Genomic DNA, 57,671 nt, shown 5'->3' with positions numbered 1-57,671 from the left:
GATATGAGAATGTGAGGGGCATTCACGGATGTGAGGATCATACGAAGATATGAGAATGTGAGGGGCATTCGCGGATGTGAGAATCATACGAAGATATGAGAATGTGAGGATCCGTGATCCGTACAAAGGGAAGGCGCACAGATCCATAAAGGAAATGGTTGTCCCCCCATTCTGGATGGAGCGGCATCCTTTTATCGCCTGCGGTTGCCGCCTGCAGTTGCATTAACTACATCTAAATCCAGCCATATTCCTCTTTAGCCAACTTTAGTTGCATAAACTACATCTAAATTACTGGAAATTCCACTTTTCATCGATATCGCCACTTTTAACTGTAGTTTTGCAACTATTTCTCTCATTTCTGGCTGTTCCCCCAAATTAAATGTATATTATGCAACTATTCCGCAGTATTGCGTTCTGATTAATCAATTACACGAATAGTCCGTTATACAACAGCACTTCAGTAAACTCTCGACAGTTATTCCGCATAATTTTTTATTCCTAATCCGTTACTGCAAGGTCCATATTAGTGACGAAGAGCATCCTACCATCTAATCTGATGAGTGGGGCGTTTCAGTGTGCGCTATTAAGTAAACGGATTAACGTTTGCCCCTTAGAAATAAGAGTTACATAATAAGCTACTCTCAGAGTGGATTGACACATACCAGTCTTTCTCCTTACCCTGCTCCTCCACTGGCACCACAAGTCGCTCCAACTCTACCCCTCCTGGAGCCCACACAGTTGCATTAAGCATATCTAATTCCGGCCACATCGCCCTTTAGCCAACTTTAGTTGCACAGCCTACATCTAAATCCAGCCATATTCCTCTTTAACCAACTTTAGTTGCATAAACTACATCTAAATTACTGGAAATTCCACTTTTCATCGTTATCGCCACTTTTAACTGTAGTATTGCAACTATTTCTCTCATTTATGGCTGTTCCCCCAAATTAAATGTATATTATGCAACTATTCCGCAGTATTGCGTTCTGATTAATCAATTACACGAATAGTCCGTTATACAACAGCATTTCAGTAAACTCTCGACAGTTATTCCGCCTAATTTTTTATTCCTAATCCGTCACTGCACGGCTCAAATCAATGACTCTAGATTATTTGGATGTATATTGTTATAATCAAAATATATTAGTGACGAAGAACGTCCTACCATCTTATCTGATGAGTGGGGCGTTTCTGCGTGCGCTGTTAAGTAAGCAGATCCATGTTACTACTCATCCATCGACTAAGGAGTTGAATTGGAATGAGAAACTTTGAGGAGGAGCATCAGGTATTCTTCCAACATCATTTGAATCGCCGTTCAGGTGAGAGAAGAGGGCGTCTTGAACGCGGACACAATCATGGGGAAATTCTATTTCTGAAACATGTTTGGTGGCCACTCTATGAAAACTTTGATGGATTACACCCAGAATTCGAGGTTGCCGATTGGCGCGGTCGTTCCTACTTCGGTGATTTCGCCTATTTGAAGGGACACTTAAAGTTCATCATTGAAATTAAAGGTTATGGCCCACATGTGCGTGATATGAATCGCCAAAAGTATTGCGATGAGTTGAATCGGGAGTTATTTCTACAGTGTACTGGTTACCGCATAATTTCTTTCGCATATGATGATGTCTCTGAACGACCAGAGCTTTGTAGAGACTTACTTCAAATGTTACTCAATCGGTATCTTGCGCTAGACCAACCAACGAATCTCTCATCAATATCCGAGAATGAGGTCATCCGCTTAGCACTATCCCAGACTAAACCTCTTAGCCCGAAGAGAGTATCCATTCATCTCGGTATTAACCATCGAACTGCCATGCGAATACTTCAATCACTGTGCTCCAAAGGCTGGATTCGTCCAATTGCAACTAGGGATGGTTTACGAATCCATCACTATGAACTACAACGCAATGCTTGGGAGTTCATTCAATAAACTAATATTGCTATTTATGACGGCTTGTCAAATCAAATACAACCCCAATTGGTTACCCATTGGTTTGACAAGTCATCAGCTTTAGTTGCAAAAACGATCACCGATCCCACGGATAGCGTATTACCACATCCGAGTCATCAGGGACGGTATCCGTTAACGTTGTCACTTTGCCGTCCGTTGACACTTTCCCATCCGTTGCCGCTGCTGTTTCGGCTAGCGCAAAGTCAACTGGCGATACAGGTTCCGTGATGTAATCTTCCCAACTTAATCTGAACCGCTTTCGAGTGTTAAGCTTCATTCCAACAATCTGATAGATGCTGGCGGGTCTCAAGTTGGCTACGTCTCTGACAGTTTGATCCGGCGCAAGAATAACACCCAACTGATGATGATCCCCCGCATACATTGGACGCTGAAGATATTTACTCTCGCCAGCCAAGTTCTGCACTTCTAATTTACAGAAGGCTGAGTTCATTCGCAAAGAGCTGTGAAGCTCCGCTTCAGTATGGAGAATAACACCATTTACTTTCAGCAACGTCTCGCCAGGGGTAATCCCAAGCTCTTCAGCCGGGCTATTAGGTACAATAGCAAGTACACGCAATCCCTCCACGGGGTGAACAAATAGCGAGTTACGACTTTGCTCCTCTATTTGACTAGCCCACTCCAACACTCTGTGCAACACAAAGCTCGCGAGCGCAGCCACAATCATAAGTGGATTCCACCATGCAGAAAGTGCTCCAATGATCAGAAGAATGACGCTATATATTATAAGCCTCTTGAATGTACTCTTAGACTTCTGTTGAGGAAGTACACTTTGTGTCATTCCACTAAACCCTATGATGACAGGGAGTGCCAGCATGCTAAAGCCGTAAGCCCAACCCTCTCCCCCAAGAAGAGGTGTCCAAGGTAATATATTACCCGTCGTCTGAGCTGGAATAAGTAGAAACAGTGGCAATGGCCAGAAGGCCTGCATCTGATACCCTCCCACTAGCTTTCCTCGTTTACTCTCCAATAACAGCGGCATCGCGAATGAAGCAGCTTGTTTCCTTATCAGAATAGCCTCAACCAAATGTAAAATAGCTACCAAGATAACTAGAGATGGTATATCAAGCGCCCTCACCGCTTCGGTCGTGCTCCCTAAATAAGATTCCGGCTGCCAATTCGGAAAGAATCCCAGAATAAACTGAATGACCCCCAGCACACCTACCGAGTAGGCCAAACACAAGTATCGAACACCTAACAGTAACATAGCTAGCGTTACAACCCATATGCAAATAATCGCTGCTGGAGTTAATGAGATCCCTAGGAAAGCAATCACGATCGATACACATATACCACCTACCAAGCCGCCAATCAGCGTACGCCAAGCTTGTAGACTCCAACTATGAAGCCGTACATGAAATAACTTCCGTTCCATCAACATCTGTTGACGATAGAATAACAAGATAAACAGAATTGAAATATAATAAAAGGGCTGAGTCAACAGCTGTACTAGAGCGTCCGTCATATTCCACATCAATTCTAGAGCCACATCCAAAGTCTAGTCACACTCCTTCACAATCTAACACAACCATTCATAGCTAATCCTAAGTCTCAAGCAGAAACGGCTATGACGTCCTTTTTCGAGGACGGTACCCGTATCTGTTGAAATTTAAGAAATAGAGTATCAAGTGAAACTTATACTTTCTTATATTTAAAAAAAGGCGTCCATCGACGTCCTCGGCAAAAGAGTTCATGTGGTGGGTGTAATTTAAACGTCAAATCACCAGTTATAGTCACCTTCCACCATATACAACATATACAAATCACCAATAGTTGCAAAAAGCACATCTAAATTCGGTTAAACTTGGTTAAATCGCCCTGCCGAGGGTTTTAGTTGCATAAACTGCATCTAAATCCGGCTAATTCCCCCTGTAGCTCTATTTAGTTGCAGGGAGTACATCTAAATTACTGGAAAACCCTACTTTTACCGTTATCGCTACTTTTAGCTGCAGTTTTTACAACTATTTCTCTCTCCTACTACTTTTCCTTCTAAATAAGTGCAGTTTATACAACTATCCCAACTTCATCAGCCTTCATCCATGCGTAGCCTTATTCATGTGTATTCATCGTTCACGATCAGCCTTCATCCATGCGTAAGCTTATTCATGTGTGTTCATCATTCATGATCAGCCTTCATCCATGAGTGATGCTGCCTTCATGTGTGAAACGTGTGCTTTCTTATCCTGTAAGTCCTGTAAGTCCTGTAAGAAAAAAAGAAGGCTAACGTTCAGCCTTCTTACTTGTTCGACGCCATCGCCTTTATTTCCTTCTGCACTTCTGCAATACCTTGTTTCAATTGTGTATCGTTCAGAGGATCTTGTATATGCTTAATCAACATGGTTTCCAACGCCTCTGCTGTCTTCGCATCGACGATACCATTAGCCTCAATCTTCTGGCTGGTCTGGAAGCTCTTCACAGCTTTCTGAGTTCCTTGATCGAAATAGCCATCTGTACGTCCTGGTTTCATTCCAAGTCCGTCCAACATGATTTGAGCGCTTTTCACATCCTCACTGTTCATGTTGTACTCCAGGGTCTTCTCCTTATTAATCGGGGCTACCGAGAAGTATCCAGGCTGCAATACTGTAATATCTGGCTTAATTCCTTTCTCGTGAATCCAAGTACCATTAGGAGTAAGCCACTTCGCAATTGTAATCTTAAGTAAGCTACCGTCACCCAATTGCTTCTCGAAGCTTGTCTGAACGGTGCCTTTGCCAAAGGAGTTATCTCCCACTAATATTACACCAGCGGATTGTTGTAACGCCCCTGCCAATATTTCAGACGCACTTGCACTTCCTTTGTTCATTAACAATGTGACCGGATAAGATTTGCTTGAGCCCTTAGAGAAACTCTTCTCACGCTTGCCTTTCTTATCCTCCACTTGAACAATCATTTCACCCTTCGGTACGAATTGTTGAGAAATATCAATTACGACAGAGAGAACGCCACCCGGGTTGTTACGGACATCAATGACAAGTCCCTTCATCCCTTTTTGCTCCAACGTCGATAATTCATTCTTAAATCGTTCCGCTGTGTTTGAAGAGAACTGAGTGATCTCAATAATACCAATTCCATCATCTCCCAAACGAGCGTTGACCGTTTCTAAAGCGACATCATCGCGAACAATAGCGTATACAATGGGTTCAGATGTACCCTCACGTTTCACCTGTATTGTAGCTGTAGATCCTTTGACACCACGAATCTTAGCGACAGCAGCATTCAACTCAAGACCCGCCAATGATTCTCCATTCACAGAGAGAAGAACATCCTGAGATCTAATACCTGCCTTCTCTGCAGGAGAGCCCTTAATCGGAGAGACTACAGTAACGTTGCCATTGACCAAGGATACCTCTGCGCCAATTCCACTAAAAGAACCCTCGATTGTCTCTACGAATTGTTGTGCTGTCTCTTGTCCCATATACGTGGAGTAGGGATCAGACAATGCTTGCATCATGCCATTGATCGCACCATCTACCAAGGAACTGCGATCAATATCCTTATAGTAATTCCCCTCAATGAGATCAAGCGCCGCTCCGATCTTCCGAGTCTCAGCAGATTTCAGCCCACTACTAGTAATACTAGCAAATAGTCCTTCACCACTCGCAGCCTGTCCAGCGAAACTACTGGAATTACCTAGGAAAAGTGTCAGCAGACTACCGCTTATTAGGGCGACAACCACCATGAGTGCCGCCGTACGTTTCTTTAACATGTTGAGTTCACCACCTTCTTCGCGTCTGTCCAACGCTATTCACAGTCTTATTGTACCTCGCTTAGTATATGTTCGAAAGGTTAGGATTATTTACGTTAGATAAGCATGATTTAGAGTTTAACATATTGTTTAAATATATGGCGATGGATCTACGGTACTCCCATTAATACGTACTTCAAAATGTAAGTGGGGTCCCGTACTTTGGCCCGTACTTCCAGACTCGGCAATTTTCTGTCCACGACTAACTCGGTCACCTACTTTAACCGAGATACCGCCTTTGCGAATATGTCCATATAACGTCCACATGCCACCACCATGGTCTACAATAACAGCATATCCGTAACCGCCGTACCATTCAGCTAGAATAATCGTTCCTGATTCTGCTGCACGAATCGTTGTCCCCTGTGGCACAGCGAAATCAACACCGTTATGCATCTTGCCTTTTGCACCCGTTACGGGATGTGTTCGTTTACCATATCCGGAGGATAATCGCCCGCCTGCTACCGGCATCATCAACGGACCTCCGCTACCACTATAGCTAGCCACTGAGGGTGTAGATTTAGATTTATTCTTAGCTGCCGCTTTGGCAGCAGCAGCCCGCTTAGCAGCAGCGGCCTTAGCTGCTTTAACCCGTGCAGCTTCTTCAGCTACCAACTTATTCTTCGCCTGTAGCAAGGTTGATCGCTCACTGGCAAGAGCAACTAGCTGTAGCTCCTGCTCTTCCGTTAATTCATTGGATTCTTCAATTTCTTTATCATACTGAGCGATGAGAACTTTCTTCTCAGCTTCCTTCTCACTTAGTATACTCTTCTGCGTCTCTATTTCCGAATAGAGGCTTTCCGCCTTGGCGTACTGTAATTCTAACTCCACTGTCTTCTCAACGACAGTCTCCTTGTCCTTCTTATGCTCAACTAATAAGTTCTGATCCTGATCCACGATCATCTTAAGTGAATCGGCTCGTACAAGGAAATCACTAAAGCTAGTGGAAGCCATTAACACTTCTAGATAAGAAACAGTACCGTCCGTATACATCAGTCTCACACGAGATTCCAACATCACCTCACGCGTTGCAATACGTTCTTCCGCAGCATCTAGCTCAGTAGCAGCTATCGTTAAGTTTTCCTTCGTTTCATCAATTTGCCCTGAAATATCGGCTAACTTATTCGTAACGCTATCAATTTCATCTAGCACAGAATGTAAGTACTCTATATTCTTCTCCTTGTAATGCTCTGCTTCCTCCTTCTGAGAGGCTGCTTTCTCCTGTGTCTTCTTAGCTTCCTGCGCTCGTTCCTGCAGAACCTTCAATTCCTTCTCAATCTGACTTACCGTTTGCTTCTTCGCATAAGTATCACTAGGTTGAAATATCATGGTCGCCGCCAAAATAACAACCAATAATAGATTTATCTTCTTCAAATTGGTTTCGCCATCCTTTAGCATAATCTAATTCTATAATATATCGTTCACGTTAGCCGTTAGGCATGTCCGAAAGCTCTCAGCACTATACTTTCAAAAACTTACGAATAGAGACGGTACTTCCCCATATGCCGATCAATATACCTATAGAGAGCATCAGAATGCTCAATAACAACCATATATCAGATAACGGAATTAATATCATTCCTAGAGAAACATCCCCACTTATCGCCTGTACCAACTGACCATATCCTATGAAAAGAAGGCCTAATGTAGCTAAAGAACCGATCCCTCCGATGAGCGCACCTTCTATAAAGAAAGGCCATCGAATGAAATAGTTAGTCGCCCCTACCAATTTCATAATGCTAATCTCACGACGACGAGCTAGAATCGTAACTCTAATCGTATTGGATATAAGGAACATGGACATCACTCCGAGAACCCCGACAAATATAAATCCTATGTTTCGCACAGCACGAGTAATCTTGAATAGCTTCTCGACAGCTCCCTCGCCATATTTCACCTTCATGATCGGAGACTCAGGATGACTCTCATTCAGCGCTGTAATCTTCTCCGCCACTTGGACTATTGTTATTGCTTCAATAACCTCAACCACCAACGTATCAGGAAGTGGATTATTGTCATTATCGAATCCTGAAAGAAGTTCCTTGCCATCTTCTCCTAAGCGCTCAGTAAATTCCTTCAGTCCTTGTTCTTTGGATATAAAGGTAACTTTGCTAACCTCAGGTATGAGACCAATCTCTGTGTTAATCGTTTCACGGAGCTTCTGATCTACATCAAGATTCAAGTACGCACTAATCTGGACTTTGCTATCGACGTCATCCGCCAATTGATTGACATTAAGCACTAATAAAATAAATACACCTAAAACGAAAAGAGAAACAACGATGGAAGTTATAGATGCAATCGACATCCATCCATTACGAAATACGTTCTTGCATCCTTCTCGTAGATGCCGCAAGAAGGTGTTAAAATTCATACCCATATTCCCCTCTCGCTTGGTCTCTGACAATGTTACCCTGTTCAATCGCGATAACTCTTTTGCGCATGCTATTCACGATATCTTTGTTATGCGTTGCCATCACAATCGTTGTCCCACGGAAGTTAATCTCATCAAGAAGCTGCATAATCCCCCATGAAGTCTCGGGATCTAGATTACCTGTAGGCTCGTCCGCAATAATAACAGATGGATTATTCACAATCGCTCTAGCAATGGCAATCCGTTGCTGTTCTCCACCTGAGAGTTGATCTGGTTCACGTCCCGCCTTGTTCTTCAATCCAACCATATCTAGTACTTCCATAACCCGCTTCTTGATCACACGTTTCGGCACTTCAATAGCTTCCATTGCAAATGCAACATTCTCATACGCTGTCATACGTGGTAGCAGTCTGAAATCTTGAAAGATAACACCTATATTCCTGCGTACGTAAGGGATTTTGCGTTGCTTCAGCTTACCTAGATTGAACCCGTTAACTGAAATTTGACCTTTCGTTGGAACTTCTTCTCTATAAATAAGCTTCATAAATGTCGATTTACCTGCTCCAGAAGGACCTACAACATATACAAACTCGTTACGGTCAATCTTCACGGAGACCCCCTGTAAAGCATGGGTTCCATTCTTATATGTCTTCCATACATCTTGCATTTCAATCATATTATCACTTCCCAGTTCCCATTATCAGCCAAATACAATTTCGACACGATCCAGCCATTTCCTCTAATAACCTTCAAGAAACATCACTATTTATATATTGTAACAAAATTGTTACCCTTTGAGTACCCGCAATTATCCTAATCTTCTGACATACAATATATAAGTGCGTGAATAACGGCTAAGAAGAGAGAAGGTAGATACATTATGAACAGGTTCCATATCAATCTATTTGCAGTTACCATTATATTCATCGTCGGGTCCACTCTATTCGGTTGCTTATATCTATATTCACAACAAGATAGTCTACCTAAAGGAACAACATTATCAGGATGGGCCGTAGGAGGGTTAACTACTGAGATTGCACTACAGGAGCTCGAGGATAGAATCCATCGTCTGGAGCAACTACCACTCCATATCACTATTAAGAATCCATCCACATCCGAGACACACTCCAAATGGACTCTAGCTGATGCTGGTGTGCATTACGATGCAGATGTTTTTCGCAGAGCTGTATTGAAATTACGAGAGGGAAACATGTTTGAGCGTATCTCTTACCGTTGGCATTTCGAGAGTAGCTTCGTTATCACATCACACTGGAATCCCGCTCCTATGAAATCAATCTATAACGAGGCATGGGAAAAGAATCAGTTCGGCGTCCCCGTTAACGCTACCCGGCGCATTACCACGGATGACAGAGTAGTGTACACACCTGAAACTTCCGCATATCGATTGGATTGGAATACCCTAACTACCCGTATGACTTCTTTAATTCCACACGATTTCGATAGATTGGAGCATGAAGCTGAAGATCCACTTGCTTGCGAACTTCCCTTCACGTTAGAACGTCCCAAGATTAGTATTGAAGATTTGAAAAATGAAGGGATAGAGCGTAAATTCATACAATTCTCCACTCCGTTGAAGACAAGTACTCCGGGCAGAGTATTCAATGTTAATTCTGCGGCACAAGCAACGAATGGCACCATTTTGAAACCAGGAGAGATATTTGATTACGGAAAAGTGATCGCCCTTGCAGAGAAACAATACGGGTTCCGTGAAGCACCTGTTATTCTCAACGGAAAATTGGTTCCTGGGATTGGCGGAGGTATCTGCCAAGTATCTAGTACTCTCTATAGTGCGGCAATTCGAACGGGCTTGGATATTGTGGAACGAAGAAGCCACTCCCTGCCGGTTAGCTATTTACCTAAAGGTCAAGATGCCACCTTCGCTACAGGGTCGATTAATTTCCGATTCAAGAACAATACAGGCAAACATTTGTTAATTCAGACGACAGTGAGGGACCGTACACTTACAGTTAAATTCTTCGGTACCTTTCCTACTAATGTTCGATATGATATTGAATCGATTGTCGTCGAGACACTCACGTCCTCTAATAAATACGTCAAGAATTCTACCTTGCCCGTGGGAACTCAGGAAGTTCTCCAGAATGGAACAATAGGCTATGTCGTTGATACTTATCAGATTAAAAAAGTAGATGGTGTCGTCCAACAAAGAAAACGCATCTCACGCGATACATACCATCCCCAGAAGCGCATCATTAGCATCAACCCTGAGGAACAATTGGACATCGCTCCACCAATCGCTCCGAAAGAGAAGCAAATCATCGAGGATGGCGTGAGTGGTCCGAATTTTTGAAGAGGTGATGAGGCCTTACTCGGCCATATAAGGCGGGAGATGATGGGCGCGGGCGGAGGGGGTCCCCCCTTCCGCCCAAATAAATACACGTTATGTAACTACTCAATGAAAAGACCATATAGACTCCCTAATTCTTCAACTTTTCCGTTTCTCCCTCCCCTACCAATGCCCACGCCAACCTAATTACCCCGAATAAGTGCCTAAAGTACATCTAAATCCAGCCTTATTCCACTGCCGCTAACTTTAGTTGCACAAACAACATCTAATTTACTCAAAAACCCGAATTTCCACCATATCACCATTTTTAAGTGCACTTTTACATCTATTTCCTCCCCTCTCGCCCTTTCGCCCAAAATAGATGCATCTTATGCATCTATTTGATGAGCGACCATACAAACTCCCATTTCTTCAACCTTTCCACTCCTCCCCCACTCTCCGATTCCCCAACTCCCAACTCCCAACTCCCTCCCCCACAAAGCTCCAAAAAGAAAGAGAAGCGGTGCCCCTATCGGGACGCCGCTTCTCTTGTATGGCACCATATGCAATTTGCAATATGCAATTTAAAAATACCACTAGGTTACTTCGCTTTCTTTTACGAAAAAGATTCCCTATATTCTATTATACTGACCCACTACCGCTCCATTATCTTGCTTATATTCGTCCCTATATTCAACGAGTCCAATCTCACACCCAGCTCCAATGTAGACATTACGTCCACGAACGACAGAGGCTTTTGTATTCTCTAAGTGAATTTCGTCCCCTTCAATGCTATCTGCTTGCATGGCACCATAGGCACCAGGGGAGTATTTGCCAATGAGCGGAATCACCATGGCTTTGTTAATCGTAATCTTACCTCCGACAACTTCACGCGCACGGCTCGGACCATACAATTTTATTTCAATGACTTCCGCGTTTAGCATGTCTCCAATGTCCATAGAACCTTGAATCTTCAATTCCTCTCCCTGATAATCTCCTGTAATAACCACGGCACCTTGCCCGCTCATCTTCTCCACATTCACATTGCCTTCCACTCTAAATTCCCCATTGACCTTCATCGTTCCAGCAGATAAATCCCCTAGCACCTCGAGATCTCCTTGAATTGTAATGGCATCACTATGTAGCTCTTGGTGGACCTTCATATTTCCTTGGCAGTTAACGCTTCCTGATTTGAGAGCTCCCTCTACAGACACTGTTCCCATACATTTGAAAAGAGTACATTCGACGTCCCCATAAATCATACTATCTCCCATTATTTTAACCTTATCGTACTGACCTCCGCCCGAACTACCATTGCCTGTAATTCTCAGATCATTCAATCGCGTTGCACCTGCAACTGAATCCGATCTATCCCCGCCTATCTTCATATAAATCCCTCCGTTTCTACGTTCATCGTAATATTCGTTCATATTCCAAGTCAGTCGTTATATTCGCACACAAGATCCAATCTTCGCATCAGGATCCTGATGAATGGTATTCTTATACTCCACTAATCGAATAATGCATCCTGGACCGATACTCACGTCGTTCCCGCGAACGGTATCTGCCTCCGTATGCTCAAGATCAACATGGTCACCCTCAATCATGACTGCCTTCAGCCGAGCTGTGAGACCAAACTGTAATTGTTCCCAGAACCGAAGATTCTTCCATTTCCTCACGACAATACGTTCTCCTCCAATCTCATGTGCTGAGCAAGGTAGATTCAGCTTAATATCCACTTGATCTGCGTTCAGCAATCCATCAATCGTAAATTGTCCTTTCACCGAGAAAATCTCACACTGCACATCCCCTTTTGCCTTCAACGTCCCTCCAACTTCCACTTTATCGCTTTTTAAACTCTTTTCTATAGATGTTCTACCATAAATGGAAACTCTGCCACAATGTACTTCATCCTTAAATGTAGCCATTCCGCCAATGACCATCTCATCCAGCGTAGTGGCTCCCTCCACCTTTGCTGTCCCATTAATATTCAGCGATTCCGCATGAAGTGTGCCCTCGATCCCCACGGTACCGTTACATATGAACTTTACACACTCTATGTCCCCACCAACTTTGCCCGCGCCATCGATCCGAACATTCTTATAACAACCACCACCCGTTCGACCGATCCCAGATATATTCAGATCATGCCTAAGTTGCTGTTCCATCCTTATCCCTCGCCCCCACTCTCACTCAATTTTAACTTCAATTCTACAATACTGGACGCAAGAGGTAGACGAATAACCCACTTCACACCCTTGTCAAAATATAACCGATCCGCTGATTCCGTAAGAAACAATACAGATACGCCCATCTTGCGGATTAGGATCAATTCACTGCTCTTGCCAGCCAACTTACCATAATGTTCTTCCATCGTACGGACGAGTAACACTCCCTCATCTCGCGACAGTTCTCCGCTCTGAAGCAACTTCTCTAGTATGTATAGACATAGTATTTGATCAAATGTGAAATGCTCCTGTTGTCCTTGAAGTTCAACGTATAGGTCCAATGTTAGCGTCGACACAATGTTACGTTCAATTAATTCAATCGATGATAATGAAGTCTCCCCCGCATTCGGCGAGAAGACATCCGCAAGCTCATCTAAGGATAGTTCATCTTTCATATTCATAATTTTATCAATACGCGAAATGATCTTGCTCCTAGGAAAAAAGGTTTCCTGCCCCGTATACGAGGACTTGCGTATAAACCAATCCTCTGGGATTAGGCTTTTTCGTTTCCAGCGATACAGTTGCCCATAAGAGATACCGGTGATCTCTAGCAATTCTTTCTTCGATATTAAGTCGTTTTCCATCTTGATCTCCTCCTTTAATAACAATGTAACATAACATTGTTACGTTGTAAATATTTTTTAATGATCAGAATCTCTTAATGTCAAGAAGCCACTCTCCCCGCTATTATTTCGCAACGCCGCTGATAAAATCCAAACATATTAGTGGCGTATTTTCTAACAGAACCCACAGACCTTATTCCACAAAAAAACACTCGTATGAAATTCTAACGGAAGCACAGGCCTCTATATGCAAATAACCAGCCTAAATCCGCAGAATATGACCAAATAAGGTCGCTCCGTTCCGTTAGAATTTCAAAAGTCACATTTTGAGCCAAATAAGGTCTGTCACTTCCCTTAGAATGATGCACTCCCCATCATGTCAAGCAGAAACCGCTATGACTCACTACATATCGTTAGCACGGGGGAGCTACAACTATTTAGACGTTTTTGCTTATTCTGTCCTTCGGTCCCCGCCAACAGCTGCATAAAGTACATCTAAATTCGACCTTATTCCATTGCCGCTAACTCTAGTTGCACAAACGACATCTAATTTACTCAAAAACCCGGTTTTCCTCCATATCGCCAGTTCTAACTACCATTTTTGCATCTATTTCCTCCTCCCACCACCTTTCCTCCTAAATAGATACATGTTTTGCAACTACTCGATGAGTCGACCTTACAAACTCCCTAAACTCCTCCATTTCTTCACCTATTCAACTATTCAACTATTCAGCTTCTGCTTCCCGACTCCTCATCTCTTCAACTCTCTAACTCTTCATCTCCGCCACTTTTCCACTCCTACCTCCCTTATCAACGCCGGCGCTAACCTAGTTCCCACTCGCGCGCAAGTAGAGTGGGCGGTAGGGCGGTTCACAACAAAAAAAGATGGCCCCTGATAAGTTCAGGGACCATCTTGTAGTAGCTTAAGGTAGTTATAGTTGTTGTCGCACGTGTCCACACAAGCGGGCAAGCCAGGTTACGCTACCTGCTTGGTGACTCTTCATCGTATTGCTCAGCTCATACTGCTTCGCAGATTATTACGGCTACTTGCTTAGTGGCTCTTCGTCGTGTTGCTCAACCCACTGCTTCGCGGATTATTACGGCTACTTGCTTAGTGACTCTTCATCGTGCTGCTCAACCCACTGCTTCGCGGATTATTACGGCTACTTGCTTAGTGACTCTTCATCGTGCTGCTCAACCCACTGCTTCGCGGATTATTACGGCTACTTGCTAAGTGACTCTTCATCGTGCTGCTCAACCCACTGCTTCGCGGATTGCAGCTTCACCTCACTACGTTCAATCGCTGCTGCAACTTGGACCGTAGCTGTTCCGCCGTATACATTACGTGCATTTACAACCGCTTCCGGTTGTAACACATCATAAATTCTCTCATCAAATAATGTTGAGAACTCTTGGAACTCCGCTAGCGTCAGGTCTAGCAAATATTTATTGTTCTGAATACAGTAAAGTACAGTCTTACCGATCACTTCATGTGCTTGACGGAAAGGTAATCCTTTGCCCACGAGGAAATCGGCAATGTCTGTGGCATTGGAGAAGTCTTTATTCACCGCTTCACGCATCCGACCTTTGTTCACTGTCATCGTTGCGATCATCGGAGCGAATAATTGAAGAGCACCTTCCAGTGTTGCCACTGTATCGAACATGCCTTCCTTATCTTCCTGCATGTCCTTGTTATACGCTAGAGGGAGCGACTTCAATACCGTAAGAAGTCCCATCAAATTCCCATAGACACGTCCTGTCTTACCACGTACTAATTCGGGAACGTCTGGATTCTTCTTCTGTGGCATGATACTGCTACCCGTACAGAACGCATCATCGAGCTCAACGAAGCTAAATTCCGTACTGCTCCACAACACGAGTTCCTCACTAAGTCGGGATAGATGTGTCATGATGAGCGATGCGTTCGCTAGAAATTCAACGATGAAATCACGGTCACTTACCGCATCTAGACTGTTCTCATATACGCCATCGAATCCAAGTTGCTCAGCTACGAAATGGCGATCAATCGGGAATGTCGTACCAGCAAGTGCTCCTGCACCAAGTGGCAAAATATTAATCCGCTTATAACTGTCCATCAAACGCTCAGCATCGCGTCCGAACATCGATACGTACGCCATCAAATGATGGGCAAATAGAATCGGTTGTGCCCGTTGTAGATGCGTGTATCCTGGAACGATCGTATCTAGATTATCTTTGGCCTGAGTGATCAACGCTGCTTGTACTTCTTGCAGCATAGCCGTCAAAGCTACAACCCGCTTACGTAAATACAAGTGCATGTCCGTCGCAACCTGATCATTACGACTCCGTCCTGTATGTAGCTTTCCACCTACGGGTCCGATCTCCTCTATAAGATTCTTCTCGATATTCATATGAATATCCTCATCTGAAACTGAGAACACAACTTCACCAGAGCGTATCTTCGCTAGTACCTTCTTCAGTCCTTGGCGAATCGTTTCTGCATCCTCCTCTGGCACAATACCACATTTACCAAGCATCGTTACGTGTGCCAAACTGCCTTGAATATCTTCTTCTGCAAGCGCCTTGTCGAAGTTGATGGAAGCTGTATATTCCTCTACCAAATGGTTGGTCTGCTTCGTAAAGCGACCTCCCCATAGTTTGCTCATGATTTGTTCTCCCTTCTTATGACAACATAAGAGCCGCTCCTTCTTTTTGAACAAACAAGGAACGGCTGCTTGTTGTGCAATTTCATGTATTAGTCATTGTCCAAAGGGTTCCCCCTAGAACTCGCACGATAATGAATTATTTACTTTGTTCAACGCCTGCGGCTACTTTAAGGCGCAAAGCATTGAGATTGATGAATCCAGTAGCATCACCTTGATCATAAGCTTGTGATGGATCTGCTTCCATTGTAGCAATATCCGGATTGTACAAGCTAACCGGACTCTTCACACCCGCTCCGATAATATTCCCTTTGTACAATTTAACGCGTACTGTACCAGTGACATTGTTCTGACTCTCCTTCACGAGCGCTTGCAGAGCTAGACGTTCTGGTGCGAACCAGAAGCCATTGTAGACAAGTGTACTGTAACGAGTGATCAGACTATCACGTAGGTTCATTACTTCACGATCCATCGTAATCGACTCCATTTTGCGATGAGCTGTGAATAGAATGGTTCCACCCGGAGTTTCATATACACCACGACTCTTCATGCCGACGAAACGGTTCTCCACCATATCCACGCGACCGATTCCGTGTTTACCACCGAGCTCATTCAGTTGTTCCATAACCTGCAGTGGGCTAAGCTTCTTACCATTAAGAGCTACACAATCGCCTTGTGCGAATTCAAGCTCCAAGTATTCTGCCTCATCCGGTGCATCCTCTGGGGATACGCTAAGTAGGAACATGTCCTTGTTCTCAGGAGAACTTGGGTCGAACCAAGGATCTTCGAGCACACCACTCTCATAGCTAATATGTAACAAGTTACGATCCATCGAGTAAGACTTCGCTGCGGATGCCGTAACTGGAATATCATGCTTCTCTGCATACGATATCATCTCAGCACGTCCTGGAAAATCATTACGGAACTCTTCTAGACGCCATGGCGCAATAACCTTGATGTCTGGCGCAAGCGCCGCAACACCTAATTCGAACCGAACTTGATCATTCCCTTTACCCGTAGCGCCGTGAGCAATCATCGTTGCCCCTTCAGCACGTGCAATATCTACCATACGCTTAGCGATCAAAGGACGAGCAATACTCGTTCCTAATAAATATTGACCTTCATACAAAGCACCCGATTGGAACATCGGATAGATGAAGTCATTCGCGAATTCATCGCGTAAGTCATCAATATACACTTTGGATGCACCCGTTGCGAGCGCTTTTTCCTCCAAACCGTCTAACTCTTCTTTTTGCCCAACGTCTGCTGTGAACGCAATAATCTCTGCATCATATGTTTCCTTAAGCCACTTCAGAATGATCGAAGTATCCAATCCTCCGGAGTAGGCGAGTACTATCTTTTCTTTAGCCATGTTCGATAACTTCCCTTCCCATAATTCCTTATATGAACTTCCAACCTATACTTCATTCTATGAACTTAATCATACTATGAATAATTTATCCCATCAACGCAGCCATCAAGGCCTTCTGTGCGTGGAGACGATTCTCCGCTTGGTCAAATATAACAGAATTACTTCCGTCAATTACACCTTCGCTCACTTCTTCACCACGATGTGCAGGTAGACAGTGCATGAATAGATAGTCACTCTTCGCGCCTTGAACTAACTTTTCATCTACTTGATAGTCTTTAAAAGCAGCTTCCCGCACCTTCTGTTCCTCTTCAAAACCCATGCTTGCCCATACATCTGTGTAGATCACATCTGCATCCTTCACAGCTTCTTGCGGACTGCGAGTAACGATGATCTTCGCACCCGTCTCACGAGCAATCTCAAGACATTCCTTCACAACAGACTCATCCGGCTCGTATCCTTCAGGCGTCGCTACCGATACATGAACTCCAAGCTTGGCGCCACCAATCATCAGAGAATGTGCCATATTGTTGCCATCTCCGATATAAGCGAGCTTCAATCCTTGTAGCTTCCCTTTGTGCTCATAGACGGTCTGATAGTCCGCTAGAACCTGACAAGGATGCGCCAGATCGCTAAGTCCATTAATGACCGGTACAGTCGCATAACGTGCTAAATCAATCACATTCTCATGACCGAAAGTACGGATCATCATCCCGTCTAAATAACGAGATAATACCTGTGCTGTATCGCTAATGATCTCCCCACGTCCAAGCTGGATATCATTCTTGCTCAAGAAGAGCGCATGCGCCCCCAATTGAAAAGCTCCTACTTCAAAAGACACCCGCGTACGCGTCGAGGATTTCTCAAAAATAAGTCCGATCGTCTTGCCCTTAAGTGGCTGATATACCTCACCGTTCTTGTGCTTAGTTTTAATCTCAATCGCTAAATCGATTAAATATTGAATCTCTTCTGTTGTGAAATCATCTAACTCAATGAAATCACGACCTTTTAAGTTCATTGCTTGTTGCTGTTCACTCTGCGTCATTCGTCGAAACCTCCATTCATTATTCTGATGAGTTGTAGAAAGTACAGTTAAACCCAACTAATCGGTCCATCGCGTAATCGGTCCATCGCGGATTTTAGTTGCAGAAAGTGCACTTAAATTCGGCTAAATTGCCCTCCAGCGAGTTTTAGTTGCAGGAAGTACATCTAATTACTCGAAAACACCCGTTTTACCTGTAATCCCCACTTTTAACTGTATATTTTGCAACTATTTCTCTCCAACTCTAACTTTCGCTCTAATTAGATGCATGTTATGCAACTAATTTTCTACAAGGTAGCATATAACCGCTAAATTTCAACTTTTCAAACCATCAACCCTATTTTGCTACAGTCCAATAACTATTCCGTTCCCGTCTAGACCGTCTTTACCTTCGTATGTTCGTGGATTAAATCTGCCACAATCGCTACCGCCTGATCAATCTCCTGCTCTGTTACATACAGGTTAGGCAACAGACGAATGACGTTCGGTCCAGCATTGACAAATAACAGTCCACGTTGTTGTCCTTCCAGCACAAGACTACCTACTGGCTCCACACATTCAATACCAACTAGCAGTCCTAATCCACGGATTTCTTTGACAAAAGGGTTCCCCTTAAGCTCCTCATTCAACTTCGCGAATAAGTATTCACTCGCCTTCGCAGCTAACTTGGGAACATCGTCTTCCCTCATCGTCTCGATTGTAGCAATGATCGCCGCTGTGGCAAGCGGTGTTCCACCAAAGGTCGAACCATGACTGCCTGCCGTAAATGCTTCACGTAAATATTCTTTACCTAGCATAGCACCCGATGGGAATCCACTTGCAAGTCCCTTAGCCACGGTGAAAATATCCGGTTCAATACCATAATGTTCATGAGCGAACCATTTGCCTGTACGCCCCATCCCCGTCTGAATCTCATCGATAATTAACAGCAATCCCTCTTGCTTACACAATTCTGCAACGGCCTGCACAAATTCCTGTTGTGCTACTAACACGCCGCCTTCAGCAAGTACCATCTCCATCATAATCGCTGCCGTCTGATCCGAAATCGCTGCCTTCAGTGCATCTAGATCATGTAATGGTACCGTCTTAAATCCAGCTGGAAGTGGTAGGAACCCTTCCTTCACCTTATCCTGACCTGTTGCAGTCAGCGTAGCTAATGTACGCCCATGAAAGGATTGATTGAATGTAATGACTTCATAGCGCCCGGTCCCTTTAACCTTTTGATGATAACGACGAGCTATTTTGATTGCTGCTTCATTCGCTTCTGCTCCACTGTTACAAAAGAATACCGCATCCGCACATGAGACAGATGTTAACAAAGTAGCTGCCTTCTCTTGGTTCGGAATTTGGAAGAGATTGGATACATGCCATAACTCATCGAGCTGATCTTTAAGCTTCTCTTTTACCTTTTCCGGGGCATGACCTAGATTCGTTACCGCCAACCCACACATGAAATCCAAATATTTATTCCCTTGATCGTCCCATAACCAGCTTCCTTGACCTTTAACCAAGCTAATCGGGTAACGAGCATATGTTGGGAATAAAGCACTTGGTGGTTGATTCTGTTGACCATTCGAGCTCACTGAGTTCGCCATGTATAATTCACTCCATTCTATTCATTGGCTATATCCATCGCATTGATAATATTTATCACCGTTAATGTATTGGCTACATTTATTATATTGGCTACATTCACTTTATTGGTTATGTTACCCTCGAGCTATTCGAGTTCCGATCGTCTCACCTTGCATAACACGGCTTAACACCTTCGGTTCACTACCATCTACAATGACAACTTCTTGAACATTCCCGTGGATACAGCTCATCGCTGCACGCACTTTCGGAATCATACCACCGTAGATTTCTCCGGTCTCAATCATGTCATTAATCTGCTGCATAGTAACCGTTGGCAACACGACCTTCTCGCCATTCACCGTCTGCATAATCCCTGGCACGTCGGTCACGACGATCATCCGCTCCACACCTAGATGGGAAGCGACAGCACCCGCCACTGTATCCGCATTGATGTTATATCGCTGGCCGGATTTATCTATACCGATTGGGGCGATGACTGGGATATAACCCATGGCCTGCACCCCTTGAATAAGAGCAGCTTCAACGTCTGTAACCTCTCCGACCCAGCCTACCTCTGCGCTATTGGCTACAGGCTTCGCTTGAATAAGCATACCGTCCACACCCGAAAGGCCCCATGCACGTCCTCCGACATTCTGAATTCTCCGTACGATTTGCTTATTAATGCTACCAGACAGCACCATCTCGACCACATCAAGGACATCCTCCGTCGTCTTCCGTAACCCGTTAACGAACTCACTCTCAATTCCGAGCTTCGCAAGATTATCCGAGATTGCCGGACCCCCACCATGAACGATGACTGGCCGCACCCCACTCTCCTGCAACTCTCTCAAGTCATGGAAGAAGGAATCGGGTAACGCTGCAAGCGTACTCCCACCACACTTCATCACGAAACTCGGCTGCTCCAAGCTAGTGATTGGAAGTTGCTCCTTCTCTTGACCTACAATACTCGTACCCATAAATAACCCTCCCCTCTCATTGAACGTCAACATTAACGTCAGCGCCAGTACCAGCGCCAACTTCGTTGGCGTCTACAATAGTTGCAGATAGTACATTTAAATTCGGTCCAACTCCACTAATCCCATTTTTAATTGCAAATACTACATCTAAATTACTGAAAGTTCCCTATTTTCGGCGTTTTGCCTAGTTTAAGTGTCCTTTTTACAACTATTTCTCGCATCTGCTACTTTTCTTCTTAATTAAGTGTTGTTTATGCAACTAAACCGCGCTCGTTCCGCTGTGCGCTTGTTTTCTATCATCGTCATCGTTAACGCTAGCATCGGCGCCTAGGTACTAGCTTCGTCGGCGTCTACAATAGTTGCAGATAGTACATTTAAATTCGGTCCAACTCCACTAATCCCATTTTTAATTGCAAATACTACATCTAAATTACTGGAAGTTCCCTATTTTCGACGTTTCGCCTAGTTTAAGTGTCCTTTTTACAACTATTTCTCGCATCTGCTACTTTTCTTCTTAATTAAGTGTTGTTTATGCAACTAAACCGCGCTTGTTTTCTATCATCGTCATCGTTAACCCTAGTATCGGCGCCTAGGTGCCAGCCGGTGTCTTCCTACTTCTAACTCCTAATCAAGTCCGATATGCTGCATTAATTCGTACATAATCATATGTTAAATCGCATCCCCATGCCGTCGCTTGCCCTTGGCCGCCATGGATGTCTACGAATATACGTACTGTGTCACCTTTGAGATAGACTAATGCTTCTTCTTCGTCGAACACAACTGGACGTGATCCTTCGAGCACCGAGATCGGCCCCAATTGAATATCTACTTGCTCTGGATTGACAGGTTCGCCTGCTCGCCCTACAGCAGCGATAATTCGTCCCCAGTTCGCATCCGCTCCGAACACCGCGGACTTCACGAGACTTGAACCGACAACAGTCTTCGCAATGACTCTTGCTGAGTTATCACTAACGGCTCCGTGTACCACAACTTCAACCAATCTAGTAGCACCTTCGCCATCGCGAGCAATTGCCATAGCTAGCTTCTGACATACATACGTAAAGGCATCAGCGAAAGCAGCCCAATCTGGGTGCGTCGAGTTCAGACTTTGATTGCCTGCAAGTCCACTCGCCATCGTAATGAGCATATCATTCGTACTCGTATCACCATCTACGGTAATCATGTTGAACGTGAGATCCGTAGCTTGACGCATCAGTTGTTGCAGTGCAACTTGATCGATATTGGCATCTGTTGTCATAAAAGCTAGCATCGTGGCCATATTCGGATGAATCATCCCTGACCCCTTCGCTGCTCCGGCAATGGTAATTTCCTTGCCGTCAACTACAACAGATACACAAGCCTCCTTCTTCACCAGATCCGTGGTGAGGATGGCTTGTGAGAAGTCCTCCGCGCCGACTTCGTCTTGGCTAAGACGCAGCGGCAACGCCTCGATGCCTGCGTGCACGCAGTCCATCTTCAGCAACTCGCCGATCACGCCTGTCGACGCGACAGCCACATCCAGCTCCGCCACGCCGAGCTGGCGGGCCATCTCCGCCCGCATAGCGTAGGCATCGGCTTCGCCTTGCTGCCCCGTGCAAGCGTTGGCGTTGCCGCTATTGACCACGACGGCTCGTAGCTTGCCGTCGACAAGACTCTCTCGCGTCACCTTCAGTGGTGCCGCTTGGAACACGCTAGTAGTGTACACAGCCGCTGCTGTGGCCACCACATCACATACAATCGCGCCGATATCATGGCGCTCTGTCTTTTTCAATCCGCAGTGTACTCCGCCTGCGCGAAACCCCTTCGGTGTTATAATCGAACCACCCTTAACCACCGTGTATTTTCCATATCCGACAGGTTGTTCACTCAACTCCACGCCCTGTCCTGTAAATTGCTCACTCGACTTGGTGTCATGTCCGGCAGGTTGTTCACTTGATCCCACGCTTTGTCCTACAGTTGTTCCACTCGACTCCACTTCTTGCCCCATAGCTTCCCCACTCAACTTTGCGTCATGTCCCATAATTAGTTTCCTCGCCTTACGGATACACTGGTGTGTAACCTAAACCGAGATTTTCCTCCCATCCCATCATCAGGTTTAAATTCTGAATCGCTTGGCCCGAAGCGCCTTTTACAATATTGTCAACGACAGAAATAATCGTGATTCTTCCTGTTCGATCATCTACCAACAATCCCATATCGCAGTAATTAGAGCCTGATACTTCCTTCGTCGCTGGCCATACGCCATCTTCTCTTACTCTTACAAAAGGCCGACCTTTGTAATAGTCTCGATACAACGCAACAAAATCAGCTTGCGTATGTTCTCCATTCACCTGTGCATACATCGTACTCATAATTCCGCGCGTCATCGGTACCAAATGCGTTGTAAACGACACTGTAACCTTCTCGCCCGATACATCGCTAAGCACCTGCTCAATTTCCGGAATATGCTGATGTTTATTTATTTTATAAGCTCTCAAATTCTCATTAATCTCTGCATAGTGCGTCGTTAGGTTCGTTCCACGACCTGCTCCTGATACGCCTGACTTCGCATCAATAATAATACTCGAAGCATCAATCCATCCCGCTTCTATTGCTGGAATAAGCCCAAGTAGCGTTGCTGTCGGGAAACAACCTGGATTAGATACAAAGTCCACGCCTGCAACACGATCACCATACACTTCGCAAAGCCCGTATACCGCCTGCTCAATATAAACAGGATCAGCCGCTGGATGCTTATACCACTGCTCGTACGTCGCCCCATCCTTGATTCGGAAGTCACCAGATAAATCAATCACCTTTAGACCCGCTCGAAGAAGCTTCGGAACTAATGGTGTACTTACCCCAGAAGGTGTTGCTGCGAACACAACGTCAGCTTTACTCGCCATATTATGTATATCTAGATCGTCTAAGTCTTCCATAATAATATCTGTTAAATGTGGAAAACCTTTCGATATAGGAACTCCCGCACTTGAAGACGAAATAACAGAGGTTATCTCCACCCTTGGATGCCCCTGCAATAAGCGTATTAATTCTACTCCGCCATAACCTGTTGAACCAATAATAGCTACTCTAATCTTAGATTCCACTGCCATGATTATCGTATCCCCTCTCTCTTCGACCCTGAACGATGCCGCACTAATTAAGTATGTATTATTATACATCCGAGTTAATATAAATACAACAGTTATCTGACTAGTTATACAAGAAATCGAGTATCATATGAAACCTATGCTTTTACTTCCTTAGGACAATCTCGTCACCTACGCTATTTCGTACTTCCCCACTTCATCCGACCCAATCCCTCCTATTTGGAGTTAAGGAACGCAAAATTAGATAGTGAAACTCTTCCCACCTACTTGTTCAGATAAATGTCATATTCCTGCGAGAGTGCAGGCTTTTCCTTCTAAACGAATGATACAACAAAAATACCTGCGATCATGCAGGTATTTAATCGTAAATAGGAGAGTCTCTCCCTTTATATAGTAGGATAAAAGATGTTCATCGCAGGCATCTAGAGTAAACCTCCAGAACTGGAAGAATAAAGATGTGCAATCTCGCAGGTTTTATACCGTTTTATACCATACGACGGTTGGTGTTGTCCTATACTTCTACATTCTACACCTGCCGCTTAAATCCTTCTCCCAGAACTTCATGCGCATTGCTAATAATGACAAAAGCATCCCGATCCACTTTCTGAACCAACGTCTTCAACCGCGTCACTTCATTCTGTCCTACAACGACCATTAGTACTGTCCGATCATCCCCTGTAAAGCCACCTTGCGCATTCAGCTTCGTTAATCCCCGATCTAGATCCTGAAGAATAGCAGTCGTTATCGATTCAGTATGATCCGATATGATGTAAGCGACCTTCGTATAATTAAATCCTAGCTCAACGGTATCAATCACCTTACCTGTAACATACAACGCAAGCAACGCATACAACGCCTGCTCCATCGACATGACAAACGCGGCTAGAATAATGACCGTCCCATCTAATAACACCACGCATAAAGAGAAGCTGAGACCACTTATTTTCTGAATCACCTGTGCCAGTATCGTCAGTCCTCCCGTAGATCCACGTCCACGAAATACGAGACCTATCCCGAGTCCAACACATAATCCCCCATAAATAGAAGCCAGCAACGGATTAGCCGTTGGAATAGGCCACTCTTTCGTCATCAGCACGAATAAGGGTAGAATAATACTTCCAAGCAAAGAGCGAATACCATAATCTTTACCTAGCAATAAGAAACCCAAGACGAACAAAGGAATGTTAAAAGCCCATTGTGTAAAAGCGGGTTCTAATCCAAGCCATGCCTCACCCAGCACGGAGAGTCCTGATACACCACCCGATGCAATGCCATTAGGTAGAAAGAACAAATTAAATCCTACTGCAATTATAAAAGATCCAACAATAATACAGATCGTGTCAAAAGCATGCCTTGCAGGGCCATTCATGGGAATGAACCCTCCTGATCTGCGAGTTCGTGATGTTTGTGCCATTTATATGTTGTTCTCCTCTCATTTTTTACTAAGAATACCTCTAACCGCGTCCTTGGTGAAAAGGCTACACTCGCCAGCCACCATATTCGCAGAAAGTTACATGCTCCAACCATAATAGTCTCAGAAGACACATGCGACAGTCACCATTAGTTGTATAAAGCACACTTATATTCGGCCAAATTCCCCAAACACTAACTGTAGTTGCATAGAGTACATCTAAATTACTGGAAAACCCTACTTTTCGCCATTATCCCCATTTTAACTGTACCCTGTGCAACTATTTCTCTTTTCTCCTGCTTTTCCCGCGAATTAACTGTGCTTAATACAACTACTCGCTCCTCATCTGTCTACTTCGCCAGCCACCATCGGCTATTGGTGGATTAATAAGTGTGCGATTACCTATTCCCAAAAAAATCCCTACACATGTTAGCGTGTAGGAATTTCATATTCTTTATTCACTTTCAGCCACTTTAAGTTGGCTACGGAGATATCCATCAATAAATATATTGATATCTCCGTCCATTACAGCACCTATATTACCTGTCTCGACAGATGTGCGGTGATCCTTCACCATGCTGTAGGGATGGAATACATAGGAGCGAATCTGACTGCCCCAAGCAATATCCGAATGCTCTCCGCGAATATCTGCCAACTCTTGACGTTGTTCTTCGAGCTTACGCTCCACTAATTTGGACCGAAGGGCTGTCATCGCCCAGTTCCGGTTCTTAATCTGAGAACGTTCAGCCTGGCTCGCTACGATAATACCCGTTGGGATATGCGTAATACGTACGGCCGAATCTGTTGTATTGATATGCTGTCCACCAGCTCCCGTAGCTCGGAAAGTATCAATCTTCAGATCCTCTGTACGAATCTCCACTTCTGCATCCTCTGTAATCTCAGGTACAACATCGCAGGATACGAATGACGTATGACGTCTTCCTGAGGAGTCAAAAGGCGAAATTCGTACTAGCCGATGCACACCCTTCTCCGCTTTAAGATAACCGTAAGCATTAAAGCCCTTGATTAGCAGAGTCACACTCTTGATACCCGCTTCATCACCCGCCAGATAGTCCATCGTCTCAACTTTGAATCCGCGCTTATCTGCCCAACGAGTGTACATTCTGAGAAGCATCTCTCCCCAATCTTGCGACTCTGTACCACCGGCACCAGGATGAAGTTCTAGAATAGCGTTCATCTTATCATAAGGTTCGCTTAGTAGCAGACCGAGCTCGAATTCACCCAGTTTCTTTTTGAGAAGATGTGTAGATTCTGCAATCTCTGTGAATAAAGATTCTTCTTCCTCTTCATCTACTAGCTCGGCCATCATTTCAATATCATCGTACTCGCTTTGGAGCTTCGCATATTCATCAATGGAAGACTTCACAGCATTAAGCTCAGCAATCAAGCCTTGTGCCTTCTCACTGTCATCCCAGAAATCAGGAGCAGCCATCTTCTCTTCGAAGTTAGAGATCATCTCTTGCTTAAGATCTAAGTCAAAGAGACCCCCTAAGATTGGTTAGTTTACTACCCATTTCACGTAGATCATGTCTTATACTTGGATCGATCATAATTTTCACGTCACCTCTACAAAATATTGTCTCTTTTCACTATCAGAAAATCCCTCAATTCAGAAGGTACATCAGTACACGTATCCCAGTCCCTCGCCGAGAATGAACGTAACTTCAGAACCTCCTAGAACTAAGGGAGTCTTATTCCTGTCTCACTTCTTCATTATGATGATTGACCATGACACTGTTTAAATTTCTTACCACTACCACAAGGACATGGATCGTTACGACCGATCTGCTGACCGACATGCACCGGAGTCTTCTCGACTGGTTCAGCATTCGTGGATACTTTGGTCTCGTCAACGACTGCTTGACGTTCCTGGTTACCCTCAATCTGCGCCTTCATAATGTAATTCGAGACTTCTTCCTGGATATTAGCTGTCATCTCATTGAACATTTGGAAACCTTCAAATTGATATTCACGCAACGGATCTGTACCACCATATGCACGTAAATGAATCCCTTGGCGAAGCTGATCCATCGCATCAATATGATTCATCCATTTACTATCTACGGAACGAAGCACAATAACCTTCTCGAATTCACGTACTAGCTCAGAACCAATACGCTCTTCACGTTCGTTATACTTCGTCTCCACGCGACTATAGATGTATTCTATGATGTCCTCTACTTCTTTAGCCCATAGATCATCACGAGTAATAGTCTCCTCATCCAAAAGCTTACTATTCATGTAATCCGCAACTTCTTGTAGCTCCCAGTTCTCAGGAATGTCATCAACACAATGTGCTGTAACTACACGTTCAACTACGCTCTTGATCATCTCCATAACAACAGCCTTGATATTCTCTGACTCCAGAATCTCACGGCGTTGCTTATAAATAATCTCCCGCTGTTGGTTCATAACGTCATCATACTGAAGTACGTTCTTCCGCGCATCGAAGTTGTTACCTTCCACACGCTTCTGAGCAGATTCAACAGCACGTGTAATCATCTTGCTCTCAATAGGTTGGTCTTCTTCAAATCCGAGACGATCCATCATATTCAGTACATTATCTGCACCGAAACGCTTCATCAATTCATCACCTAAAGATAAGTAGAACTGTGTAGATCCAGGGTCACCTTGACGCCCTGCACGTCCACGAAGCTGATTATCAATACGACGTGATTCATGACGCTCTGTACCAATAATATGCAAGCCACCGACTTCTGCCACACCGTCACCCAGTATAATATCTGTTCCCCGACCTGCCATATTAGTAGCAATCGTCACTATACCTGGTTGACCTGCCTGTGAGACAATTTCTGCTTCTTCGGCATGGTATTTCGCATTTAGAACGCGATGCTTCACACCTTTTCGCTTCAACATCTCAGAGACAAGCTCAGAATTCTCGATAGAGATCGTACCAACCAATATAGGTTGATTATTCTTATGTCGTTCAACAATTTCCTCCACAACAGCCGTGAACTTGCCCTTCTCGCTCTTATACACGATATCTGGCATATCTTGACGTTGATTCGGCTTATTCGTTGGCACTTGAAGAACTTCCAAGCCATAGATCTTCTTGAATTCTTCTTCCTCTGTCTTCGCCGTACCTGTCATACCCGCTAACTTGCGGTACATCCGGAAATAGTTCTGGAATGTAATCGTAGCAAGCGTCATGCTCTCATTCTGTACTTCCAAGCCTTCCTTCGCTTCGATCGCTTGATGCAATCCATCGCTATAACGACGACCTTGCATCAGACGCCCTGTGAATTCATCTACAATCATGATTTCTTCTTCCGCTACAACGTAGTCTACATCAAGACGCATGATGACATTCGCCTTCAGAGCTTGTACGATATGATGATTCAGCGTTACATTCGCATGATCGTATAGGTTCTCAATACCGAAAGCCTTCTCCGCCTTGTTTGCGCCCTTCTCCGTAAGAGCAACTGACTTCACCTTAATGTCAACAGTGTAGTCCTCCTCGGCTTCTAGACGCTTCACAAAGCGATCTGCTGTGTAATACAGTTCCGTCGACTTCTCAGCTTGTCCTGAAATGATCAACGGCGTACGTGCTTCATCCACAAGTATGGAATCGACTTCATCTATAACGCAGAAAGACAATGGACGTTGTACCATTTGTTCTTTATACAACACCATGTTATCACGCAAGTAATCGAATCCGAATTCATTATTCGTACCATAAGTAATATCGCAGGCATAGGCCACTTGTTTATCTGCATGATCCATACCATTCATGTTGACCCCGACCGTCATGCCAAGAAATTCATATATTATTCCCATCTGTTCGCTATCCCGTTGTGCCAAATAATCGTTGACCGTGACCACATGCACACCTTTACCCGACAGTGCATTCAAATACACAGGGAGAGTTCCTACAAGAGTCTTACCTTCACCCGTCTTCATCTCAGCAATTCTACCTTCATGAAGTGCCATACCGCCCACTAACTGTACATCGAAATGACGCATCTGAAGTGTACGCTTGGAAGCTTCTCGAACCGTTGCAAATGCTTCTGGCAAGATCTCGTCTAACGATTCACCTTTCTCAAGGCGAGTACGGAATTCCTCCGTCTTAGCTTTCAATTGTTCATCCGAGAGCGCTACATATTCTGGTTCCATTTGGTTGATTAGTTCGACCGTCTTCATAAGACGTTTGACATCACGCTCGTTGACATCACCGAAAATTTTCTTTACAAGTCCTAGCATGGTTAACCCCTTTCGTTCAAACAGATGGTAGAACCAACTTCTTAACTTCGAGGGTTAATAATGAAATTGATTCCTTTAATGATTGGTTTGCATAAATTGTAACAGTTTGCAACCGATGCCGCAACACACGTTGTCTCTTCTTTACCACTAAATTACTATAACACTACCTATATTAGAATGAACTAGAACTACGTTACCTTCGTTAATTCTATCTATATATACGCACAAAGAGCCCTATCCGTTGCACGGATAGGAGCTCATTTCAATAATATATACCAATTAAATGAATCTTCCTGACTGTGAACTGCGTGGATCGATTGGACTTTCGTCTAACTAACTTTGTTCAATTAGACCGTATTTACCATCTTTACGCTTGTACACAACATTCACCGCTTGATTATCAATATTAGAAAACACAAAGAAATTATGTCCAACCATATTCATCTGTAGAATAGCTTCTTCAATATCCATTGGCTTAAGGAAAAAGCGCTTCGTACGTACAACTTCCAATTCGTCTTCCACTTCACCATTGACAATCGAAGCTGCTGCACCTGACGACTCAGTGAATAGTGCCTTCAGACTTCCATCTTGACGGAACTTACGATTAAGCTTCGTCTTATGCTTGCGTATCTGACGTTCCAGCTTGTCCACGACTGCATCAATCGATGAATACATATCATCACTATGATCTTCTGCACGGAGCATAAGACCAGGCAATGGGATTGTTACCTCTACCCTGTGTAACCCACGATTAGCACCCAAAGTAACGTTACCATCTGTCATCAAAGGTTCGTCGAAATACTTCGTAAGCCTACTAAGCTTCTTATCAACATACTCCCTCAAAGCATCTGTTACCTCAATCTGTTGACCACGAATACTGAAATTCATAAGGCACTCCTCCTTTGCAATTCCATTATATCACAAGTGTTAACGGGATGTAAAAGGATGATTTCGTGACTTTACACAACATTGGAAGCACTTACAATTCCTTGGGTTTGACCACCTTTACATACTTCTTGTAACAATAAAGACCCTGAATTTATCCAGGGCCTGAACTTTATGATTTCAGTTAAAAGCCATCATTCCAACTATATTGGTTCGGCAGATGCCGTACGAATTATAATTTGGTTACGTTAGCCGCTTGAGGTCCACGCGCACCGTCAACAACGTCAAATTCAACTTCTTGACCTTCATCCAATGATTTGAAACCGTCTGTTTGAATTGCGGAGAAATGTACGAATACATCGTTACCCTCATCTGTTTCCAAGAAACCATAACCTTTTTCAGCATTGAACCATTTCACTTTTCCTTGCATAGATCAACATTCCCTTCGTTTTTAAAAATAAAGTAGGAAAACGCTTACTTTAGGAATATAACACCAGCAGAGAGCGGTGTCAAATCTAAATGTACCCTCTGTTGGGAATCTGACCTGAATATAATCTCTCATCACTAACAGTTGTATAAAGGACACTTAAATCCAGCAGATCTCGACTTGTAGTGACTTTAGTTGCAAGAAGGGCATCTAAATTACTGGAAACTATCCATTTTCACAATTTCCTTGTTTTTAACTGACGTTTATACAACTATTTCTCTCTCCCCCACCTTTTACTCCAAAGTAAGTACCATTGCTGCAACTATTCCTTTCTAGTATGCTCCCGTTATTGGCTAATCCTACTAATCCCCTCGAAGGTGGGACAAAGACACGATGTTAGAACATATAGCAGCTAGGCTATAGTCCTCTTCAACTCTGCTAGGAGCTTGTCTTTCAATATTGAAGCTACCAATTGAATGTTTTTGTCACCAATAAACTTTTCTACACTAACCAACTGATTATCATGCATTAGTTCTTTTTTATCATTCAACAAAAAATACAAACTAGGTATATTCTTTGAATCGAAAAATAGAATATATGCTAAATCAAAGCATAGGATTTCTCCCTGTTTCTTCCCTGAGCTTAAATTCGCATTAAATGAATTGAATTTATATATTTGATTCTTAACGTCCTGTTCAAATTCATCAAAAAATAAAACATCATCAATTTCCTTCAATTGATTATTATACTCCGTTATATTAGACTCAACCTCCGTTATTTGGGCTATGATATTTTCATATTCACCCTTCCTTCTGTGTCTTTCATTGAGTTCTATAACCAATTTCTCCAACTCTTCAAACGAATCACTTTTAGCTATAATTTCCGACATGTTCTTCTCTTCATCCAAAAGTCTTTTCAGAAGGACAACATTTTATTATGGTAATGAACTAATTGTTCGAATGTTTTTTGGATTCCACCAATGTTAGTTGTAGCTTGTTCATAAATGAGTTGTAACTGTCGTACATCAATATGGGATACATTAGAATCCAGTTCTTCCTGTGTCTCCACAATTAAATCTTTACGTAAATTCAGATTACTGAATTGTAGAACTAGATTTATTGATTTGATACTATTTAAATTAGTCAATTTCCAGCCATAAAGTAAATTCGTGAAGCTTAGATAGAAGTCTTCTGAGTGGACATGTAGATCTAATATATTTAATTTCTCCTCAATATAATCAAAATAACGCGAACGATTCATTTCTAAGCATTTCCTTCAAGGATATTTCCTAGCGATTAATGCTCTCAACTTCCTATAATTGTAATAGCATAAAGCAAAAAACGACATGTGTACTTATCTTATATTTTAAAAAAGGCCCACTCATTATGACAAGTAGAAATAAAGGAACCTCAAAAAATCTAAGGTCCCCTCACATCTCTGAATCTTAACGAAGAAATTGTAAAATACCTTGTGGTAATTGATTCGCTTGTGCCAACATTGCTTGCTCAGTCTGCGCAAGAATGTTATTCTTTGTGACATTCATCATTTCTTTCGCCGTATTCACATCGCCAATACGTGATTCAGCAGGAGGAAAACTCTCAGAAGTAGCCTTTAAGATGTTGATTGTACGCTCCAAATGTTGCTGGCCCGCACCCAACTTCGCACGTTCTTCAGAGACGGTGTTCAGTGCATTGTTAATGGTAGTTATTGCGGTGTCCGCAGTTGATTGCGTAGAAATAACAATCCCAAGCGTAACGACACTACTCGCATCTAACGCAACCGCTGAAGCAACCAATCTAACCCCTTCAGAATTGAAATAACTGGAGGTTATCGCTTGCCATGATCCGACAACACTACCCGTAGCATCCTTCAGTTCATGACCCTCTGCTGTCAGCTGGCGTCCTACTCCCAGAGCTTCTCCACTCATATCACCGATATGGAATAGGGTATCTGTAAATGTACCAATCAGTACTTTCACGTTATTGTACTCCGTATCCGTCGCAATCCGATCGATCTTCTCAGCCAATTTATTCACTTCGAACTGTCTTTTCTCACGATCCACATCTTCAGTAGTGGCCTTCGAAGCTTGAATAGCTAATTCACGCATACGTTGAAGAATATGCTGTGTCTCTTTCAAAGCTCTTTCAGCTGTTTGAATGAGCTGGATTCTAACTTTCGCACTCTTCTCAGCTCGATCCACACTGCGAATGTGACCGCGCGCGGCCTTGGATATCTCCAAGCCTTCAGCATCATCATCTTGACGGTTGATCCGAGATTCAGCAGATAGCTTCTCTACGTTGTTAGAAGCCGCCTCTGTGCTCGTACCTAACGAACGCTGTGCGTTCACAGACGCAACATTATGATGGATAATCATGTACTTTCACCTCCATGTCATTTGTTATTCCCACATCAATATCGTGCGCTCGCCCCAGTGAAGGTCGGCCGCCCTGTTGAAGAAGCGTATATAGTATGTATCGACTATGAAGGAATCACAGTGAATAGACATTTGAAATTTTGTAAGCGTCAAATAGCCCCCACCTGTTCAACAAGATGGGGACTAATGTAGTCTGTACTATGATTTAAACACATGGCAAGTTAGCGGAAGGAATTCTGACCAAGGCAATAGCTTATCCAGTGCTTCTGGATCCATTGGATCTGAGAGCTACGGAAGCTGTTCGAACAGATAGGTGAGATATTTGAACGGATTGAGTCCATTCTCCTTCGCCGTTTCAATTTCCTCATTCCGACTCACTCCTCATCTCTTCCCTTAATTAAAATACAAATGACCCGTGAGAGGGTCACCTTTTTTTCAAAGTGTCCTTCTTACGGGTCTCAGTTCAATGGAGGCAGCTTGTTTGCTTAGGTGTTCATTACATGTCTTAACCGTGGTAATACGAATAATCAAAGTGGTACATGTTGCTGTCGCTAGTATTATATATTTGTCTCGAAGTAGAAAGATTCGATGAGGAGTACGTTCCTTCAAAGAACAAAATGTCTACAATGTCAAAATAATGGATGGCCAATGGCAAGGCGTACGCGTTTTCGCCTACTGCAGGTGGAAGAGTCATTTGAAAGCTGAAATGTCCATTAGCATCGGTAACAAACTCCACTTGTGTCACCGCACTCGGATTAAGATGGCCTAGGAATAAGAAGCTTAGCTTCTCATTCGCAAGAGGATTTCCATCATTATCATATACGATTCCTTGTACGGTCACTGCACGCCAGCTAACGACGCGCCACTTCTCTCCGGCGCCATAATCCACGCGGGCATCAGTCATGGAAGGATAAGTAATGCCAGTAATGGATACTTCTCCCACATCATTAAGCGTATCTATTCTTTCGTTAGGATCAGGCGAGATGTTGTAAGTATAGGCAGCAGGCAGTGTTACAGATTGATTATCAGGATTCACCAGTTGGACATCAACCGCGCCAGGAGTTGAAGTTGCAGGTGCCACTACCTCCAAATAACCATTAGTATAATAAGTAACAATTGAAGCCTCATTGGCGCCGAAGTATACTTTCGCACCGTCTTCGAAGTTGTTGCCGTTAATAAAGATATGTTCACCGCCAGCCATTAAACCGCTATTCGGTGTTATCTGACTGATAGAAGGTGATGGCGGCGCGAGATAAGTGTAGCCATTAGACAGACTTCCTTGCGTTCCGTCGTTATTTACTATTGTAAGATCGACAAGGCCAACCGTACTGCTTGCCGGCGAAACGACTTTCAGCTGAGTACTCGTAATGCTGCTGACAGCTGCTTCTGTTGTACCGAAGTACACTTTTAATCCGGTGAAGAAGTCGCTACCTTGAATCGTAATCGTTTCTCCGCCCGCCAATTGTCCGCTATTCGGAGTTACCTGACCAATGACAGGTGTTGGCATCAACTTATACGTATAGCCATTCGCGAGTGTTCCTTGCACACCATCAGGAGTAATAACCGTAACGTCTACCGATCCAAGTGCGGTACCCGGTGGTACGGTTGCCTTTAGTCTGGTACTGGAAACGTATGATACACTTGTTGACTCAACCGTTCCGAACAAAACTTTCGATCCCGATGAGTAATTACTTCCGTTCACATAGACAATTACTCCGCCTGCCAAGTAACCGCTATTCGGAGACAACGACGTTACAACGGGAGAAGGTGGTGGTGGTGGTGTCACATAGGTAAAACCATTGGTAAGCGTGCCTTGTGNTCTGGTACTGGAAACGTATGATACACTTGTTGACTCAACCGTTCCGAACAAAACTTTCGATCCCGATGAGTAATTACTTCCGTTCACATAGACAATTACTCCGCCTGCCAAGTAACCGCTATTCGGAGACAACGACGTTACTGTCGGAGCAACCGTTGCAGCACTTACTTGCGGAATACTTGTAATTACACTTAAAACTACCAATGCGCTCAGGAAACTAAGTAATACATTATTTAAACCTTTTAATTTCGTTAAACCTCTCAACTCTACTCCCTCTCCTCTAAATAAATTTCATTTCACTTTTTATATCGGATAAATTTCCTGGTAAAATTAGGACTAAACACAAATTTAGTGTTTGACAAATTAAAATAAATACGCTAAAGACATAGAAAAACATCTGAACATTCCGTAAGATGGTTGTGCGACCAATCCAGCTATGGGGAATGACAGATGCACAACCAGAATACCGATCTTTTTCTCCAATTACCAGAAGTATAAACTGAACAAGTCATGGAAATTATTGAACACACTTTACATATTAAAGTGACACCAACAACGAGTAAGCAACCCTGCCCGATTTGCTGTTCTGTGGGCGAGGTCATTCAAAAAGGGAGTAACCCCGTTCGCCGTATCCGCCACCAAGAAGCTTTCGGTAAAATAATTTACATACTTGCCCCGGCCATGCGCTTATTTTGCAAGCATTGTCAGTATGGCTTCGTCTGGCAGTATGACTTTGTCGCTCCAGGTAAACGTTACAACCATGGATTCGAACAGCAAGCAATTCAGACTGCATGTGCTGCTATTCATGACTTGCCAACGAGTACACGCAAACCAAGCATCAGGAACTACAAAAGATCTTAGGTTAATCTTCTTCACTTCAAGGAGCTCATGCTTGGAAGGAAGCGTTCGGTGAGTGATATGATTCTACAGCAGAACGTTGGCCTTGATGCATGGCTCATTCAAGGCTTGAAGTTACAACATCCGGCTATAGCTGCTTGCATCAGAACGATTCAAAACTGGAGGACTGAAATCGTAAATTATCATCGATGTCGTTGGACAAACGCAGCAGTTGAAGGACGTAACAATCTAAATAATACATATAAGTAAATACCTTACAATTAAAATGACATACTCTCCGAGAAGATAGGATTAGACAGTCAAGAATGAGGAGTTTAGTTGTGATCAAGGGCATACAAATAAAAACCAAGGAATCATCCAAGACTTTACTTTATTATTACAATTAAAAAGCATCAATCCAACTAAATTGAGTTAGATTGATGCCGGATTTGAATATAATTATCTTACATTAGATGCTTGCGGTCCGCGAGCGCGATCAATATCGTCGAATTCAACTTCTATACCTTCATCCAATGATTTGAAACCCTCTGTTTTCAAGAAACCATCAATAGGATCATTCTTTAAGTAGCACGATCATTAGTGCCCAAATATCAAATTTAACATTCTTGATGACATCAGTTAATGATTTCAAATATATTGTGTTGTGTTCAATTACTTTAGAGAACGATTGGATAATACTAACTGCAATGTCCGGATTCATATGCTTGTTATCCGTTGCTACGCCCTGAATCTGAAATCTTAACATACTATACATTACAACAAGCAGTATATAGTCTTCCAAAATGTCGCGACTTTTTTTTGATAAAAATAATCTATCAAAAACTTGATTCACCAAATAGTTCTCAAGTATATAAGAATGTTCTTCAATAAATGGTGTGTAGTATTTGTTACAACCATCATTAAAGACATCTTCTATTGTTTGTTGATCCATTGTTTCTAATGAAAATACGCGATTAGTTTGTTCCGTGTATTTGACAAACCTAGGATGATTTATTTTACCTATTCTTGATATTCCCATCAATAATTCAATTTGAATATGGGTTACTTTTGGAAGACTCTCAAGTTGATGTTTTGTACTATTGGAATTCATTTTACTCTTGAAGTCATTAACAATACTAAGGATAAGTGATACATCTTCAGAGTTCGATACGGAATCTAGCTTTTCACAAAACATTCCTAAGAAGATCATTCGCTCGGAAACAATTAGTTCTCTATTTTGCAATATATCAATAATAAATGTTCTAACTTCCCAGAAACAACTATTCCATATACTATCCTTTGTATTGAGAGATACAATAGGACTGTATCTTGTATCAACTAACTCTTCTGTCATGTCAAATTCCATGATATCCCTATTAAGGAGAGCTAATCTAGCGATTTCTGGACATGACAGTTTTGCCGACAACTCCACTTGATCATCTACACGGTTAATCACACGTGGATAGGTAAGGCAAGTCTTGGATAAGTAATCTTCCCCATAGTTTAACTGTACCTCACATAACCCTTTATTCAAAAATCCGCAAACACCATCACTAGTTTGAATGCTAGCATACAAACTATCGTTTGTTTGATCTTTATTTTTTTTAACATGTTCGGTAATTTTTTTTGCCATATCTTTATTTTTTATTTGACGATATTTTTTATACGTTTTTTTATCAATGTTCACTCTCCATCCAGCACAGCAGGTATCTGAACATGCTGATCCAATACATTGAAATTCGTTCATATATTGTGGCTTCAGTACTCCTAATTTCTTTTTCATATGATGACTCCCCTTCACACTTCTATACTTCTGACTTTCAGCTATCTCTAGTATCATCTTATCAGACAATTTTCTGTTTACATGCTGGTGAATTATCGACAACAATTAACGAAATAAATCTTTCTATCATAACTTATATCGGTAATAATCTTACAAATATTAATAAAAATAAACAACCCTACTCCAAAATTCTGGAGTAGGGTTGTCTCATCACAACGAACTTAATTATACGTATAAACGATCGTATTACTTTCCTGTCCATCCGGATTGATCACTTTGATCTCTACAGCACCAGTGCCGGCTGGGACTAATGCACCAAGACGACTTACTGAACTAAATGTTACTTTAGTTGACTGAATATCATTGAAAAACACTATGCTACCATTCACGAAATTGGTTCCAGTTAAATAAATTGTATTCCCACCTTTTGCTACTCCACTGGAAACGTTACTTGATGTGATCTTAGGAGCTGGAACTACGGCTGGTGCTTCATAGGTAAAGATTGTACTAGCACTTTCACCATTACTTAAAGTAACAACTACCGGCACTTCACCATATATTGTACTGGCTGGTGTAGTGACTTTAACACGTGTAAAAGAAAAACTCGATGGATCTATTAATGTCACTATACCGTTTATTGTAACAACCATGTCACTTTCAAAGTTAGTTCCGTTAATATACAGACTCAATCCGCCTGCCATAGAACCAGTAGCCTTCGATAAACTTGAAATCGTTGGCTGGGTTAATGTATAGGTATATGATGCCGGTAAAGTAAATGTACCTTTGTCCAGGTTAATTACCGTTATACCCACTTGACCAACTGACAATGAAGGAGGCGCGGTAACCGTTAACCGTGAAGATGATGTTGACTTCACTACAGCTTCAACATCTCCAAAGAGAACTCTGATTCCACTCTTAAAGTTAGTTCCATTAATATAAACGTTATTTCCACCAAGTGTTAATCCCTTAACTGGAGTTAGCGATGTTACGATAACAGGTTCTGGTTGTGGTTCTTCATAAGTGTACGTAATAATCTCATTTGTTTGCACATTGTCAGGATTTACAACTTTTACCGATACCGTTGCTTCCGTATTCCACGCTGGAGTTACTACCTTTAATTGCGTGGTACTCACAAATGTTGTAGATAGTTCTACGTTATCAAAGAATACGACAGCATCCTTAATAAAGTTTTGACCCCTTAAAGTAACAGTTGTATTTCCTACTATAACACCTGTATTGGGAGTAATGGAACTTAAGATAGGAGCTGGCACCACTGGTTTAACATAGGTATAGCTAACTGGAAGAACACTTTCCTTAAGATCTGAGTTAACTACCTTAACATCAAATGTACCTTCCACTAGTGAAGCTGGTATCTCCACAGCTAAACGAGTTGACGATACAGTTTTTATATTCGCTTCTACATTGTTAACAAACGCTTTGATACCTGTTCTAAACCCCGAACCTGTAAAATAAGATGTATTCCCTCCAGCTATACCTCCGCTTTTAGGAGAAATTGATGTAATAACCGGAGCATCATACACAGGAACAGTGTAAGTATATGCCTGAGGCAAAGTTGCTTCTTGTCCATCAGGATTCACTAACTTAATATCAACGACACCCTCTGCACCTGGAGGAGCAGTAACCTGTATACGTTGCGAGGAAGAATAGGACTTCAATACAGCTTCATTACTTCCAAAGTATACTTTCACAAGTGGATCGATAATCACACCATTAATATAAACAGATAGTCCTCCGTCAGTTAAACCTGTAGTTGGAGTTATAGATGTTATCCCTAGCTTAGGTTGTTCTGCCTCTTTATAGTTGAAGCCAGAAGGAATTGTATATGCAGTCCCATCGGGATTAGTTAGAGTGATATCTACTAGTCCACTTATGGCACCAGCAGGTGTTTTAACCTGTAAGTAATTCGAACGCTGTGTTGTAATGGATCCGGCTTGATCACCAAACTTCACAGAGATTCCACTCATGAAGTAATTTCCATTAAATGTGACAGTTGTCCCCCCTTCGAGAGGGCCTTCATTTGGATTATACGATGTCACTACTGGATCAGCCTTATACTGATACCCACTCGTCGCGGATTGATTGTCAGGATTAGTTACTTTTACAACGACGGTTCCTTGACTTCCAACCGGCACCAGAACTTTTAGTGTCTTACCATCAACATAAGTAACTGTTTTCGATTCAATATTGTTAAAGAATACGCGAGCACCATCTTTAAACTTGTCGCCATTAATCAGAATTTCATTGCCACCAGTTGGGTGACCAGATGGTTCGACTATAGATGTAATAATTGGTGCTGGATATTTAACTTTAATTGTTTTGTTAGGTATTAATTTATCTCTCCATGCCCCTGCGAAGTCTTTATATGTTATATTCGCGGCTTGGGTAGCAACATTAAAGGTACCCGTGTCCTGTTGATTCTTTGGTCTGATTTTATAAGAGAAATTCAGTGTATCCATTTTAAGTTCTTGAAAACTCCAAGTAAGTTGATTACCAGTCACTACAGGTTTCGGAATGTTATGTTGATAAGAATCTGGAACAATCTCAAATTGATCCGCTACATAATCCGTAACCGTAACATCATAAGCGCTGGCCACCCCAATCTCCTTAACGATAGCAGCATAAATGTCACTAAGTCCTACAGACCCTAATACAAAATGATGATGCTTAGATGTAGTTGCCATATCCTTAAGCAATTTATTGGGACCACTTGTATCGGGATTATCATCTGTATTTAACAAAGCAATTGTATAAAATACAATCCCTTCTAACTTAGCCTTCTCTGCATTATCCAATGCACTTCCATAAGGATCCGGCTTAGGTTCTTGAGCTTCACCATCTGTTAATAAAACAATAACAGGTTGAGCTCCCTCGCGGGGTTCTCTAGTCAATTCTGCAACTGCTCTGGCGATTGCCGGTCCGGTTGCAGTACCTCCCCCATCCCGTAACGTATCTACATAAGCAACGGCAGCACTTGCGTCTGTGGTCAATGGAAATGTACTTATTTGGCTTTCAGAGCTATAATCTACTATACCAACGCGATGAACTGACAGGTCCATCAAATTGATAAATCCTTTAGCAGATTCTCTAGCCGCAACCATCTTGTCACCACTCATACTCCCTGACTTATCGATAACCAAGATAACATCATTAGGTCTTATTACCGATACCGGTGGAGTTCCCTGAACCGCAAGTTCAACGATTGCCTCACCTTCCGTTGTAATCTCTGCTGGTGATACTTGACGAGTAACTTGAACATAATCACTCGCAGCAGACACTGGTGTTGCAATACTACCAAATCCACTTAAGGTCATCAAGAAAACCAAAAGTGTTGCCATGCTCTTTTTAATTCGCATTTTATTCACTCCTCTTAATTATAAGTATCTAGCATAACTCCTGATTCATTTGCTAACATTTCGTACTTACTTTTAAAATGATTACTTTTCCGTAATTGATTGATTTCGCTGGAGACAATCGTATGCTGACGACTAATTTCATGATTAACCTGAAGTTCTAGCTGATAGCAAACCCGAAACTTCTCCTGAAGACTCTGTTTATCTTGTACTGACATAGTTCCTCTGCTACTATTTCTAAGTATGTCGACCAGTTCTGTCTGCTTCGAAGTGTATTCTTGATAATTCGATGACCAATCCTCATTGGACAGTATCTCATTCAAATATTGCTTGGTAATTTCAACGAGTGCTTGAGCAGTGATAACCAAATTATGAGAGTCCGTCATTTCTGTTTCACCATCTTGATCGCTTCATGCCACGTATCACGAAGTTCGATCACCATATCAATGATTTCCTGAAGAGCATCTACGTTCAATTGCATACTTACGAAGAGCAGACGTTCTTTAAAGTAATCATATAAAGAGAATAGGTTATTAGATATTTCAAACTCCATATCTAATGTTACTTGTAACTCATCAATGATATTAACGGCTTTAGTAATATTTATACTTTTACCCTCGTAATCCTTTTCTTCGATGCAAATAAGTGCTTGTTTAAGAAAACGAATGCAACCATTATATAACATCATAGTAAGTTCCTCTGGTGAAGCAGTTCTAATCTGGGTCTCATAATAACGGTTTACTCCTTGCTGCACGGCTGACTACCCCTTTTCATCAATTATTGCACCCACAACAATTTGTTGCAGTTTCACTACCAAATCAATCATCTTTTCCGGGGGAATCTCTCTTATAATTTCATTAGTCTCTTTATTAAAGACTTTAACTATAAGTTGGCCTGTAGACTTGTGAAGCTTGAATTCATAACGTTGCGGTGTTCCTTCAAGCGTTCGATTCACCTGATTAATCGCGTCTAAGACGGCCTTTTCGCTAACGCTCAGCCCCTGAGATTTGTCCTTCACTTGTAATTCCTGATGATGCGTACCTACATGTTGTGGAATGAATGGTGGCTTGTTTACTTTTGTTATCATGGTGTTAGGCAAGGGTGTAGTTATTCCATTTGATACACTCATCTTTACCCTCCTAGACTAGGATCCCATATTTTGCGTTAGAAAGCTCATTTGACTATTACTATTAGCCATCGCTTTCTCCATCGCAGCAAATTGCTTGTAGAACACATTCTCCTTCATAATCATCTTAGCTTCAAGCATCTTGATATCTTCTTCTAACTTACTAGATTGCTTTCCTAGTATGTTAGTAATATCACTATAGGAACCACCCACTTTCCCAGATTTCTTTGTGATATCGCTAATCGTAGTATTTAATTGATTGTACAGCTTTTGAAATAGACCCTCTTCGCCAGCTGTCGAAGATGTTCGGGTAAACATCGCTTCAACAGCTTGAGGATTTTCCTCTAGCCCTTTTATCAATCTTGATTCATCAAGGACAATTAATCCGGCTGCTGAAGAGAAATCCTTAACATTACCTTGGAAGGAAGCTGTTCCAATTCCAAAATCCAGCGGAGTCATCCCGTCGTTTCCTTTCTGTGATAGAAAGGATCGCGTAGTACGGGAGTATGTATCTAATATGGAATCATTCCTAAGTAATCCCTGTCGTGCCAGAACCTCCCAATTCTTGATATCTGCCTCGTTCATTTCAGATTTCTGATCACTTGTCAGCGGAGCATAACCTCGCGCGAGTTTCTCATTCGTTAGCTTGTTTACCAGCGTTTGGACTTCATTGTAAGCATTAACGAATTCCTTAATTTTATCCACTATAGCATTTGTATCACTAGAATTAGTAATCGTTACAGCTGACGATGTCTGCTGAAGTAGAGTATAGGTGACCCCATCTTGAGTGAAAGAATTACTCGACCGATCCGATTCAACTCCATTGATCACGACTTTAGCATCTTCTCCAGGTTTGACCGTTGCCCCGTCCATTTTAATTGCAGACAAAAAGGTACCCGTTGTATCTTCTGCATCAATCTTTGCTTCCTTCCCTGTCTGTTTAGAGATGAACACAAATTTATCCGCTGCAGAATCATAACTTAAGGCAACTCCTGCGGTCGACTGATTGACTTTATTAATAATGTTCTGGATCGTATCCGTCCCACTATAGGAGATATCCACTCCATTTATTGTCATTTTCATGTCCACTGATGCGACATCAGGTGCAGTTTTAAATTCGGATGCATTCTCTGCTAAGGACTTACTCAAATCCAACCCAGTTCCAGTAGTTACTTTGTCCGTACTTTGCTTATTAGCTTGAGTAGCCAAATTTTTAACTTCTATACTAGTCGTAACTTTGCTAGAGTTACTTCCGCTTACCTTTACGGCATTCTCATTGGATGATGCCGCTTTAACTGCCGAAAAATCTGTGCCAAATCTCATTTTATTAATATTATCTCTGAGTGTCATTAACTTGGAATTTACATCCCTATATAAATCCATTCGATATTCTGTGAGTGTCTTTTTTTGGATTTTATTCGTTAATGGCATCCTCTCTGCCTTCATCAATTCCTGGACTATTTTATCAATATCCATACCCGAGGACATTCCAGAAATACGAATTGTCATTTATCTCACCCCTCCGTTTTAGATTAAAGCCGAATTAGCCCAGCCTCTTCAATTAACTCCATGTATATCCACTTACTATATTAATTTCAAGATACTAATAATCCCTATTTCAATCTTTATTAAGAAAGGAGTCCACTATAAAAGTGGACTCCTACTAAACGCAAAGCTAATCCAATTAACGCAACAATTGCAGTACGCCTTGAGGCGCTTGGTTAGCTTGAGCCAACATAGCAGTAGAAGCTTGTTGCAAGATATTGAATTTCGTGTAATTCATCATTTCTGAAGCCATATCCGTATCACGAATACGTGATTCAGCAGCTTGAAGATTCTCAGCGGTTGTACCAATATTGTTATACATATGCTCTAGACGGTTCTGGAACGCACCTAACGTAGATCTCGCTTCGTTTACTAGTGTAATTGCAAGATCAATAGAGTCTAATTCAGTTATAGCATCAGCTTGATCCGCCACACCGCCCAATCCAAGGTCACTGACATCAATAGTAGTAAAATCAATTTCCAACTTTTGAGCTACTGCTCCACCCAATTGAATGTTAAGGTTTCCACCTTTTCCATTCAATAGTTCGATGCCATTGAATTCCGCAGTTTCTGCGATATTTGTAGCAGCTTTCACCAAATTATCATACTCAAGATTCATTGCTGCGCGATCATCATCGTTATATGTGCTACTTGCTGATTGAGTTGCAAGTTCCTTCATACGAGTCAACATGTCGGAAATTTCGTTCATTGCACCTTCAGCTGTTTGCACAAGAGATACGCCATCTTGAGCGTTACGCATACCTTGGTTCATCCCTTTGATTTGAGCACGCATTTTCTCAGAGATAGATAGACCAGCTGCATCATCAGCAGCACGGTTAATACGGAAACCGGAAGATAATTTCTCACTGGACTTCCCTTGTTGAATGTTGTTCAAAGTCAGGTTGCGGTGAGAGTTCATTGCGTTAAGATTGTGGTTAATAATCATTTGTTGTTCCTCCTTGAGTTTTTAAAATTTCACATCCATGTGAAGTAGGCTTTTCGCCTTACAATATATATATCGGTTATCTAGGACTAAAGTTTATAGCTATTTGAAAACATTTTTTTATTTTTATATTTTTAGTCTTTTTATCAGATTTGAATCCAAGGAAACTAAGGTTGCTTCACGATTATTCGCTTGAATCTCTTCTACTAGTTCCTTCCTCAAGATAACTACTTCTTCAGGAGCTTTGATTCCAATCTTGACACTGTCCCCCTCGATCGAAGATATATATATTTCAATCTCATTGTTAAGTAGAATTGACTGCCCTCTCTTCCTGGTAAGTACAAGCATCTATTCTACCCCCTCTTCCTTAGTATCTGTCATTATTAATGAACTGTTTGTCCGACAGTTCATCTTGTCTTGGAGCACATACTGGCTTCCAACCTGTTCATGAACATTAATAATTAGAGGCGCCAATAAGTTAAGGGTAGCTGACTCTATAGATTCCTTTATGGTGACTATACATAGAACTAACGTATCTTCTGGACTCCCCAACTTCAGTTTCTTCTTCAATACATCATCCAGTTGAATAGTATAGTTCGGATGCCAGTGAAACGGGGATGTGATCACAAATGAAATATCTGGATCTTCCATGCTCTTCAAATATGCAAAGTTTGTATCTTCAATCGCTTTAATCACAAACATATTTAATTCATCAAATCCTAATATACTTCCTTGGAAGGCGAGTTCTACTTGATTGAATGGTTTGTACATTTCAATTCCTCCTATAAAAAATTCTAAGACTATAGCTGTATAGCTATAGTCTTATTTCAACCGAATACATCATAATTTCTAACTGACATTTGTATACTATTCTGATTTACAAGGTAAATATTCACATTCCCAGGTTGATATGATGTTTGCGGCTTCTGAGGGGTATACTTAATATTTGTATCATGAAGACTCCAATTCATATTTATCTCAGCTGGTCTGTACTCAATATCTACGTTGTCCAATGATGCTTCTCCGTTATATTCAATATTAGATTGTTCCAAAGTACGCTGTAACATCATATTTGAGATCGAATTACCCGGTTTAGTGAAGTCAGCTAATCTGTTTCCCTCTTCGACCATTTGTGACACATGAATAAGAAACTCTTGATGGATCTGGCTTGAAATCATCCGAAGCCATTCCAGATGATCGCCTTTTCCGAGTGCCATCCAAGCTCTTGAGCTATCTATATCCAGTTGATCAGGCTGGGTGCTAACTTCCATGGCCGATGGGGTGGTTTGAATATCCAAGTCACCTCTAGACGACTGTATGTTTAATTGGGCCGCTTGAGTACTAATACCAATAGTAGCATACGTCTGTTGAATAGAAAGTCGTAAAAGATTCATAGCAAGACACCTCTACTCCATTTAGCATTACTTTATCGTAAATAGTCCAAGAGACTTACTTGCATAATCTTGGCACTGGTCGCCAACGAAGCTTGGTACACACTTTCATCTTGTTTCAACTTCATTATGGTTTCAGCATAATCTGCATCTTCCGTCTTGGCCTGCATATCGGTTAGATTCATCTCTAGATCACTTAACCGATTCGTTATCAGTTCTACTCTATTCGTCTTCGCCCCTATTTCAGAGCGCGCTTCATTAATTTTGGAAATACGACTCTTCAACAGGTCAAGTTCCACCTGAGCGGCTGTTTGATCACCTGCACCCATAGCTGTTTGCACTCTAGTTAAGATTCCAAACAAATTATCTGGGTCTGTAGGTTCACCAAACACGTCTTGACCCGTAACATTTATTGCTAGAGATGCTCCTTCTGTGAACTTATATGTTAAGCCAAACGTATCTGTAGTTTGGGTCTGAGCAATAGCAGCATCATACGGAGCTTGATCTGTAAATTGACCATTAAAAATATACTTATCATTAAGCTTAGTGTTTCCAAGGGAAATGATTTGTTCATAAATTTGCGTCACTTCGATTTTGACTGCATCCATAGCTTCCTGTGGATTCGTTCCATTCACTCCTTGAACTACTAGTTCATACGCACGTTGGGTGATGTCATTCACCTGACCTATAACCGTATCACTATAATCCAGCCAAGATACAGCGGCATCTGCATTCTTCTGATATTGCTCATTAATGGACAATTCACTGCGATATCGCAACGAATAAGTAATGCCTACTGGGTCATCAGAAGGTTTGTTCAACTTCATACCCGTGGATAGAATGTTCTGATTCTTATCCATGCTAACCAAATTTGTATTAATATTTCGCATCATCTGTAAATTCATCATACCTGGCGTAACACGTAATGCCATTTCCTTCGCCTCCTTATCTACCTACAATACCCATACTATTGATAACTTTATCCAAGTTCTGATCCATCGTCGTCATCAGACGTGAAGCAGCCCCGTAAGCATGCTGAAATTTGATTAAGTTTGCCATTTCTTCATCAAGGGATACGCCACTTACAGATTGTCTTCTAGATTCCACTTGATCCACTAGCAACTGATTGTTTCCGTGCTGGCGCAATGCTTCTCTGCTCTCAACTCCCAATTGCCCCATAATTGAACGGTAGTAATCGTTAATTGTCCCGTCTGTAATACCATTGTTACTTGCGATTGGATTAAACTTAAAAGAACCTTCTCTCAACTGCGACATAAGCAATGCAAGTGTGTTATTCCCCTTAACAGCTTCATCACCTGTTGCGCTTGTCAAGACACGTAAAGACGATGCAATCTGATTAGGATCCTTCTCAATAACCGTATTTAATTGAAAAGAAGCTGCTGTTAATGCTCCACCGCTGGAATTGAAAAACTCTACTCCATTTGTCGCAGGTGATGTAAGAACATAACCTAATTTATGGAGACCATTGATCCCATTGACTGTTGCAGTCAGATCTGTAGCTAAGGTGCGATTGGCACCGCTATAAGTAATACCATTCAATATGGTCCCTTCAGGTAATACTGAACCTGCTGGGATCGTCACTGTTACCTCACCATTAGCCATTGTATTAGCAAGTTGATCGAGTTGATCCGTATAATCTCTGACAATGACATCTCTAGACCTGATGGTTCCAAACATTTCACCACTAGTCAGTGTGTTACCTGCGTATGCTGTTTCCCAATTCGCTGCCGTTGTGAGAACGGAATCTCTTCCATTTACTAACTCCATACCACCCATAGTTACCCGATATCCGTCTTCCTCTTCAACTACGGTTGTATTTCCCATCCTCGATAATTGATCGATAATAAGATCCCGCTGATCCCGCAAATCATTAGCATTCTCTCTATATCCTTCTATTTTGTATATCTCTTGATTGAGACTCGCTACTTGAGCCGTTAGCGAATTGATATTGTCTGCATTTACAGATAAGCTGTTCGTTAAATCCGACTGCATATCCGATAATCTTTTGCTCATTTCATTAAATGCGTCCACTAAAGCCAATGCATTCTCTTTTACTATTTTTCTAGAGGTAACATTCTCAGGATCCTTACTCATCTCTGACCAAGATTTCCAGAAGTTATCAATGACTGTCGTTAACCCCGTATCAGAAGGTTCATTAAATAACTTTTCAAGTTTAGACAGTGTAGTCGCTTGCGCCTCCCACTCACCAAGTGAGCGGTTCACATCCCAGTACTGATCATCTAGGAATGAATCCCGAATTCGCTTGATGTAGGTTACCTCAACTCCAGTTCCTAATTGCCCGGGATTTGTAGACTTAAATAGCCCTGGCGCTTCTAGTGGTCTCGTAGCCGCCATACCCACAGTTTGGCGTGAATACCCCTGTGTACTAGCATTTGCTATGTTGTGTCCTGTTGTGTTCATCGCAGCCATCTGTGTAAATAAACTTCGCTTGGAAGTTTCAATGCCGTGGAACGTAGATGCCATTTATACCCCTCCTTAATTTTCTGCAAACTTAACTTCATACTAAACTTTGGAATCGAAGAAATTATTCTTCTTATAGCCTACTGACGGTTGCATCGGATTCTGATAAATCAATTCATCATCAACGCCTACAATAATATTTAATGAAAAATCAATGAAATGTAAGGATTGCTCTAGTAGTTGTTCAATGGTTTCATTTTGTTTCTTAAGAGATTGAACATGAAGGACTAATTGATCTCTAACCTTCAGTAATTTCTGTTTATCTTCAGGTTCGAATACAAGACGACTCAATTCCGTCACCGTTAGATTCAGACGCGATTTAATCCCCTTTTCTTTCAAAAATTCATCTACTACTCCTGTCCTTGTATCCTCTGTTATTGCAATTTGCTTTATCAACCGATTCTCTTGTGTCATTAAGCGTGTCAATTGTTCTATATCATTATCCACAATCGCTCGCTTCTTTTCATTCGCAGTGTTAATCAAGCATTCATGAAGTTCAATTAACTGCTCCAGCGTTGAGATGACCGGACCAATACTCACTCGATCTCACCCTCCTTTAAAATACGGCAGGAGCTTCTCAGCAATCTTACCCGCTTCAACATGATAGGTACCAGAAGATACGGCTTCCTTCAACTCCTGAATCCTCTCAGTACGTTTCGGATCCTGAACTTGATTATTCGCTTCTAGCATTTCCTGTGCCTCATTAGAAATTGATACCTGATCTTTTTGAAACTTCTTCTTATCTACATGATTCTCTCGAATGTCTATATTCCGTTGGTAAGGGTTCACCCCACTAATTCTTCCAGGCTCATTAATCTTCATAATCTTCACCTCACTGTTTATAAAAAAAGCCGATAATCTTTAATAAGTTTATCGGTCTCCATTGGAACATATTTAATAGCTGACAGCGTAATTAACTATTTATTGTATTTATCAATCGCACTATATACACGTTTAGCGCTACTATTACCGTCTTTTCTAGACTGCTCATTCTTAATAGATTGATCTAATTCCTTGGTTAAACGCGTTCTACAAGAGGGGCACATATTACCTTCTTGAATAAAGTTAGTCCCACATACTTCACATGGATAGCTAAGATTTGGAGCATCAATAACGGAGATACGTCCTTCTCGTATGAATTTGGTAATCTGTCGTATAGTCACTTCTGTCGCCTCTGACAGTTCAGTTATCGTAGATCCTCTATGTTCCCTTAAATAATCAGAACACAAATGATATTCATCTTCGATTCCCTTCGCACAATCCGGACAAATATCTCTAAAATTCATTGCAAAAAGCTTGCCACATCGCGGACAATTCCCAAGATTCATAGCTTCTTACTCCCCCGTTCCATATATTTCATATAACCTTACAATCTAGTATACATAGATTAACGTATATAAGCATAATCCGTCTATCTTTTAAGTATGACGAATTACCAACCCTTGTCACACTTGGCTTGATAATTCGTTCTAGAAATATCAAGATCGTGCCCACGTTAAGCTGTAGACCTCGACAGGATGTCCGATGAATTCCCCCGCTCCCCACAATACACCGGCACAAGCATTAATAGTACTTCCGGTCGTGTAGACATCATCGACCACAAGAATGCGTAACGGAGCATTACTTAATGATCTTTGACGTGCCTGAAGAATGTTATAGACCGTACTAATCATATCCGGATCACCACTAAAAGCATTCTGCATGTCGCGAATACGATCACTCCGACTCTTAAAGCTCTGTTTATCGGTATGTCGTTCCCTTATAAGCAATCTGGCAAAAGGAAGCCGTATAAGTTCTGCCAATCCTACAGCTAACACCTCAGCTTGATTAAACCCTCGTTCCTCTAGCCTAATTATACTGACAGGAACGCAGGTGATGACATCTATGGTCCATGGTGAGGCTCCCTTGGTCTGTCTGTGTTCATTTCGCATGCTAACGTAACCCTTACCCAGCATCATTACGAGTAGCGCGCTATATCTTTCATTCCCCCTATACTTATACTGTCCAAGCCACTCACGCATCATGGGGTTATACGCTACCACGCTCCGATTACACTCGAAGAAACGTTCATATCCATTCGTACGCGTACAATCCGGACAACCGATATGCCGACCGCAAATAGCGCAACGTGGTTGCCTAATCCATGGGATCACCCTGTAACAATCTGGACATATTCCATGAACATGAGTCGATCTATTACTCATTCTTCCACACGTGAGACAACCCGCCACTGCGGGAGCAAGTAAGCGATGTATAGGATCTAATATACTTTTCCAGGTCATATTGCTCTCCTCTCCAAATCATAGCTATCAATTACCAACTAACAACTACCAGCACCAATAGTTGCATATCGTGTATCTAAACTGAGCTAATTTGCTCTGGAGCTACTTTTAGTTGCATAACGTGTATCTAAATTGAGCCAATCTGCGCAGGAGCTACTTTTAGTTGCACAACGTGTATCTAATTACTCCAAAACCCCTACTTTTCACCGTAACCCTACTTTTAACTGATCTTTATGCAACTACTTCTCTCTTCCGGCCTTTTCTTCCTAAATTAAGTATCTTTTCTACAACTACGGCACTATAGCTATGGCGCTTGTCTCTTCTTGAGATGGTTAGTTAAATACCCACCCTTCTGCGCGATACGGTTCATTCCTTTGATCTGAGAAATAGCTCTCTTCTGCGATCTTGTCCATGCGGGGGAGGCTAGGAATACTCTACCTGCTGGATCATCTTTGGACCTTCCAGCCCGCCCAGCCATCTGTATTAGCGAGGCTTCATCAAAAAGACCGCTATCCGCATCGAGAATAAATACATCACTTCGCGGCACAGTTACTCCCCTTTCTAGAATAGTTGTTGTAATCAGCAACCTAATCTTAGTATCCCTAAAGGCTAATACCTTCTCCGCTCGTTGTGGGTCTACAGATGAAGTGCCTTCTATGTAAGTACCTGGTAAATAACGACGAAATAGCATCACCAACGGCTCAATATGGCGAATCCGCGAGACGAATATGAAACACTGCGCACCTCGCTGAATGGATTGTCCCAAGTTACGAAGAAGCTTGTCTGGAATTCGCTGCTGACTAAGACATTGCACTACAGATTTCATATCGAGTCGAGTAGGGACGGGCAGGGGATGTCCATGAAATCTCACAGGTACTTTGGCGTGAGAAAGTTTGCCGGAAGCTGCTTCTCTCTGTAATTGACGTGGGGGTGTCGCCGACAGGTACACGAACTTGCCCTCGGGTTTGCAAGCATTCTGTGCTGCATAGGCCAACATGGGATCATTATGATATGGGAATGCATCAATCTCATCAATAATGACGAGATCAAATGCCTGGTAGAAGCGCATTAATTGATGCGTTGTGGCTAACGTCAACATCCCCGGTCTCCAGCGTTCCTCACTGCCCCCATACAAGGTAACCACCGTCTCATCTGGAAAAGCTCTAGCTAATCTTGGTGCAAGCTCCAACACGACATCCCTCCGCGGTGTGGCGACAAGCACTCGCCCTCCAGCCTGCAGTACGGCATGCAGCAAGGGGAATATCATTTCAGTCTTGCCCGCCCCCGTAACCGCCCAGAGGAGAAAGCGCTCTGGCATTACCGGAGCCGAAAGTGAAGACAAAGATTGCATAGGGAGCATAGCTCCTGTGTTCGATGTGGGAATCGAAGGTGAAGGGATCGAAGGGACCATATGCCCCCCCGCTCCGCCCCCTCCGGGAGGCTTCGCTAGGAACTGCAACGCCGCGCCTGCGGCTGCGCTTTGCGCTGCACTAAGCCCCCACCGGCCCATGGCCTCGGTGGGGGAACCCCCGGCCGTGCCCCGCACGGCCGGATGCGCTGCTCCGCGGAGCAGCAGCGCACAAGCGCGGCTGCGCCCCATAGCGAGGCAGGCCTCGCAATAGGCGCACGCCGCGCTGCCGCACGAGGCGCATGCCGTGCGGCCAAGGGCAACGCTGCCACAGCGATGGCAGCGGAGGATCTTACGGCGGCGCTGCAGCCACGATGCGCCGCTACGAGGCACGGCAGCAGGCGCTACGCCTGCACCGAAGGTGAGCTGGCCCTGGAGATAGGCCAGCTGAGCGGCTGTGAACCAGGCTCCAGCCATGGTTGGGGCCGCTTCCGCTAGAAGTGCGTCCACTTCGGACTTTAGCAGAGAGCGCCCTCGGAGCACTTCTGCCAGCACTTCTGCCAGCACTTCTGACAGCACTTCCGCCTCTCGGAACACTTCCTGCACCAGCCCATCTTGCTGTAATCCTTCCGTTTCAGGCACTGCGTGCACTTTCGACATTGAATCTTCACAGAAATATTGTACGAGTGACGAAGACTTAGACGCCACTTCTTGAAGTTCCTCTTCAAGAACATCGCTGATAACCTGTTGCCACTGAGCAATAGTCCAAGCATCCATCCCTTTATCACGTAACTCCATCTGTTCAAGCTTCATCCCCCATCCCAAAGGAATTCCCTCCGCCAGAAGTACCATCCTACTTGATGAGCCTCTCGCTGCTCGTCTCCACCACGCAAAGTCCACTCTCACATCGAGAGAAATCCTCATCCTCCAGCTCTCAGCATTGCGAATCGCATACACAGCTACCTTCATTTTTCCACACCCTCTCTAATTTATTGCATTAAACTTTACAGGATGACTGAACGCAAAAAAGGCACATTCTCCCGGAATCCCGATCTTGGAGAGTGTGCTTCACACCTTATCACCTATACGATTGCTACCCGTCTTCAGACAACACCATTTACTAGCCTTACTAGCCTTGCACATAAGGTATACGTCCGGCCTCATGCGGTATTCTTAAATCGATTACTGTTGATCCTTCTAACTCTTCTTGTGATATATAGTCATAGCTACTGAGTACATCTTCATCTACCCTTGCACAGACCCTTACCGATAGATTAGATCCTGAGTACTCACTCATTCTGCGAATCATTCGCACCGTTTCATCACTTGATGCATGATCCACGATAAGAATGCGCACTTCCTGATTTCTAAAATAAGAAAACAACCAAAGTGCACGCACATACCATTCTACATGATTCTCATGATTAGAAGTAATAAATATGAACTGATTATCATATCCCTTCCGTCGATTGCTACTATCTTTATCGGTTGTCGCATGTACGCCATGAACGACGGCTATCGCTAATCCGTAAATGATAGCAATCCAAATACATTGGATGATCACGGAGCCTCACCTCCTTCTTTACCAACAATATATGCTGATACAGAAGGCTAGGTGACAAGATATACTCACTCTGCGCCCTTATGCAACTATCCCGGTCTTACTGCGGCTTGGGTCTGCATCAAGCTCGGGTGTCTTGTTGCCAGTAACGAGTAACGGGTTACATTTACCGGCTACAGCCTTACCCAACCATATTTAATAGCATTAATAACTGCTTGCGTGCGATCATCAACTTCCATCTTCTGCAAGACACTACTGACATGGTTCTTCACTGTCTTCTCACTAATAAAGAGATGTTCAGCAATCAACTTATTACTCTTACCCTCAGCCATAAGACGTAACACTTCTGCTTCACGGCGAGTGAGTGGATTATCTTCTCCGCCCACAAACTTAACTCCAGCTTCTTCCATGGTAGACTTCTGATTCATTGCACCAGCTTCATTAACGAAGGTCATTCGACGCAACTGCTGAATAAGCTTCCCCGTTACTTTAGGATGGATAAAGGCATGACCCTGATGCACCGAACGAATCGCATTAATGAGGGACTCCGCCTCCATATCTTTCAGTAAATATCCATTGGCGCCTTTGCGCAACGTCTCAAACACATAGCTCTCATCATCATGTATAGACAAAATGATAACCCTAATATTGGGGAATATCTCTCGAAGCTTCTCGGTTGCTTCCACACCATTCTGCTCAGGCATATTAATATCCATGAGCACAACGTCGGGTTGAATCTCATTACAGAATTCTAGTACGTGGACACCGTCACTACATTCTCCGATGACCTCCATATCTTCCTCCATATTCAAGATCCGTTTCAGACCTTCACGAAACAATTGATGATCATCAACCAAGAGTACTTTAATGGTTTCTTTTCCAGAACCTCTATTTGTCATTTCGTCACTCCTTTCTCTTATCTACATTAGTAGGGATATGAATGGTGATTTTCGTCCCTTCTTTTAGTTGAGATTCGATCTCCATCCTACCCTCAAGGAGTTCTGCCCGTTCACGCATGCCTACTATACCGAAATGTTCATTTTTCTTTTGTTCCAATAGTTCGGGTTGAAACCCACATCCATTATCCTGTACAGCTATCTTCACGATTTGCGCCTGAAATGTCAATTCTACAACCACATATGAAGATCCAGAATGCTTAGCTACATTCGTGAGCGCTTCCTGCACAAGACGATAAATAGCCGCTTCCATTGCTGAGGTGAGTCTCCGTTCGTTCCCTCTCATTTCAAGTAAAGTTCGAATTTTTGTTTTCTCTTCGAAATCATAAATGAATTTACGGAGTGTAGGGATCAGACCCAAATCATCTAGAGCCATCGGTCTTAAATTAAAGATCACTTTGCGCATTTCTTCAAGACTAGCTCGTACTTGTCCCTTAAAATCTACTATTTCGTCTCCCACCATCTTAAATTCCTGCTTCTTTAACATTCTTTCAACAATTTCAGTTCTTAGAACTAGATTGGCTAGTAATTGAGCAGGCCCATCGTGGATTTCACGGGCAATTCGTTTACGTTCTTCTTCTTGAGCAAGAATAATCTTCAGTCCTATGAGCTGACGACTCTTAGCATTCTCGATGAAACGACCAACTTGGCTTATTTCACCAGACAAATACTCCTTTACCACACTCATTTGCGATCCAATACTCTCCGCACGTGTTACTGAACTCTCTACGTTCCGAATTCTCTGCTTTAACTCATCACGTCTGGCTTTGAGATACATCTCTTTTTCACGATATATGATTAGATCGAGTTGGAGCCGCGTTGCCTTCTCATAGGCCTGTCTAATATCCTCTTCCTTAAAGCGAACAAAGTCACGACTGACTTCCGTCAGACGAATACGAGATCGCCGATAACTTAACTCAAGCTGGTCTACTTTTTCTAAAGTCACCTGAGTTTCCTTCACCACGTACTCCAACTCACTCTTCATCGTATTCAACTCATTACGAGCACTTTCCATAATCTCGAATATTTGATATTTACTATTCTCAACTGCATCAATCGCATTCTTAATAACCTGATCAATAGCCTCTGCTTGAAAACCCACTTCAGCTCTACCCCATTCCAACTTTACCGTTATTAACTATTCCATATTATAGCATAATTACGATTCGATGGTGATCGTCTTCGTATTCTGATCCCAATTCACAATTAACCCCAGTTGTTCAGATACTAGACGTAATGGCACTAGCGTTCTACCTTGCGTAGTGAACGGCGCTACTGCCGCTGTAAACCTTTTTCCATTGAGTATAAATTCCTTCTTGTTCACTGTAAGATCTAATAATTTACCTCCACGTAGTACCGTAATACGCTGATTAGCAGCGTCCCAATTCGCACTTCCTCCAGCTGCATCTAGTACGAAACGAATCGGCACATACGTCGTATTACTCTGCATTATTGGTGCAACATCCATCGCTATCTTCTCGCCATTAACAGTCATCGATTTCTGTCCAATAACCATCGTTGCTGTTCCTTTAGGGAGAAGTGCCTCACTGGATAATGAAGGTATTGTAAATTGAATATTGTCAAAAGCAACCGAACCGCTCAACGCACGTTCATCCTGTCCTTCTCCTACATTAACGACATATAACCGCTTCAACTGTGCTGGGTATTGAATATTCAATCCGCTCAGATCGATGTTCAGATTCTTCCATCCTTCCCAATCAATCACCTCGGCTAGATCAACATAAACCGTCTTACCCGTCTTATCTATAAGCTCAGCACGAAGCCAATTCAAACTGTTATCCCCTTGAACATCCACTGACATCGATGTTGCAGGAGCCGAAATAGCTTTACCCGTCGTACCATTTATTTGTGCATAAGCGTACATTTTACCAGTTCCCTGGGTCATATCATATTGAAGACTTAGTACTTTGGAATTCGAGCGATCTCCACTTCCTTGCGTAATGTTTGCAGATCCCATCACCTCAGCCACATTACTGGTAAATTGAATAGGATAACTCGTATTCTCGAAATCTTCCCACATGCTATTCGCAGCTTCCGAGAGCACAATCACGGTACTAAATCCATTATATCGACCAATCGCATAACCGACCTTCGCGTTTGCATTTACGGAAGTCACCGTCAAATTGTCACCTTGTACATTCCCTTTGAATCCAACAAATTCCCATTTCAATGCACTAGCAGAGATTTGTATACTTTGTCCATTCTTTGTAATTGCCGTTATAGGAATTGATACGGTTGTTCCTGCGCTCAGAGGCGCTGTTGCATTAGCCGTGGTCAGACTCGTGAGTTCATCTGCCCCAAGAACGCTTACCTCCATACTTGTTTTCACATCACCGCTTATCGCCGTAATCGTCGTTGTTCCGGGTTGTACACCTATGATCTTACCACCACTGACTTTCACATTACCATTACTAGACTTCCAGGTAGGAGTAATCTGTGTGAGATCCATCGGATTATAGTAGGTATCATAGGCTTTTAGAGCATAAGCAGCTTCTTGACCAATCAAGAGTGATGAGCTGCCACTAATCTTAAATCCTTTCAATTGACCTTGTGGAGCCGTACTGAATACACCGAGGGCATTCACAATACTACGCTGCACGGTGCCATATTCCGTATTAAATGTTAGTGTCGCGTTATTCTCAGCTAAAGGGCGGGTTACCATCGTAGTAGAACCACCACCATCCAGATTCATCCCTTTCCACACACCTATCTTCACCATGAAAGCCTGTAGCTCGGATAGCGACATTCCTGAACTGTTGCTGTTATCCTCCGCTGTTACGATATAGGCATATCGTCCATCTTGCGAATAACCCAAGGCGGTACGAGCACGGTAGCCACCAATAGTTGCAACATCTCTTGTGAAACCAGATGCCTTGCCGCCATTCACCAGAAGGGTATGTCCACCAATCATCATTTGTAGACTCGTAGGGTCGACCTCTTGGCCTGTCGTTTCCGATAGAAGTGAG

At 42.8% G+C, this 57,671-nt stretch carries 53 protein-coding genes and 1 pseudogene (1 of these 54 only partly in view); 6 read left to right on the top strand and 48 right to left on the bottom strand.

Annotation, left to right across the window (positions count from 1 at the left end):
- Positions 1 to 610: 610 nt before the first annotated feature.
- Entirely contained in the window at positions 611 to 769 is a 159-nt protein-coding gene (locus tag AC1TO8_RS15965) for a hypothetical protein (RefSeq protein ID WP_482056612.1), read from the bottom strand.
- Positions 770 to 1,146: 377 nt separating this feature from the next.
- Between AC1TO8_RS15965 and AC1TO8_RS15960 the strand changes: the two genes are divergently transcribed.
- Complete coding sequence (locus tag AC1TO8_RS15960; RefSeq protein ID WP_482056611.1) at positions 1,147 to 1,272, top strand: hypothetical protein; 126 nt, start codon at positions 1,147 to 1,149, stop codon at positions 1,270 to 1,272.
- A complete protein-coding gene (locus AC1TO8_RS15955) occupies positions 1,259 to 1,933 on the top strand; it encodes a hypothetical protein (protein ID WP_482056610.1) in 675 nt (224 codons plus the stop codon). The genes AC1TO8_RS15960 and AC1TO8_RS15955 overlap by 14 nt, the downstream gene beginning before the upstream one ends.
- 97 nt (positions 1,934 to 2,030) lie before the next feature.
- On the opposite strand, the gene AC1TO8_RS15950 is transcribed toward AC1TO8_RS15955, so the two are convergent.
- From AC1TO8_RS15950 to ftsE, 5 genes are all read right to left on the bottom strand, one after another.
- A complete protein-coding gene (locus tag AC1TO8_RS15950) occupies positions 2,031 to 3,446 on the bottom strand; it encodes a PDZ domain-containing protein (protein ID WP_482056668.1) in 1,416 nt (471 codons plus the stop codon).
- Positions 3,447 to 4,208: 762 nt separating this feature from the next.
- Positions 4,209 to 5,678 (bottom strand): S41 family peptidase, encoded by a 1,470-nt coding sequence (locus tag AC1TO8_RS15945; protein WP_482056609.1) that lies wholly within the window; start codon positions 5,676 to 5,678, stop codon positions 4,209 to 4,211.
- Between the two features lie 129 nt (positions 5,679 to 5,807).
- Positions 5,808 to 7,091 (bottom strand): murein hydrolase activator EnvC family protein, encoded by a 1,284-nt coding sequence (locus AC1TO8_RS15940; protein WP_482056608.1) that lies wholly within the window; start codon positions 7,089 to 7,091, stop codon positions 5,808 to 5,810.
- Between the two features lie 85 nt (positions 7,092 to 7,176).
- Positions 7,177 to 8,091, bottom strand: coding sequence for a permease-like cell division protein FtsX (ftsX, locus tag AC1TO8_RS15935; RefSeq protein WP_482056607.1), 915 nt, complete (start codon positions 8,089 to 8,091; stop codon positions 7,177 to 7,179).
- Positions 8,081 to 8,767 carry a cell division ATP-binding protein FtsE gene (gene ftsE, locus AC1TO8_RS15930; protein ID WP_482056606.1) on the bottom strand — a complete coding sequence of 229 codons (687 nt, stop codon included), beginning with the start codon at positions 8,765 to 8,767 and terminating at the stop codon, positions 8,081 to 8,083. Before ftsE ends, ftsX begins: the two co-directional genes overlap by 11 nt.
- A 204-nt stretch (positions 8,768 to 8,971) precedes the next feature.
- Between ftsE and AC1TO8_RS15925 the strand changes: the two genes are divergently transcribed.
- Positions 8,972 to 10,420, top strand: a complete 1,449-nt coding sequence (locus AC1TO8_RS15925; RefSeq protein ID WP_482056605.1) for a VanW family protein — start codon at positions 8,972 to 8,974, stop codon at positions 10,418 to 10,420.
- 608 nt (positions 10,421 to 11,028) lie between these two features.
- Here the strand turns inward: AC1TO8_RS15925 and AC1TO8_RS15920 are convergent.
- From AC1TO8_RS15920 to AC1TO8_RS15910, 3 genes are read right to left on the bottom strand one after another with little or no spacing between them, the layout of a single operon-like run.
- Positions 11,029 to 11,784, bottom strand: coding sequence for a hypothetical protein (locus tag AC1TO8_RS15920; RefSeq protein ID WP_482056604.1), 756 nt, complete (start codon positions 11,782 to 11,784; stop codon positions 11,029 to 11,031).
- Between the two features lie 57 nt (positions 11,785 to 11,841).
- Complete coding sequence (locus AC1TO8_RS15915) at positions 11,842 to 12,564, bottom strand: polymer-forming cytoskeletal protein (RefSeq protein ID WP_482056603.1); 723 nt, start codon at positions 12,562 to 12,564, stop codon at positions 11,842 to 11,844.
- Between the two features lie 2 nt (positions 12,565 to 12,566).
- On the bottom strand, positions 12,567 to 13,208 hold the full coding sequence (locus AC1TO8_RS15910; RefSeq protein ID WP_482056602.1) for a YhbD family protein: 642 nt from the start codon (positions 13,206 to 13,208) through the stop codon (positions 12,567 to 12,569).
- Positions 13,209 to 14,241: 1,033 nt separating this feature from the next.
- Here AC1TO8_RS15910 and AC1TO8_RS15905 point away from each other — a divergent pair.
- Positions 14,242 to 14,421: a hypothetical protein gene (locus AC1TO8_RS15905; RefSeq protein ID WP_482056601.1), complete on the top strand. Its 180-nt coding sequence runs from the start codon at positions 14,242 to 14,244 to the stop codon at positions 14,419 to 14,421.
- Here AC1TO8_RS15905 and argH read toward each other — a convergent pair.
- The 17 genes and pseudogenes from argH to AC1TO8_RS15820 all read right to left on the bottom strand — a co-directional run bounded on the left by argH (position 14,411) and on the right by AC1TO8_RS15820 (position 35,243).
- On the bottom strand, positions 14,411 to 15,832 hold the full coding sequence (gene argH / locus AC1TO8_RS15900; RefSeq protein ID WP_482056600.1) for an argininosuccinate lyase: 1,422 nt from the start codon (positions 15,830 to 15,832) through the stop codon (positions 14,411 to 14,413). The two genes, AC1TO8_RS15905 and argH, sit on opposite strands and share 11 nt — an antisense overlap.
- Before the next feature lie 136 nt (positions 15,833 to 15,968).
- Positions 15,969 to 17,201, bottom strand: coding sequence for an argininosuccinate synthase (locus AC1TO8_RS15895; protein ID WP_482056599.1), 1,233 nt, complete (start codon positions 17,199 to 17,201; stop codon positions 15,969 to 15,971).
- Between the two features lie 85 nt (positions 17,202 to 17,286).
- Positions 17,287 to 18,243, bottom strand: a complete 957-nt coding sequence (argF, locus tag AC1TO8_RS15890) for an ornithine carbamoyltransferase (protein ID WP_482056598.1) — start codon at positions 18,241 to 18,243, stop codon at positions 17,287 to 17,289.
- A gap of 371 nt (positions 18,244 to 18,614) precedes the next feature.
- Entirely contained in the window at positions 18,615 to 19,835 is a 1,221-nt protein-coding gene (locus tag AC1TO8_RS15885) for an acetylornithine transaminase (protein ID WP_482056597.1), read from the bottom strand.
- Positions 19,836 to 19,949: 114 nt separating this feature from the next.
- The gene (gene argB, locus AC1TO8_RS15880; RefSeq protein WP_482056667.1) at positions 19,950 to 20,720 is read right to left on the bottom strand and encodes an acetylglutamate kinase; all 771 of its coding nucleotides are present in this window, start codon (positions 20,718 to 20,720) and stop codon (positions 19,950 to 19,952) included.
- Positions 20,721 to 21,420: 700 nt separating this feature from the next.
- On the bottom strand, positions 21,421 to 22,812 hold the full coding sequence (gene argJ, locus AC1TO8_RS15875; protein ID WP_482056596.1) for a bifunctional glutamate N-acetyltransferase/amino-acid acetyltransferase ArgJ: 1,392 nt from the start codon (positions 22,810 to 22,812) through the stop codon (positions 21,421 to 21,423).
- Positions 22,813 to 22,828: 16 nt separating this feature from the next.
- Complete coding sequence (gene argC / locus AC1TO8_RS15870) at positions 22,829 to 23,878, bottom strand: N-acetyl-gamma-glutamyl-phosphate reductase (protein ID WP_482056666.1); 1,050 nt, start codon at positions 23,876 to 23,878, stop codon at positions 22,829 to 22,831.
- 529 nt (positions 23,879 to 24,407) lie between these two features.
- A complete protein-coding gene (locus AC1TO8_RS15865) occupies positions 24,408 to 25,295 on the bottom strand; it encodes a YitT family protein (protein ID WP_482056595.1) in 888 nt (295 codons plus the stop codon).
- A 451-nt stretch (positions 25,296 to 25,746) separates the two neighbouring features.
- Positions 25,747 to 26,863, bottom strand: a protein-coding gene (gene prfB, locus AC1TO8_RS15860) for a peptide chain release factor 2 (RefSeq protein ID WP_482056594.1) whose coding sequence is annotated in 2 segments (ribosomal slippage) — positions 25,747 to 26,790 and positions 26,792 to 26,863 — 1,116 coding nt in all. Because the reading frame shifts where the segments join, the coding sequence is not laid out codon by codon here.
- A gap of 163 nt (positions 26,864 to 27,026) precedes the next feature.
- Positions 27,027 to 29,534 carry a preprotein translocase subunit SecA gene (secA, locus tag AC1TO8_RS15855; protein ID WP_482056593.1) on the bottom strand — a complete coding sequence of 836 codons (2,508 nt, stop codon included), beginning with the start codon at positions 29,532 to 29,534 and terminating at the stop codon, positions 27,027 to 27,029.
- A gap of 333 nt (positions 29,535 to 29,867) precedes the next feature.
- Positions 29,868 to 30,422, bottom strand: coding sequence for a ribosome hibernation-promoting factor, HPF/YfiA family (hpf, locus tag AC1TO8_RS15850; protein WP_482056592.1), 555 nt, complete (start codon positions 30,420 to 30,422; stop codon positions 29,868 to 29,870).
- A gap of 229 nt (positions 30,423 to 30,651) precedes the next feature.
- Positions 30,652 to 30,849 carry a cold shock domain-containing protein gene (locus tag AC1TO8_RS15845; protein WP_482056591.1) on the bottom strand — a complete coding sequence of 66 codons (198 nt, stop codon included), beginning with the start codon at positions 30,847 to 30,849 and terminating at the stop codon, positions 30,652 to 30,654.
- A 409-nt stretch (positions 30,850 to 31,258) separates the two neighbouring features.
- Positions 31,259 to 31,753 (bottom strand): DUF2326 domain-containing protein, encoded by a 495-nt coding sequence (locus AC1TO8_RS15840; RefSeq protein WP_482056590.1) that lies wholly within the window; start codon positions 31,751 to 31,753, stop codon positions 31,259 to 31,261.
- Positions 31,754 to 31,761: 8 nt separating this feature from the next.
- Positions 31,762 to 32,106, bottom strand: coding sequence for an SMEK domain-containing protein (locus tag AC1TO8_RS15835; RefSeq protein ID WP_482056589.1), 345 nt, complete (start codon positions 32,104 to 32,106; stop codon positions 31,762 to 31,764).
- A gap of 184 nt (positions 32,107 to 32,290) precedes the next feature.
- Complete coding sequence (locus AC1TO8_RS15830) at positions 32,291 to 33,220, bottom strand: flagellin N-terminal helical domain-containing protein (protein WP_482056588.1); 930 nt, start codon at positions 33,218 to 33,220, stop codon at positions 32,291 to 32,293.
- Positions 33,221 to 33,418: 198 nt separating this feature from the next.
- A pseudogene (locus AC1TO8_RS15825) lies at positions 33,419 to 33,580 on the bottom strand (transposase domain-containing protein); the annotation flags it as partial.
- A gap of 145 nt (positions 33,581 to 33,725) precedes the next feature.
- Positions 33,726 to 35,243: an IPT/TIG domain-containing protein gene (locus AC1TO8_RS15820; RefSeq protein WP_482056665.1), complete on the bottom strand. Its 1,518-nt coding sequence runs from the start codon at positions 35,241 to 35,243 to the stop codon at positions 33,726 to 33,728.
- A gap of 306 nt (positions 35,244 to 35,549) precedes the next feature.
- Here AC1TO8_RS15820 and AC1TO8_RS15815 point away from each other — a divergent pair, with 306 nt between their 5' ends.
- Both AC1TO8_RS15815 and AC1TO8_RS15810 read left to right on the top strand, forming a co-directional pair.
- Positions 35,550 to 35,900 (top strand): hypothetical protein, encoded by a 351-nt coding sequence (locus AC1TO8_RS15815; RefSeq protein ID WP_482056587.1) that lies wholly within the window; start codon positions 35,550 to 35,552, stop codon positions 35,898 to 35,900.
- A gap of 57 nt (positions 35,901 to 35,957) precedes the next feature.
- A complete protein-coding gene (locus tag AC1TO8_RS15810) occupies positions 35,958 to 36,146 on the top strand; it encodes a transposase (RefSeq protein ID WP_482056664.1) in 189 nt (62 codons plus the stop codon).
- 189 nt (positions 36,147 to 36,335) lie between these two features.
- Here AC1TO8_RS15810 and AC1TO8_RS15805 read toward each other — a convergent pair whose 3' ends face one another.
- The 22 genes from AC1TO8_RS15805 to AC1TO8_RS15700 form a co-directional block, all read right to left on the bottom strand.
- On the bottom strand, positions 36,336 to 36,434 hold the full coding sequence (locus AC1TO8_RS15805) for a cold shock domain-containing protein (protein WP_482056586.1): 99 nt from the start codon (positions 36,432 to 36,434) through the stop codon (positions 36,336 to 36,338).
- A 16-nt stretch (positions 36,435 to 36,450) separates the two neighbouring features.
- Positions 36,451 to 37,659: a flagellin lysine-N-methylase gene (fliB, locus tag AC1TO8_RS15800; protein WP_482056585.1), complete on the bottom strand. Its 1,209-nt coding sequence runs from the start codon at positions 37,657 to 37,659 to the stop codon at positions 36,451 to 36,453.
- A gap of 221 nt (positions 37,660 to 37,880) precedes the next feature.
- The gene (locus tag AC1TO8_RS15795) at positions 37,881 to 41,033 is read right to left on the bottom strand and encodes an IPT/TIG domain-containing protein (protein WP_482056584.1); all 3,153 of its coding nucleotides are present in this window, start codon (positions 41,031 to 41,033) and stop codon (positions 37,881 to 37,883) included.
- Between the two features lie 14 nt (positions 41,034 to 41,047).
- A complete protein-coding gene (locus AC1TO8_RS15790) occupies positions 41,048 to 41,416 on the bottom strand; it encodes a hypothetical protein (protein WP_482056583.1) in 369 nt (122 codons plus the stop codon).
- Entirely contained in the window at positions 41,413 to 41,784 is a 372-nt protein-coding gene (fliS, locus tag AC1TO8_RS15785) for a flagellar export chaperone FliS (RefSeq protein WP_482056582.1), read from the bottom strand. The genes AC1TO8_RS15790 and fliS overlap by 4 nt, the downstream gene beginning before the upstream one ends.
- A gap of 6 nt (positions 41,785 to 41,790) precedes the next feature.
- Positions 41,791 to 42,159 carry a flagellar protein FlaG gene (locus AC1TO8_RS15780; protein ID WP_482056581.1) on the bottom strand — a complete coding sequence of 123 codons (369 nt, stop codon included), beginning with the start codon at positions 42,157 to 42,159 and terminating at the stop codon, positions 41,791 to 41,793.
- Between the two features lie 15 nt (positions 42,160 to 42,174).
- Positions 42,175 to 43,665, bottom strand: a complete 1,491-nt coding sequence (gene fliD / locus AC1TO8_RS15775; RefSeq protein ID WP_482056580.1) for a flagellar filament capping protein FliD — start codon at positions 43,663 to 43,665, stop codon at positions 42,175 to 42,177.
- A 175-nt stretch (positions 43,666 to 43,840) separates the two neighbouring features.
- Positions 43,841 to 44,647: a flagellin N-terminal helical domain-containing protein gene (locus tag AC1TO8_RS15770; RefSeq protein WP_482056579.1), complete on the bottom strand. Its 807-nt coding sequence runs from the start codon at positions 44,645 to 44,647 to the stop codon at positions 43,841 to 43,843.
- 123 nt (positions 44,648 to 44,770) lie between these two features.
- On the bottom strand, positions 44,771 to 44,992 hold the full coding sequence (csrA, locus tag AC1TO8_RS15765; RefSeq protein ID WP_482056578.1) for a carbon storage regulator CsrA: 222 nt from the start codon (positions 44,990 to 44,992) through the stop codon (positions 44,771 to 44,773).
- A complete protein-coding gene (gene fliW, locus AC1TO8_RS15760; protein WP_482056577.1) occupies positions 44,993 to 45,415 on the bottom strand; it encodes a flagellar assembly protein FliW in 423 nt (140 codons plus the stop codon).
- A gap of 56 nt (positions 45,416 to 45,471) precedes the next feature.
- The gene (locus tag AC1TO8_RS15755; RefSeq protein WP_482056576.1) at positions 45,472 to 46,038 is read right to left on the bottom strand and encodes a DUF6470 family protein; all 567 of its coding nucleotides are present in this window, start codon (positions 46,036 to 46,038) and stop codon (positions 45,472 to 45,474) included.
- A 32-nt stretch (positions 46,039 to 46,070) separates the two neighbouring features.
- Positions 46,071 to 46,967, bottom strand: a complete 897-nt coding sequence (gene flgL / locus AC1TO8_RS15750) for a flagellar hook-associated protein FlgL (protein ID WP_482056575.1) — start codon at positions 46,965 to 46,967, stop codon at positions 46,071 to 46,073.
- Between the two features lie 13 nt (positions 46,968 to 46,980).
- Positions 46,981 to 48,540: a flagellar hook-associated protein FlgK gene (gene flgK / locus AC1TO8_RS15745; protein WP_482056574.1), complete on the bottom strand. Its 1,560-nt coding sequence runs from the start codon at positions 48,538 to 48,540 to the stop codon at positions 46,981 to 46,983.
- A 39-nt stretch (positions 48,541 to 48,579) separates the two neighbouring features.
- Positions 48,580 to 49,077, bottom strand: a complete 498-nt coding sequence (locus AC1TO8_RS15740; RefSeq protein WP_482056573.1) for a flagellar protein FlgN — start codon at positions 49,075 to 49,077, stop codon at positions 48,580 to 48,582.
- 6 nt (positions 49,078 to 49,083) lie between these two features.
- Entirely contained in the window at positions 49,084 to 49,359 is a 276-nt protein-coding gene (gene flgM, locus AC1TO8_RS15735) for a flagellar biosynthesis anti-sigma factor FlgM (protein ID WP_482056572.1), read from the bottom strand.
- Between the two features lie 95 nt (positions 49,360 to 49,454).
- The gene (locus AC1TO8_RS15730; RefSeq protein ID WP_482056571.1) at positions 49,455 to 49,865 is read right to left on the bottom strand and encodes a TIGR03826 family flagellar region protein; all 411 of its coding nucleotides are present in this window, start codon (positions 49,863 to 49,865) and stop codon (positions 49,455 to 49,457) included.
- A gap of 150 nt (positions 49,866 to 50,015) precedes the next feature.
- Complete coding sequence (locus tag AC1TO8_RS15725; protein WP_482056570.1) at positions 50,016 to 50,819, bottom strand: ComF family protein; 804 nt, start codon at positions 50,817 to 50,819, stop codon at positions 50,016 to 50,018.
- Positions 50,820 to 51,123: 304 nt separating this feature from the next.
- Positions 51,124 to 53,136 carry an ATP-dependent helicase ComFA gene (locus AC1TO8_RS15720; protein ID WP_482056569.1) on the bottom strand — a complete coding sequence of 671 codons (2,013 nt, stop codon included), beginning with the start codon at positions 53,134 to 53,136 and terminating at the stop codon, positions 51,124 to 51,126.
- Between the two features lie 160 nt (positions 53,137 to 53,296).
- On the bottom strand, positions 53,297 to 53,731 hold the full coding sequence (locus AC1TO8_RS15715; RefSeq protein WP_482056568.1) for a hypothetical protein: 435 nt from the start codon (positions 53,729 to 53,731) through the stop codon (positions 53,297 to 53,299).
- A 170-nt stretch (positions 53,732 to 53,901) separates the two neighbouring features.
- Positions 53,902 to 54,627: a response regulator gene (locus AC1TO8_RS15710; RefSeq protein ID WP_482056567.1), complete on the bottom strand. Its 726-nt coding sequence runs from the start codon at positions 54,625 to 54,627 to the stop codon at positions 53,902 to 53,904.
- Positions 54,628 to 54,631: 4 nt separating this feature from the next.
- Complete coding sequence (locus tag AC1TO8_RS15705) at positions 54,632 to 55,786, bottom strand: sensor histidine kinase (protein ID WP_482056566.1); 1,155 nt, start codon at positions 55,784 to 55,786, stop codon at positions 54,632 to 54,634.
- 57 nt (positions 55,787 to 55,843) lie between these two features.
- Positions 55,844 to 57,671: the 3' portion of a stalk domain-containing protein gene (locus tag AC1TO8_RS15700; RefSeq protein WP_482056565.1), read on the bottom strand. The gene runs 890 nt beyond the window's last position; the window shows 1,828 of its 2,718 coding nt (coding positions 891-2,718); the start codon falls outside the window, past its right edge — the gene reads right to left on this strand; it ends in the stop codon at positions 55,844 to 55,846.

The organism is Paenibacillus sp. Y859 (genome assembly GCF_056786405.1).
This window is presented reverse-complemented; position numbering and strand designations above follow the sequence as displayed.

Bases quoted from the DNA above. Each gene is read 5' to 3' on its own strand.
- AC1TO8_RS15965 (WP_482056612.1), bottom strand. From the start codon at position 769: ATGTGGCCGGAATTAGATATGCTTAATGCAACTGTGTGGGCTCCAGGA.
- AC1TO8_RS15955 (WP_482056610.1), top strand. From the start codon at position 1,259: ATGAGAAACTTTGAGGAGGAGCATCAGGTATTCTTCCAACATCATTTG.
- AC1TO8_RS15950 (WP_482056668.1), bottom strand. From the start codon at position 3,446: ATGTGGAATATGACGGACGCTCTAGTACAGCTGTTGACTCAGCCCTTT.
- AC1TO8_RS15945 (WP_482056609.1), bottom strand. From the start codon at position 5,678: ATGTTAAAGAAACGTACGGCGGCACTCATGGTGGTTGTCGCCCTAATA.
- ftsX (WP_482056607.1), bottom strand. From the start codon at position 8,091: ATGAATTTTAACACCTTCTTGCGGCATCTACGAGAAGGATGCAAGAAC.
- ftsE (WP_482056606.1), bottom strand. From the start codon at position 8,767: ATGATTGAAATGCAAGATGTATGGAAGACATATAAGAATGGAACCCAT.
- AC1TO8_RS15925 (WP_482056605.1), top strand. From the start codon at position 8,972: ATGAACAGGTTCCATATCAATCTATTTGCAGTTACCATTATATTCATC.
- AC1TO8_RS15920 (WP_482056604.1), bottom strand. From the start codon at position 11,784: ATGAAGATAGGCGGGGATAGATCGGATTCAGTTGCAGGTGCAACGCGA.
- AC1TO8_RS15915 (WP_482056603.1), bottom strand. From the start codon at position 12,564: ATGGAACAGCAACTTAGGCATGATCTGAATATATCTGGGATCGGTCGA.
- AC1TO8_RS15910 (WP_482056602.1), bottom strand. From the start codon at position 13,208: ATGGAAAACGACTTAATATCGAAGAAAGAATTGCTAGAGATCACCGGT.
- argH (WP_482056600.1), bottom strand. From the start codon at position 15,832: ATGAGCAAACTATGGGGAGGTCGCTTTACGAAGCAGACCAACCATTTG.
- AC1TO8_RS15895 (WP_482056599.1), bottom strand. From the start codon at position 17,201: ATGGCTAAAGAAAAGATAGTACTCGCCTACTCCGGAGGATTGGATACT.
- argF (WP_482056598.1), bottom strand. From the start codon at position 18,243: ATGACGCAGAGTGAACAGCAACAAGCAATGAACTTAAAAGGTCGTGAT.
- AC1TO8_RS15885 (WP_482056597.1), bottom strand. From the start codon at position 19,835: ATGGCGAACTCAGTGAGCTCGAATGGTCAACAGAATCAACCACCAAGT.
- argB (WP_482056667.1), bottom strand. From the start codon at position 20,720: ATGAAGTGTGGTGGGAGTACGCTTGCAGCGTTACCCGATTCCTTCTTC.
- argJ (WP_482056596.1), bottom strand. From the start codon at position 22,812: ATGGGACATGACGCAAAGTTGAGTGGGGAAGCTATGGGGCAAGAAGTG.
- AC1TO8_RS15865 (WP_482056595.1), bottom strand. From the start codon at position 25,295: ATGGCACAAACATCACGAACTCGCAGATCAGGAGGGTTCATTCCCATG.
- secA (WP_482056593.1), bottom strand. From the start codon at position 29,534: ATGCTAGGACTTGTAAAGAAAATTTTCGGTGATGTCAACGAGCGTGAT.
- hpf (WP_482056592.1), bottom strand. From the start codon at position 30,422: ATGAATTTCAGTATTCGTGGTCAACAGATTGAGGTAACAGATGCTTTG.
- AC1TO8_RS15845 (WP_482056591.1), bottom strand. From the start codon at position 30,849: ATGCAAGGAAAAGTGAAATGGTTCAATGCTGAAAAAGGTTATGGTTTC.
- AC1TO8_RS15835 (WP_482056589.1), bottom strand. From the start codon at position 32,106: ATGAATCGTTCGCGTTATTTTGATTATATTGAGGAGAAATTAAATATA.
- AC1TO8_RS15830 (WP_482056588.1), bottom strand. From the start codon at position 33,220: ATGATTATCCATCATAATGTTGCGTCTGTGAACGCACAGCGTTCGTTA.
- AC1TO8_RS15815 (WP_482056587.1), top strand. From the start codon at position 35,550: ATGGAAATTATTGAACACACTTTACATATTAAAGTGACACCAACAACG.
- AC1TO8_RS15810 (WP_482056664.1), top strand. From the start codon at position 35,958: ATGATTCTACAGCAGAACGTTGGCCTTGATGCATGGCTCATTCAAGGC.
- fliB (WP_482056585.1), bottom strand. From the start codon at position 37,659: ATGAAAAAGAAATTAGGAGTACTGAAGCCACAATATATGAACGAATTT.
- AC1TO8_RS15795 (WP_482056584.1), bottom strand. From the start codon at position 41,033: ATGCGAATTAAAAAGAGCATGGCAACACTTTTGGTTTTCTTGATGACC.
- AC1TO8_RS15790 (WP_482056583.1), bottom strand. From the start codon at position 41,416: ATGACGGACTCTCATAATTTGGTTATCACTGCTCAAGCACTCGTTGAA.
- AC1TO8_RS15780 (WP_482056581.1), bottom strand. From the start codon at position 42,159: ATGAGTGTATCAAATGGAATAACTACACCCTTGCCTAACACCATGATA.
- fliD (WP_482056580.1), bottom strand. From the start codon at position 43,665: ATGACAATTCGTATTTCTGGAATGTCCTCGGGTATGGATATTGATAAA.
- AC1TO8_RS15770 (WP_482056579.1), bottom strand. From the start codon at position 44,647: ATGATTATTAACCACAATCTTAACGCAATGAACTCTCACCGCAACCTG.
- csrA (WP_482056578.1), bottom strand. From the start codon at position 44,992: ATGCTTGTACTTACCAGGAAGAGAGGGCAGTCAATTCTACTTAACAAT.
- fliW (WP_482056577.1), bottom strand. From the start codon at position 45,415: ATGTACAAACCATTCAATCAAGTAGAACTCGCCTTCCAAGGAAGTATA.
- AC1TO8_RS15755 (WP_482056576.1), bottom strand. From the start codon at position 46,038: ATGAATCTTTTACGACTTTCTATTCAACAGACGTATGCTACTATTGGT.
- flgL (WP_482056575.1), bottom strand. From the start codon at position 46,967: ATGGCATTACGTGTTACGCCAGGTATGATGAATTTACAGATGATGCGA.
- flgK (WP_482056574.1), bottom strand. From the start codon at position 48,540: ATGGCATCTACGTTCCACGGCATTGAAACTTCCAAGCGAAGTTTATTT.
- flgM (WP_482056572.1), bottom strand. From the start codon at position 49,359: ATGAAGATTAATGAGCCTGGAAGAATTAGTGGGGTGAACCCTTACCAA.
- AC1TO8_RS15730 (WP_482056571.1), bottom strand. From the start codon at position 49,865: ATGAATCTTGGGAATTGTCCGCGATGTGGCAAGCTTTTTGCAATGAAT.
- AC1TO8_RS15725 (WP_482056570.1), bottom strand. From the start codon at position 50,819: ATGACCTGGAAAAGTATATTAGATCCTATACATCGCTTACTTGCTCCC.
- AC1TO8_RS15720 (WP_482056569.1), bottom strand. From the start codon at position 53,136: ATGAAGGTAGCTGTGTATGCGATTCGCAATGCTGAGAGCTGGAGGATG.
- AC1TO8_RS15710 (WP_482056567.1), bottom strand. From the start codon at position 54,627: ATGACAAATAGAGGTTCTGGAAAAGAAACCATTAAAGTACTCTTGGTT.